The organism is Flavobacterium hauense, assembly GCF_054457175.1.
Map to the genome: position 1 here is coordinate 1 of NZ_JBTKVX010000017.1, position 57,671 is coordinate 57,671.

The 57,671-nt window shown below is 39.5% G+C and carries 50 protein-coding genes (1 of these 50 running past the window's edge); 25 read left to right on the plus strand and 25 right to left on the minus strand.

Annotation, left to right across the window (positions count from 1 at the left end):
- Positions 1-463, plus strand: a 463-nt coding sequence (locus tag ACX0HA_RS12845) for an Fpg/Nei family DNA glycosylase (protein ID WP_458845695.1), incomplete at its 5' end; no start/stop codon positions are given.
- The gene (locus ACX0HA_RS12850; protein ID WP_458845696.1) at positions 453-1,178 is read left to right on the plus strand and encodes a DUF72 domain-containing protein; all 726 of its coding nucleotides are present in this window, start codon (positions 453-455) and stop codon (positions 1,176-1,178) included. The genes ACX0HA_RS12845 and ACX0HA_RS12850, both read left to right, overlap by 11 nt.
- 69 nt (positions 1,179-1,247) lie before the next feature.
- Here ACX0HA_RS12850 and ACX0HA_RS12855 read toward each other — a convergent pair whose 3' ends face one another.
- The 8 genes from ACX0HA_RS12855 to ACX0HA_RS12890 all read right to left on the minus strand — a co-directional run bounded on the left by ACX0HA_RS12855 (position 1,248) and on the right by ACX0HA_RS12890 (position 9,422).
- On the minus strand, positions 1,248-2,417 hold the full coding sequence (locus ACX0HA_RS12855) for a zinc-dependent alcohol dehydrogenase (protein WP_458845697.1): 1,170 nt from the start codon (positions 2,415-2,417) through the stop codon (positions 1,248-1,250).
- A 19-nt stretch (positions 2,418-2,436) separates the two neighbouring features.
- Complete coding sequence (locus ACX0HA_RS12860) at positions 2,437-2,661, minus strand: hypothetical protein (protein WP_458845698.1); 225 nt, start codon at positions 2,659-2,661, stop codon at positions 2,437-2,439.
- Positions 2,662-2,691: 30 nt separating this feature from the next.
- Positions 2,692-3,573 carry an SDR family NAD(P)-dependent oxidoreductase gene (locus tag ACX0HA_RS12865; RefSeq protein ID WP_458845699.1) on the minus strand — a complete coding sequence of 294 codons (882 nt, stop codon included), beginning with the start codon at positions 3,571-3,573 and terminating at the stop codon, positions 2,692-2,694.
- A 21-nt stretch (positions 3,574-3,594) separates the two neighbouring features.
- On the minus strand, positions 3,595-3,924 hold the full coding sequence (locus ACX0HA_RS12870; protein WP_458845700.1) for a hypothetical protein: 330 nt from the start codon (positions 3,922-3,924) through the stop codon (positions 3,595-3,597).
- Positions 3,925-4,309: 385 nt separating this feature from the next.
- The gene (locus tag ACX0HA_RS12875; protein WP_458845701.1) at positions 4,310-4,906 is read right to left on the minus strand and encodes a YciE/YciF ferroxidase family protein; all 597 of its coding nucleotides are present in this window, start codon (positions 4,904-4,906) and stop codon (positions 4,310-4,312) included.
- A gap of 11 nt (positions 4,907-4,917) precedes the next feature.
- Positions 4,918-7,080: a catalase gene (locus ACX0HA_RS12880; RefSeq protein WP_458845702.1), complete on the minus strand. Its 2,163-nt coding sequence runs from the start codon at positions 7,078-7,080 to the stop codon at positions 4,918-4,920.
- A gap of 270 nt (positions 7,081-7,350) precedes the next feature.
- Positions 7,351-8,373, minus strand: a complete 1,023-nt coding sequence (locus ACX0HA_RS12885; protein ID WP_458845703.1) for an LLM class flavin-dependent oxidoreductase — start codon at positions 8,371-8,373, stop codon at positions 7,351-7,353.
- 35 nt (positions 8,374-8,408) lie between these two features.
- The gene (locus ACX0HA_RS12890) at positions 8,409-9,422 is read right to left on the minus strand and encodes an LLM class flavin-dependent oxidoreductase (RefSeq protein ID WP_458845704.1); all 1,014 of its coding nucleotides are present in this window, start codon (positions 9,420-9,422) and stop codon (positions 8,409-8,411) included.
- A gap of 498 nt (positions 9,423-9,920) precedes the next feature.
- Here ACX0HA_RS12890 and ACX0HA_RS12895 point away from each other — a divergent pair, with 498 nt between their 5' ends.
- Positions 9,921-17,744 carry a fibronectin type III domain-containing protein gene (locus ACX0HA_RS12895; protein ID WP_458845705.1) on the plus strand — a complete coding sequence of 2,608 codons (7,824 nt, stop codon included), beginning with the start codon at positions 9,921-9,923 and terminating at the stop codon, positions 17,742-17,744.
- A 54-nt stretch (positions 17,745-17,798) separates the two neighbouring features.
- Here ACX0HA_RS12895 and ACX0HA_RS12900 read toward each other — a convergent pair whose 3' ends face one another.
- Entirely contained in the window at positions 17,799-18,128 is a 330-nt protein-coding gene (locus ACX0HA_RS12900; protein ID WP_458845706.1) for a hypothetical protein, read from the minus strand.
- 131 nt (positions 18,129-18,259) lie between these two features.
- Here ACX0HA_RS12900 and ACX0HA_RS12905 point away from each other — a divergent pair, with 131 nt between their 5' ends.
- Entirely contained in the window at positions 18,260-19,537 is a 1,278-nt protein-coding gene (locus ACX0HA_RS12905; RefSeq protein WP_458845707.1) for an acetyl-CoA C-acetyltransferase, read from the plus strand.
- Between the two features lie 45 nt (positions 19,538-19,582).
- Here ACX0HA_RS12905 and ACX0HA_RS12910 read toward each other — a convergent pair whose 3' ends face one another.
- Positions 19,583-20,038 (minus strand): SRPBCC domain-containing protein, encoded by a 456-nt coding sequence (locus tag ACX0HA_RS12910; protein ID WP_458845708.1) that lies wholly within the window; start codon positions 20,036-20,038, stop codon positions 19,583-19,585.
- Positions 20,039-20,114: 76 nt separating this feature from the next.
- Between ACX0HA_RS12910 and ACX0HA_RS12915 the strand changes: the two genes are divergently transcribed.
- Both ACX0HA_RS12915 and ACX0HA_RS12920 read left to right on the plus strand, forming a co-directional pair.
- On the plus strand, positions 20,115-20,681 hold the full coding sequence (locus ACX0HA_RS12915) for a pseudouridine synthase (RefSeq protein WP_458845709.1): 567 nt from the start codon (positions 20,115-20,117) through the stop codon (positions 20,679-20,681).
- A 29-nt stretch (positions 20,682-20,710) separates the two neighbouring features.
- The gene (locus ACX0HA_RS12920) at positions 20,711-21,055 is read left to right on the plus strand and encodes a hypothetical protein (protein WP_458845710.1); all 345 of its coding nucleotides are present in this window, start codon (positions 20,711-20,713) and stop codon (positions 21,053-21,055) included.
- Between the two features lie 2 nt (positions 21,056-21,057).
- Here the strand turns inward: ACX0HA_RS12920 and ppk1 are convergent, their stop codons facing one another.
- Positions 21,058-23,064 (minus strand): polyphosphate kinase 1, encoded by a 2,007-nt coding sequence (gene ppk1, locus ACX0HA_RS12925; protein WP_458845711.1) that lies wholly within the window; start codon positions 23,062-23,064, stop codon positions 21,058-21,060.
- 180 nt (positions 23,065-23,244) lie between these two features.
- On the opposite strand from ppk1, the gene ACX0HA_RS12930 reads away from it, so the two are divergent.
- Genes ACX0HA_RS12930 through ACX0HA_RS12940 form a run of 3 tightly spaced genes read left to right on the plus strand, consistent with a single transcriptional unit; the run spans position 23,245 to position 31,730 of the window.
- Positions 23,245-28,347, plus strand: coding sequence for a translocation/assembly module TamB domain-containing protein (locus ACX0HA_RS12930; RefSeq protein WP_458845712.1), 5,103 nt, complete (start codon positions 23,245-23,247; stop codon positions 28,345-28,347).
- Complete coding sequence (gene tamL, locus ACX0HA_RS12935) at positions 28,337-30,652, plus strand: translocation and assembly module lipoprotein TamL (protein WP_458845713.1); 2,316 nt, start codon at positions 28,337-28,339, stop codon at positions 30,650-30,652. The genes ACX0HA_RS12930 and tamL overlap by 11 nt, the downstream gene beginning before the upstream one ends.
- A 55-nt stretch (positions 30,653-30,707) precedes the next feature.
- Complete coding sequence (locus tag ACX0HA_RS12940) at positions 30,708-31,730, plus strand: alpha/beta hydrolase (RefSeq protein WP_458845714.1); 1,023 nt, start codon at positions 30,708-30,710, stop codon at positions 31,728-31,730.
- A gap of 25 nt (positions 31,731-31,755) precedes the next feature.
- Here ACX0HA_RS12940 and ACX0HA_RS12945 read toward each other — a convergent pair whose 3' ends face one another.
- Positions 31,756-33,039 carry an NAD(P)/FAD-dependent oxidoreductase gene (locus ACX0HA_RS12945; RefSeq protein WP_458845715.1) on the minus strand — a complete coding sequence of 428 codons (1,284 nt, stop codon included), beginning with the start codon at positions 33,037-33,039 and terminating at the stop codon, positions 31,756-31,758.
- Between the two features lie 250 nt (positions 33,040-33,289).
- On the opposite strand from ACX0HA_RS12945, the gene ACX0HA_RS12950 reads away from it, so the two are divergent.
- Complete coding sequence (locus ACX0HA_RS12950; RefSeq protein ID WP_458845716.1) at positions 33,290-34,240, plus strand: YihY/virulence factor BrkB family protein; 951 nt, start codon at positions 33,290-33,292, stop codon at positions 34,238-34,240.
- A 61-nt stretch (positions 34,241-34,301) separates the two neighbouring features.
- Here ACX0HA_RS12950 and ACX0HA_RS12955 read toward each other — a convergent pair whose 3' ends face one another.
- Both ACX0HA_RS12955 and ACX0HA_RS12960 read right to left on the minus strand, forming a co-directional pair.
- On the minus strand, positions 34,302-34,673 hold the full coding sequence (locus tag ACX0HA_RS12955) for a SpoIIAA family protein (protein ID WP_458845717.1): 372 nt from the start codon (positions 34,671-34,673) through the stop codon (positions 34,302-34,304).
- A 97-nt stretch (positions 34,674-34,770) separates the two neighbouring features.
- Positions 34,771-35,262 carry an N-acetyltransferase family protein gene (locus ACX0HA_RS12960; protein WP_458845718.1) on the minus strand — a complete coding sequence of 164 codons (492 nt, stop codon included), beginning with the start codon at positions 35,260-35,262 and terminating at the stop codon, positions 34,771-34,773.
- A 142-nt stretch (positions 35,263-35,404) separates the two neighbouring features.
- Between ACX0HA_RS12960 and ACX0HA_RS12965 the strand changes: the two genes are divergently transcribed.
- The 4 genes from ACX0HA_RS12965 to ACX0HA_RS12980 all read left to right on the plus strand — a co-directional run bounded on the left by ACX0HA_RS12965 (position 35,405) and on the right by ACX0HA_RS12980 (position 39,349).
- Complete coding sequence (locus ACX0HA_RS12965; protein WP_458845719.1) at positions 35,405-36,634, plus strand: hypothetical protein; 1,230 nt, start codon at positions 35,405-35,407, stop codon at positions 36,632-36,634.
- Positions 36,635-36,809: 175 nt separating this feature from the next.
- A complete protein-coding gene (locus ACX0HA_RS12970; protein WP_458845720.1) occupies positions 36,810-37,358 on the plus strand; it encodes a type 1 glutamine amidotransferase domain-containing protein in 549 nt (182 codons plus the stop codon).
- 92 nt (positions 37,359-37,450) lie between these two features.
- On the plus strand, positions 37,451-38,221 hold the full coding sequence (locus tag ACX0HA_RS12975) for a dienelactone hydrolase family protein (RefSeq protein ID WP_458845721.1): 771 nt from the start codon (positions 37,451-37,453) through the stop codon (positions 38,219-38,221).
- Positions 38,222-38,320: 99 nt separating this feature from the next.
- Entirely contained in the window at positions 38,321-39,349 is a 1,029-nt protein-coding gene (locus ACX0HA_RS12980) for a M28 family metallopeptidase (RefSeq protein ID WP_458845722.1), read from the plus strand.
- A 52-nt stretch (positions 39,350-39,401) separates the two neighbouring features.
- Here ACX0HA_RS12980 and ACX0HA_RS12985 read toward each other — a convergent pair whose 3' ends face one another.
- The 3 genes from ACX0HA_RS12985 to ACX0HA_RS12995 all read right to left on the minus strand — a co-directional run bounded on the left by ACX0HA_RS12985 (position 39,402) and on the right by ACX0HA_RS12995 (position 40,450).
- Complete coding sequence (locus ACX0HA_RS12985; protein WP_458845723.1) at positions 39,402-39,779, minus strand: hypothetical protein; 378 nt, start codon at positions 39,777-39,779, stop codon at positions 39,402-39,404.
- A 43-nt stretch (positions 39,780-39,822) separates the two neighbouring features.
- The gene (locus ACX0HA_RS12990) at positions 39,823-40,089 is read right to left on the minus strand and encodes a hypothetical protein (protein WP_458845724.1); all 267 of its coding nucleotides are present in this window, start codon (positions 40,087-40,089) and stop codon (positions 39,823-39,825) included.
- A 106-nt stretch (positions 40,090-40,195) separates the two neighbouring features.
- The gene (locus ACX0HA_RS12995) at positions 40,196-40,450 is read right to left on the minus strand and encodes a hypothetical protein (RefSeq protein WP_458845725.1); all 255 of its coding nucleotides are present in this window, start codon (positions 40,448-40,450) and stop codon (positions 40,196-40,198) included.
- Between the two features lie 152 nt (positions 40,451-40,602).
- Here ACX0HA_RS12995 and ACX0HA_RS13000 point away from each other — a divergent pair, with 152 nt between their 5' ends.
- Together ACX0HA_RS13000 and ACX0HA_RS13005 are read left to right on the plus strand one after the other, a co-directional pair.
- Positions 40,603-41,955 (plus strand): DEAD/DEAH box helicase, encoded by a 1,353-nt coding sequence (locus ACX0HA_RS13000; RefSeq protein ID WP_458845726.1) that lies wholly within the window; start codon positions 40,603-40,605, stop codon positions 41,953-41,955.
- A 151-nt stretch (positions 41,956-42,106) separates the two neighbouring features.
- On the plus strand, positions 42,107-42,436 hold the full coding sequence (locus ACX0HA_RS13005) for a YegP family protein (protein WP_458845727.1): 330 nt from the start codon (positions 42,107-42,109) through the stop codon (positions 42,434-42,436).
- Between the two features lie 58 nt (positions 42,437-42,494).
- Here ACX0HA_RS13005 and ACX0HA_RS13010 read toward each other — a convergent pair whose 3' ends face one another.
- Entirely contained in the window at positions 42,495-43,601 is a 1,107-nt protein-coding gene (locus tag ACX0HA_RS13010; protein ID WP_458845728.1) for a lactonase family protein, read from the minus strand.
- 117 nt (positions 43,602-43,718) lie between these two features.
- On the opposite strand from ACX0HA_RS13010, the gene ACX0HA_RS13015 reads away from it, so the two are divergent.
- From ACX0HA_RS13015 to ACX0HA_RS13030, 4 genes are read left to right on the plus strand one after another with little or no spacing between them, the layout of a single operon-like run.
- Positions 43,719-45,650, plus strand: coding sequence for a BatA domain-containing protein (locus tag ACX0HA_RS13015; RefSeq protein WP_458845729.1), 1,932 nt, complete (start codon positions 43,719-43,721; stop codon positions 45,648-45,650).
- Positions 45,647-46,900, plus strand: a complete 1,254-nt coding sequence (locus tag ACX0HA_RS13020; RefSeq protein WP_458845730.1) for a dihydroorotase — start codon at positions 45,647-45,649, stop codon at positions 46,898-46,900. The genes ACX0HA_RS13015 and ACX0HA_RS13020 overlap by 4 nt, the downstream gene beginning before the upstream one ends.
- The gene (locus ACX0HA_RS13025) at positions 46,893-47,234 is read left to right on the plus strand and encodes a hypothetical protein (protein ID WP_458845731.1); all 342 of its coding nucleotides are present in this window, start codon (positions 46,893-46,895) and stop codon (positions 47,232-47,234) included. The genes ACX0HA_RS13020 and ACX0HA_RS13025 overlap by 8 nt, the downstream gene beginning before the upstream one ends.
- A gap of 3 nt (positions 47,235-47,237) precedes the next feature.
- Positions 47,238-47,885, plus strand: coding sequence for an alpha/beta hydrolase (locus ACX0HA_RS13030; protein WP_458845732.1), 648 nt, complete (start codon positions 47,238-47,240; stop codon positions 47,883-47,885).
- 53 nt (positions 47,886-47,938) lie between these two features.
- Here the strand turns inward: ACX0HA_RS13030 and ACX0HA_RS13035 are convergent, their stop codons facing one another.
- The 3 genes from ACX0HA_RS13035 to ACX0HA_RS13045 are packed head-to-tail and all read right to left on the minus strand — an operon-like array spanning position 47,939 to position 49,267.
- Positions 47,939-48,271, minus strand: coding sequence for an immunity protein Imm33 domain-containing protein (locus ACX0HA_RS13035; protein WP_458845733.1), 333 nt, complete (start codon positions 48,269-48,271; stop codon positions 47,939-47,941).
- A 9-nt stretch (positions 48,272-48,280) separates the two neighbouring features.
- The gene (locus ACX0HA_RS13040) at positions 48,281-48,694 is read right to left on the minus strand and encodes a DUF6691 family protein (protein ID WP_458845734.1); all 414 of its coding nucleotides are present in this window, start codon (positions 48,692-48,694) and stop codon (positions 48,281-48,283) included.
- A gap of 9 nt (positions 48,695-48,703) precedes the next feature.
- Positions 48,704-49,267 (minus strand): YeeE/YedE family protein, encoded by a 564-nt coding sequence (locus ACX0HA_RS13045; protein WP_458845735.1) that lies wholly within the window; start codon positions 49,265-49,267, stop codon positions 48,704-48,706.
- Between the two features lie 144 nt (positions 49,268-49,411).
- Here ACX0HA_RS13045 and ACX0HA_RS13050 point away from each other — a divergent pair, with 144 nt between their 5' ends.
- The 5 genes from ACX0HA_RS13050 (at position 49,412) to creD (ending at position 53,957) form a co-directional block, all read left to right on the plus strand.
- Complete coding sequence (locus ACX0HA_RS13050) at positions 49,412-49,876, plus strand: 2-dehydro-3-deoxyphosphooctonate aldolase (RefSeq protein WP_458845736.1); 465 nt, start codon at positions 49,412-49,414, stop codon at positions 49,874-49,876.
- 71 nt (positions 49,877-49,947) lie between these two features.
- The gene (gene kdsA, locus ACX0HA_RS13055) at positions 49,948-50,766 is read left to right on the plus strand and encodes a 3-deoxy-8-phosphooctulonate synthase (protein ID WP_458845737.1); all 819 of its coding nucleotides are present in this window, start codon (positions 49,948-49,950) and stop codon (positions 50,764-50,766) included.
- Positions 50,767-51,086: 320 nt separating this feature from the next.
- A complete protein-coding gene (locus tag ACX0HA_RS13060; protein WP_458845738.1) occupies positions 51,087-51,752 on the plus strand; it encodes a DUF1361 domain-containing protein in 666 nt (221 codons plus the stop codon).
- Between the two features lie 34 nt (positions 51,753-51,786).
- Entirely contained in the window at positions 51,787-52,212 is a 426-nt protein-coding gene (locus ACX0HA_RS13065; RefSeq protein ID WP_458845739.1) for a hypothetical protein, read from the plus strand.
- A gap of 377 nt (positions 52,213-52,589) precedes the next feature.
- Complete coding sequence (creD, locus tag ACX0HA_RS13070) at positions 52,590-53,957, plus strand: cell envelope integrity protein CreD (protein WP_458845740.1); 1,368 nt, start codon at positions 52,590-52,592, stop codon at positions 53,955-53,957.
- An 89-nt stretch (positions 53,958-54,046) separates the two neighbouring features.
- Here creD and ACX0HA_RS13075 read toward each other — a convergent pair whose 3' ends face one another.
- The 4 genes from ACX0HA_RS13075 to ACX0HA_RS13090 all read right to left on the minus strand — a co-directional run.
- Complete coding sequence (locus ACX0HA_RS13075) at positions 54,047-54,466, minus strand: hypothetical protein (RefSeq protein ID WP_458845741.1); 420 nt, start codon at positions 54,464-54,466, stop codon at positions 54,047-54,049.
- 113 nt (positions 54,467-54,579) lie between these two features.
- Positions 54,580-56,016, minus strand: coding sequence for an MFS transporter (locus tag ACX0HA_RS13080; protein ID WP_458845742.1), 1,437 nt, complete (start codon positions 56,014-56,016; stop codon positions 54,580-54,582).
- Between the two features lie 396 nt (positions 56,017-56,412).
- Positions 56,413-56,616, minus strand: a complete 204-nt coding sequence (locus ACX0HA_RS13085; protein WP_458845743.1) for a YqaE/Pmp3 family membrane protein — start codon at positions 56,614-56,616, stop codon at positions 56,413-56,415.
- A 67-nt stretch (positions 56,617-56,683) separates the two neighbouring features.
- Positions 56,684-57,671: the 3' portion of an NAD(P)-dependent oxidoreductase gene (locus ACX0HA_RS13090; RefSeq protein WP_458845744.1), read on the minus strand. Its footprint extends 233 nt past the window's final position; the window shows 988 of its 1,221 coding nt (coding positions 234-1,221); its start codon lies off the right edge, out of view; it ends in the stop codon at positions 56,684-56,686.

Genomic DNA, 57,671 nt, shown 5'->3' on the forward strand with positions numbered 1-57,671 from the left:
CAACATTTATACAGCAGCAGTAAAAGTACTCGAAGGTGATATTAGTTTACATTATGACTGGTCAGCCGATGTAATGCAGGACGAATGGGACGAAAAAGCAGCCATTGAAAAGGTCAGTCATAAACCTAACATGATGATATGCGATGCATTATTGGAACAGGATATTTTCTCAGGTGTTGGCAACATAATTAAAAATGAGGTATTATATAGGGTGCATGTTCATCCTGAATCACGTACAGGAAATATCCCGAAGAAAAAGCTTGAAGAAATTGCAGAACAAGCGAGACAGTACAGTTTTGATTTTTTGAAATGGAAAAATGAAGGCACACTAAAAAAACACTGGCTCGCACACACCAAAAAGATTTGTAAACGCTGTGACCTCCCAATGTATAAGGAATACACCGGAACCAAGAAACGCCGAAGCTTTTTTTGTACTAACTGCCAGAAACTCTATGAAAGATAAAACCATAAATATCGGATGTTCAAGTTATGCTACAGCATCTTGGCAACCTCTTTTCTTTCCCGAAGACCTGCCAAGAAAGCTGTGGTTTGAATACTATTGCAAGCATTTCAATACTTATGAGCTTAATGCTACATTTTACAGATTCCCTACGTTGAAAAGTCTCGAATCCTGGTATGATAAAACCCCTGATGACTTTGTATTCAGCATTAAAGTTCCAAAAACAATTACCCATATTAAAAGAATGGAAGATTGTAAGGAAGAAATTGAAAAGTTTTATAATGTGACTCGCGATGGGCTTAAAGATAAATTGGGTTGTGTACTTTTTCAATTACCACCTAGTTTCACTTATAGCCCCGAAAGACTTGAAACGGTAATTATGGCTGCCAACTCTGAATTTAATAATGTAGTGGAATTCAGGCATGAAAGCTGGTGGATAGAAGATGTGATAAAAATACTGAGTGCCAATAACATTGCCTTTTGCAGTGTAAATTATCCTAAACTTCCAACTAATGTGATTAAAACAACCCAAACAGGTTATGTAAGGATGCATGGTAACCCTAAGCTGTTCTATTCTGAATATACCAGAAAGCAAATTGAAAACTTATATAATGAGGTTAAAGGTCAAAACTTCAGGCAAGCTTATATATATTTCAATAATACTGCATCAACTGCCGGGATCATTAATGCATTAGAGGCTAAGAAGATGAATGATTAATCTGATAAATATTTAGGCCTACTACAATTAATTGCAACAGGCCCATAAATTCAATGAAAGATTTATTATTTATGCCCAGGGGTCTAGAACAACTTTCACACAGCCATCTTCTTTTTTATTGAAAATATCATATGCGTGTGCAATTTCGGTAAGCGGCAACCTATGGGTAATAATATCATCAAGCGTTACTTTTCCTTCTTTTACATAGCCCAATAACTTATCGATATGTTTGTGAGCCGGTGCCTGTCCGCCTCTCATGATAATGCCTTTATCAAAGAATTGTCCCACAGGAAAATTGTCATACGTTGTAGGATATACTCCCAGGACAGAAACAATACCTCCTCTGCGAACAGCACTCATACAGGCTTCCAGCACTTTTACCGAACCTTTTTCTAAATTCACCACCGCTTTTGCCTTGTCCAGGAAGCTCCTTTCGGGTTCAAAGCCCACTGCATCAACACAAACATCTGCTCCACGTCCTTGCGTTATAGCTCGTATCTGCTCTACCACGCCCTTAGGGCCATCTTCCCATAATATGGTTTCACAATGGGCTGTTGCTTTTGCCTTATCAAGTCGGTATTGCAACGTATCTACAATTACAACCCTGGCGGCACCTCTAAGCCATGCGCTTTTAGCTGCCATTATGCCAACAGGGCCTGAACCAAAAATAGCAACAGTCTCACCACCTTTTACTTCTCCCCAATCAATTCCGGTATATCCTGTAGGGAAAATATCAGTAAGGAAAAGTACCTGTTCATCAGTAAGATTGTCCGGCACTACACGCGGTCCAAAATTAGCATAAGGCACACGTACATATTGCGACTGTCCCCCATCATAGCCTCCGTAAAGGTCAGTATAGCCAAAAAGAGCACCGCCTTTTTCAGTAAGCAAACCGCCTTCAGGTCCATAATGCTCAGGGTTACTGTTCTCACAATGTCCCGGAAGTTCATGGTTACAAAAGAAGCATGAACCGCATGCAATAGGAAAAGGTACTACTACCCTGTCACCACGCTTCAGATGTGTAACACCTTTACCAACTTCCTCTATTATTCCCATAAATTCATGACCCAAAACCATTGGTCTTGGTTGGGGGATTCCGCCGGAAAAGATGTGCAGGTCAGACCCACAGATTGCTGTTGAAGTAACTTTCAGAATTATGTCATCGGGATTCAGTATCGACGGATCATCGATGTTGTCACAGGAAATTTTTCCCGGAGCATGTATAACTGCTGCTTTCATAATTTGTCGGTTGAAGTTATTAATTATTTTTTTTATTGAGGGTATCTCCTACAGTTGCCGAACCGGGGCCGGTTTCATGAGCAGAAGTATTATTTGTAGCTTTGTCATTTTCAGTTGGTGTGGCATCTCTTGAAGTTTCTGTTGGCCCGTATGACTCTTCATTGGTAGACGATTTGTCTTTACATGAATAGGTAATTGCAGTTATTACTACAAGCAATACATATATAATTTTAAATTTTTTCATGATAAGTCATTAATTTAGTATCACTTAAGGTTAATAATCTCCGTTTACGCCTTCTCTTTTGGAGTTAATGCTGCTTCTCTCGCGTTGGGAGGCTGCATGGGATGAGTTTTCCCTGCCATCCTCTTTCATGCTCGATTCCATCTGTTTATGCATATTGGCAGCAATAGCGCTATCGGGCATAATGGTATTCATTACTTTTTGCGTCTTGTTCATAAAGCCCGGGCTGATTATGGTAGTTCCGGCCATTAATGCATCATATCCTGATTTTGCCACTTCTTCTGCTGTATACAGGTCGCTTTCCTTATATGTTACGGTATTTTCAGCTTTAGCTTTATGAAAGAAGTCAGTATCAGTGGCCCCTGGCTGTAATGCAGTAATAGTTACATCTGTTTCTTTCAGCTCTTCACTTAAAGCTTCAGTAAATGATAGTACGAATGCTTTTGTAGCAGCATATACCGAAAGATAAGGTGAGGGCGCTTTAGAAACCGACGATGCAAGTTGAAGTATCCTGCCTTCATTTCTGTCAACCATCTCTTTAAGGTAAAATTTGGTAAGGCTTACTAACGAAACGATATTGAGCTGAATAATATCGATCTCACGTTCCAGGTCGGTTTTAATGAACCTTCCCCATTCACCCTGTCCAGCATCATTAACTAACACATTAACTGTGATGCCCAGTTCCGTAGTTTTGTCATATATTGTTTGTGCTATTCCTTCTTCAAAAAGATCGGCAGCAATGATGTGTGTATGGATATCGCTGTTGAGTTGTTCCATTTCCCTTGCAGTTTGCTGCAGGTTATCTTCATTACGTGCAACCAACACAAGGTTATAACCATCTTTAGCAAATAATTTTGCTAATTCGTAGCCTATGCCGCTTGTGGCTCCGGTAATTAATGCATGTTTCTTTTCCATAGTTGTTGTTTTAGTTGGATGTTATACAGTAATATCAGTTTCAGGTTCTGCATAGTCACTAATAGGGTGTTGCTCTGCAGCGACAGGGACTGAGGCAGATGTATGTTTGGTTTTCTTGTCGCTCCCCTCAACCTTTACTATTTTATTGTAAATACCTAATAATAAAAATGGTGCAGCCCACTGGCCTACAAACAGAGCACTCTTATCTCTTCCCAGACATTTTAGCGTTGCCGATCCGGCCATTGATGCAGCAGCTGCCCATAGAAATAAATCTGAAGGTAGTTTTGCAGTTTGTTTTTCTATGGCTTTTGCAACCGGTCCTTCCGAATGATCATTTTGAATAATTGACATGGTATAAATTTTTAAATTAATATTTATTGATGTATTGTAAAGGTAAACCCATTGTAGTTAAGCATTTTACCTGTATTCGTTAATAAGTGATAAGGCAGAGTTAAAGTCCAGACCAAAAATTGTGACGGCGTTAACCATGCGTTAATTTAATACCTGCCAATTACAGGTTGGAAACCTCTAAAAAATAAAAAACACACATCGCCGGGGCTGATGTGTGCTTGCCATAAATTGTCCATCTAAGTTTTATTCTGAACTTTTACTGTTCTTCTTATCCCTCTTGGCCTCTTTTTTTTCTTTTGCAGTTTTAAGGGGTTCCTTTTTACTGCCTTTCTTTGAATCCTGGCTTTTTGACATAATTTTTTGTTTTAGTATTCATTGCTAATTATTATCCGTTCGTATCATGTGCTACGTTATCAGCAGCACTTAAATTAATAGCGCCACAGGCAGTATCACTTAATACTTTATCAGCTTCTTTTTCTTCAGCGAGCGTTTGTGTAAGTAGTTTTGCCGCATCATTCTCACCTAAAGTTTTTGCAAATGCGCAAAGGGTTCCATAGGTAGCGATCTCATAGTGTTCAATTTTTTGGGAAGCAGCAATAATGCCTGCATCCCTTACAGGACCCGGAATAGTTTCTTCAAGAATACTGTCTCCTTCCTTCAACAGCCCAGCCATAGCTTCGCATTTTTTACCTTCGGCTTTTTCGCCCAGTAATTCGAAAACAGTCTCAAGGCGTACCACTTGGTTTTTTGTTACTTCCAAATGTTCTTTGATTGCCGAGGCTAAAAGCGGTGAAGTGGCATTCTTAATCATTTTAGGCAAAGCAGACAAAAGAGCATTTTCTGCCCAGTAAATATCTTTTAAGGAATCTATAAAGAGATCCTTTAGTTCACCTGCTGCATCGGCAGCGGGAGCAACCATACCATTATTAGGAATATTAGCTTTTGCAGAAGCATTTGAATTTTTATTATCTGTATTTTTCATATTATAATTAATTAGTTGTTTGATAGTGCTGCTTCCCTTGCCCAGATACGGTGGTTGCCCATAGCAGCAATAAAGTTTGCTGCAAAATCCGGGCTTTGTGTATCCTCTTCCATTACCAGGCCTTCGTCATTGTTATCTATTTTGTTGGCAAACGCAGTGCCTGACAGCAATTCTATTCCATCTCCCTGAGCACCAATTACCTTACAGTGCCTGTAAGCATCATTTAAAAAGTCCATCACATCGGCATCCTGCGAAAGTTCATTAAGCCCCTGTCCTCCTGGGATATAAACAGCATCAAATAAGACCGAAGAGCAGGTAAGAAAACTGAAATCAACAGCTATCTCTCCTCCTTTGTCTGTTTTAACATTACCTTGGTATGGTGCTATAACAAATCCTTTGGCATCTTCTTTTATCAGTGCCATTTTTATATCTAGTACTGCCTGTTCATCCACACCGTCAGCACATACAATGGCTACTTTTCTCGATGCTATGGTTGGGCTTACTGTTGGATTATTAATCATACTCAGTGCCTGGGAAAATTCTACTGAAGGGTCTACAGCTTTAGGTTCCTGCTCTCCTCCCAGATTTTCCGGTGATACGCCATGATTCATAGGTTTTTCCGGAGCTGAAGGTACTGTTAGCCTTAATCCTTGTGCTACTTTCTCTGCAAGCGCCATATCTACCTGTGAAAGAATACCTAACATACGAATCCTGATAGCTGTTGTTTCCACTTTTCCGAGTTCGAAACGCAATGCTCTTACAATATGGTCCTTCTCCACTTGTGTCTGGCTGTTGAAAAACAGTTTAGCCTGACCAAAGTGATTAGCGAAGCTATCGCTCCTCTGGCGTACCTTATGTGCATCAACTCGCTCATTAAAGCTCGAAAAACCCCCTTCGGCAATTTTTGCCTGATATGGACATCCTCCGCCTAATGAATTTGGCGAATAACTTACGCGGCCAACGTTGATTTCCTGGCGCATGTGCCCGTCACGCTGGTTGTTATGCACAGGTGCAATGCTTCTGTTAATAGGTATCTCATGAAAATTAGGGCTGCCTAGGCGGGAAAGTTGTGTATCTGTATAAGAGAAAAGCCTTCCCTGTAATAATGGATCATTAGTAAAATCAATACCCGGCACTACATGACCGGGATGAAAAGCAATCTGTTCTGTCTCTGCAAAGAAATTATCAGGGTTTTTGTTAAGAACCATTTTCCCGATGATAGTAACCGGTACCAATTCTTCGGGAATTATCTTAGTAGGATCAAGCAAATCAAATTCATATTTATGCTCATCAGCTTCAGGCACTATCTGAACTCCAAGTTCCCATTCAGGGAAATTACCTGTGTCAATAGCCTCCCAAAGATCGCGCCTATGGAAGTCAGGATCATTACCGGAAATCTTTTGGGCTTCATCCCAAACAACTGCATGAGTGCCCAATTTTGGCTTCCAATGGAATTTTACAAAATGAGATTCATTCTTTTCATTTATAAAACGGAATGTATGCACACCAAAACCTTCCATCATACGATAACTTCTCGGAATGGCTCTGTCTGACATCAGCCACATGATCATATGTGTCGATTCCGGCATCAGGGAAATAAAATCCCAAAAAGTATCGTGGGCCGAGGCAGCTTGCGGAATCTCATTATGCGGTTCAGGTTTTACTGCATGTACCAGATCGGGAAATTTCGCAGCATCCTGTATAAAAAAGACAGGGATGTTATTACCCACAAAATCATATATACCTTCCTGTGTATAAAATTTAACTGAGAATCCTCTTACGTCACGGGCAAGATCAGTTGAACCTCTTGAGCCTGCTACGGTAGAAAAACGTGTAAAGACAGGTGTCCTCTGTCCTGCTTGCTGTAAAAACCCTGCTTTGGTAAATTGAGGTATGGGATTGGTTACTTCAAAGTAGCCATGAGCACCCGACCCTCGCGCATGAACAATCCTTTCAGGAATACGCTCATGGTCAAAATGAGTGATCTTTTCCCTAAGGATGAAATCTTCAAGAAGTGAAGGACCGCGCTCTCCTGCTTTAAGAGAATTATTATCATCATTAATCTTTACACCCTGATCGGTTGTAAGGAATTTGTTTGTTGCATCTGATTTATCAGGCAGCAGATCTTTTTGTTTTGCTTCCTGGTCATTTAAAGGTGTGTTATTCTGTTTCATAAAAATTTTAACTGTTTGATAATTAGCATTTTTAAAGTTCACCCTTTATATATCCAATGTTGCCAATGTTATCCCAAAAGAATATTGACAATCAATAATTTAAGAAGACTTTAAAGAATTATCATAACCTGACGCACTCCTAATAACTACTCTCTCTCCAGTTATTGGATATTTTTGATTAAGTACGGCATCAGTGTAACTGTTTATTTCTATACAAAAAATGCCCCTGCAATTGCAGGGGCATTTTTTGTATAGTTTATTTGAATAAATTTATCGCCAGCCAAGTGCCGGGGCAACATGTTCCATAATAGCCGACAGCACATGTATATTATAATCAACTCCAATAGTGTTGGGTATGGTCAACAGCACTGTATCCGCTTCCTGAATAGCTTCGTCCTGCGCAAGCTCTGCGATGAGCTTATCCGGTTCTGCCGCATAGCTTTTTCCGAAGATAGCCCGTTTGTCACTTTCAATGTAGCCAAAGCTATCGGTACCTCTACCCTGGTCTCCAAAATAATATCTGTCCTGGTCATTGACAAGAGCAAAGATGGAGCGGCTTACTGAAACCCTAGGCTCTCGCTTATGTCCTGCCTCTTTCCAGGCTTCTTTATACAACCTGATCTGTTCAGCTTGTTGTATGTGGAAAGGTTTACCGTTTTCATCAAATTTTAATGTAGAGCTTTGAAGGTGCATACCATTTTCGGCCGCCCAAACAGCAGTAGCATTAGAGGCGGCTCCCCACCATATTCTATCTCTCAATCCTTCAGAATGTGGTTCTAGTCGTAATAAGCCGGGGGGATTTGGGAACATCGGGTTGGGGTTTGGATCCGCAAATCCAACACCATCAAGCCTGTGTAGAAATTCCAATGCTTTTTTGCGTCCCATATCAGCATCGGTTTCACCCTCTGCAGGTTCGTAGCCGAAATAGCGCCAACCTTCAATAACCTGTTCCGGTGATCCACGGCTGATTCCTAATTGCAATCTCCCTTCTGATATCAAGTCTGCAGCACCTGCATCCTCAACCATATATAAAGGGTTCTCATAGCGCATATCGATTACGCCCGTGCCGATCTCTATCTTACTAGTTTTAGCGCCAATGGCCGACAATAAAGGGAAAGGCGAAGCCAACTGCTTAGCAAAATGATGTACCCTGAAATATGCACCATCCAAACCTATTTCCTCAGCAGCAACTGCCAGATCGATAGACTGAAGCAGCGTATCGCTTGCCGTACGGGCCTGATAGGAAGGATGGTCGGCCCAATGGCCAAATGATAAAAATCCTATTTTTTTCATAGCTGTTTTACTATATATCAAATATACGAATCATATTAATTATTCCGCTCGTTAATTATCTCAGACAGTATGTCATAAGATCGTATCCTGTCATTATGCTTATGCATGTTAGATACAACCATAAGTTCATCTACTCCTGTTTCCTGAAGGAATTTATCGAGCTGTTTCGCTACCGCTTCTTTCCTGCCCACAAAAGAATATTTGAGCATTTCACGTACTGCAGGATTATGCTGGATCATCATCAATTCATCGGTCATTTCCATAGGTGGTTGCAAAGGTTCCCTCTTACCTGTTAGTATTCCCAGAAACATACGAATGAGCGATGTAAAATTCCTCTCAGCCTCATCATCCGTATCTGCGGCAATAACATTTACACCAGCTATAGTATAAGGCTTGTCAAGGTACTCCGAAGGCTGAAATTCTCTTCTGTAGATATCCAGGGCATCGTATAATAGCCCTGTTGCAAAATGGCTTGCAAAAGCATAAGGCAGACCCATTTTTGCTGCAAGGTGTGCACTGTCCAGACTGGAGCCCAAAATATACACCGGAACATCAATACCCTCAGCTACAACAGCACGTACCTGCGACCATTCATTGTCTATTGAAAAATACTTCTGTATCTCCTCAATTTCGCCGGGAAAATTATTTACTGCCTGCATCCTGTCACTGCGTATGGCATGTGCCGTAATCTGATCAGTACCCGGTGCCCTGCCCAACCCTAAATCGATTCGGTTAGGATAAAGCCGGCCCAATGTACCAAACTGCTCAGCCACAATAAGCGGTGAATGATTAGGTAACATAATTCCGCCTGAACCTACTCTAATGGTTTTTGTATTTCCTGCTATATGTCCAATGAGCACTGAAGTGGCTACACTCGCCACATGTACCATGTTATGATGTTCAGCGAGCCAAAACCGATTGTAACCCATCTGCTCAGCTTTTTGAGCCAAGTCAACGCTATTTTTAAATGTTTGTTCTATCGTTACTCCGCTTGAGACGATGGCAAGGTCCAGTATAGAATATGCTATATTTTTTTTTGTTGTTTCCATGATTATTTACACCTGATGTGTTTGGATTATTTATAAGTATCAAGGTGTGCTCTTATGATTAATGTATAGTCATAAAAAACATGCCAAAGTAATGATACGTCAGGAATTACGGTTAATCGGTTGTTTTGTCATGTGATTTAGTAGATATTAGCGGGAGCGGACAGCTTCTCTTCGTTTACAGAATCGTTTCTCTGCATAGTTTAATATCCAAAATACAAATTATTGATGCAATTACAGCAAAGTAGTGAAATTCAATAAAATAGAATATTACTCTCGTTCTTAAAAATTTCAATGTTAATTAGCGGTATCAATTAGTTTAATTTTTTGACATTTTTTACAGGAAAAGTTATATTAATATATTGCAAAGTTAAGCGTATAACATTTTAACACTATTTTGTTTCTTTTATACATTCCAATGTAATATCATTAACATTTTATGGTTAAGATTCATTTTTTTAGTTAGTTTTAGTTTCTTAAACCTAATATTAACTATCTTTTATGAAAAAATTTACATTATTGATCATTGTATCACTACTGTCAATTTGTGGCTATGCCCAAGGCTTACCCCTCGAGAGTTTCGAAACTCCCTGGGTAGGTACACCGCCGGCACCGCCGGGGCCGCCCGGCCTAACAAATTGGACAGTAATCAATGAAGTTGGTCCTGCTGTAACGTGGATCCAACAGACTACAACCAACCAAAAACCCTCACACACAGGATCGTACTCTGCCTTTTTAGATAACGATAATGTATGTGCTACATGTCCCATCCCTAGGGACTGGCTTATTACTCCTTACTTTGTCATGCCTGCCAACGCGCAGCTTCGTTTCTTTTCAAGATTAACTTTGACGCTTGATCAGGGCTCAATCTATAAGGTGAAAATCTCGACGGATCCCAATCCTGCGAACCTTGCAGCCTATACAGACCTGCAGACATGGAGTGAAACAACCCTAAACAACCCATTACAGACAACGTATTATGAAAAAGTATTAACGTTACCTGCAATAACCGGCTCTGTACACATAGCCTTTGTGATGGAAGGCAAGAACATGGATCGTTGGCTTATCGACGATGTAAAAGTTACTTCACAATGTATTGACCCAAGTGCTTTCTCGGTAACCGGGACTACCATGACTTCAGGTTCGCTTACCTGGACAAACAATGGTGGGGCTGCTGCTTCGGCATGGGAAATTGAAGTTGTTCAGGAACTATTAAGTCCTACAGGAACAGGTGAAATTCATACTGGCCCTCCGCCTTATACAAAAAACGGCCTGACTCCGGATACAACTTATAAAGCATACATTAGGGCTAAATGTAGTGATGGTGGCGAAAGTAACTGGATAGGCCCCGTCTATTTTGATACCGCCAAGTTAGGTGAAGATTGTAGCTACCCATTGGTTGTAACACCATTGCCTTTCTCAACATCTAATAACACATCAAATTTTGCCGACCATTATGAAGGTGGTCCTGGCACAACATGTGGAGCAACAGGAACTTATCTTTCAGGTAATGATGTTGTTTATGAATATACACCTACTGTATCGGGTAACCTAAATATTAAACTTACCAATACAGTTACAGGTGCGGCTATGTTTGTATATGATAACTGCGCCGACATTGGTATCGCCTGTATTGGCGGTGGAATAGGAAACGTAGACATTGCTTCTTTACCTGTAATTGCCGGCAACAGTATATATATTGTTATTTCAAGCAGTTCAGCAGTAGCGACAACACCATATACACTTAGCATACAACAGGTATTTTGTGCTCCTTCTACAGGACTTACGGCTGCAAATATGACTGCTTCTTCGGCAGATCTTTCATGGGCTGCAGGAACATATACTGCATGGCAATTAGCCGTAGTTCCTGCCGGATCAGGATTACCTACAGGAAATGGAATTGACGTAACGTCTAACGCAGTGACAGTATCATCAACTTCTGCTGGTGTACCTTTTACATCATCTACATGTTACGAATACTATCTAAGATCTAATTGTAACGATGGAAACTTCAGTATTTGGGCTGGTCCATTTGGATTTTGTACAACTCAAATTCCTGACAACATACCGTATGCTCAAAATTGGGAAACAGAACCCAATGGCTGGACATTGTTAAATACTAATCAAAATAACAAATGGGCAATTGGTACCGCAGTAAGTAATGCGAGTACAAAATCATTATACATAAGTAATGATAACGGCCTGACCAATACATACACAATTACCTCGGCTTCGGTGTCACATGCCTACAGGGATTTAATAATTCCTAGCGGAGCTACCAGCTTAAATCTTGCTTTTGACTGGAAATGTGTTGGAGAAGCTGGTAATGATTACATCAGGGCATATCTTATACCAATAAATGTACTTCCGGTTCCGGGAACACAATTAGCAAATGCGGCCCCTAACTTAAAGATTGGTGGCGATTTGACAGGAAACGCAGCATGGAGTACTTTTAATGGCGTAGTCAATGTTACTGGTCTTGGCGGAACACCAAGAAGACTTGTATTAGAATGGAGAAATAATGCCTTTACAGGTACTCAGCCTCCGGCAGCTATAGATAATATTAATTTTACCGTAATAACATGTCCGGCGCCATCAAACCCGGTAATTGTTGCAAATACGCTTACTAACAGTACGGTAAATATTAGCTGGACGGTTCCTACATCTGTTCCTGCAAATGGATATGATTATTATTTAACTACATCATCTACTGATACTCCGCTTGCCGGAACGCTGCCTACGGGAACTTCGGCAACAACTACAGCCACAGGAGTAGCAATTCAGCCTTCAACCAATTACTTTTTTTGGGTAAGGGCAAATTGTGGAACAGGTGATACAAGTACATGGTCAGGTCCTTTAAACTTTATATCGCCTCAGATTCCTGCTCCAATGGACTATGTTCAGAATTTCGACCTTGGCCCTCATGGCTGGGCATTGAGTAATGGTAACCAAACCAATAAATGGGTAGTTGGTACTGCGGTAAATAACAGCGCAACAAGTTCATTGTATATCTCTCAGGACAATGGTGTTACAAATACTTATAACATAAATGCTACTTCGGCAGTACATGCATACAGGGATATAACGATACCTCCCGGTGTAGATCAACTGGAATTATCTTTTGACTGGAAAAACAATTGTGAAAGCACAACGTATGACTGGCTTAAGGTTTGGATTGCACCAACTGCTTTCACTCCTGTTCCTGGAAATCAAATGACTACTGCCAATGCTATACAAATTGGTGGAGCGCTTTCACTGAATAACAACTGGACAAACCAGACACTTCTTATTCAGGCAGCTCAACTAGGTATAGGCAATAGCACCAGAAGGCTTATTTTTGAGTTTAGAAATGACCCATCAATCGGTGATCAAGCGCCTGCAGCTGTAGATAACATTAACTTTAAAGTTATAGCTTGTCCGCTGCCTTCAGCTCTTGTAATGAACACACTGACAATGGCGCAGGCAACTTTTGCATGGACAGCTCCTTTTACAGGATCATCAAGCTATGATTATTATCTTGCCCCTGACTCAACGGTACCTACAAGTGCGACAATTCCAACTGGGACAACGTCTACAAATGCGTTAACGCTTAATAGCTTACCTCCTTCAACTTCATACTGTCTATGGGTAAGAAATAACTGTTCTACCTCTACAAGTAAATGGATAGGTCCTGTGTGCTTTATAACGCCACAGATTCCTGCTACTATAGACTATACCCAAAACTTTGACATGAACCCTCATAATTGGGATTTTGTCAATGGAACGCAAGCGAACAAATGGGTAGTAGGAACAGCTGTAAGCAATAGTGCACCAAACTCATTGTATATTACCAATGACAATGGAGCAAGCAATGCGTATAATGTTGCTACGCTTTCGGTAGTACATGCCTATAGAGATATCACCTTCCCTCCTGTTGGTGATCAGTTCCAATTTTCATTTGACTGGAAAAGTGTTGGTGAAGCCAATCTTGATTATTTCAAAATTTGGTTAGTACCTACAAGTTTCATACCGGTTCCGGGAACTCCTATTGGTGCTGCAGCTGGCCGTATACCGGTTGGAGGTAATTTCCAGGATAGCTCAATATGGACAACTTCTAACACGATACTTCCTGCTACAGGCTTACTTGGTCAGACCATGCGTTTAGTATTTGAATGGAGAAACAGTGCCGGAGGAGGTACTCAGCCACCTGCTGCGATAGATAACATTAATTTTAAACTTATTACCTGTCCTACTCCTAGCAATATTCAAATGCCTTCTAACAATGCTGCAGGTATAACATTTACATGGACACCTCCTACAGTTTTACCTATTGGCTACGAATATTATTACACACAAACACAGACTCCTCCGGGACCAACAACAACTCCTTCAGGAAGTGTTGGAACACCTTCGGTTACGCTTTCTGGGTTACCTGCATCTTCTAACTATTATTTCTGGGTTAGGGATAATTGCGGTGATACTGATAAGAGTTTATGGATTGGACCATTTGAATTCAGCACACCACTAAACCCGGTTAGCCTTAACTATGATGAGAACTTCAATGGCCCTACACATGGATGGATCACCAAAAGTACTACGGCTGTAAACAAATGGGTTGTGGGATCTGCAGTAAGTAATGGTAGCGGAAAATCGTTATACATAAGTAATACTGGTGGTGCTACCCACAATTACGTAATAACATCAGCTTCTGTAGTTCATGCTTATAAAGATTTCATTGTTCCTCCTGGCACAACCTCTCTTGACTTTAGTTTTGACTGGAAAAACTTAGGACAAAGCGGAGTGGATTATATAAAAGTATGGCGCGTACCAAGTGGTTATGTTCCTCCAAACAATGCACTAATCCCAACTGCCGGAGATCGTGAGCTACTAGCTACACTATCTAACAATGCTAACTGGACAACTGCTAACTACGTTCTTAATTCAACAGGTTATGCTAATACAACAATGCGTATAGTATTTGAATGGAGAAATGATACTTTCACAGGAAGTCAGCCTCCTGGAGCTATTGATAATATTAATTTATCTATAGTAACATGTCCTAAACCTACAACGTTGAGCGCTACTTTACCAACACAAGTTGGAGCAACCTTCAACTGGACTGAGATTGGTACAGCTGATAACTGGGAAGTTTATGTAACAGAACCGGGCCAACCTGCACCAAACGCTTCTTCGATAGCAGTAAGTGCACCATCTAAGCCTTTTGCTTACACAACACCGGCTTTAGAGCCATCTACAAATTATGTATATTATGTAAGATCAGTATGTAGTACAAGCGACAAGAGCAAGTGGGCAGGTCCGTTCCCTTTCAAAACTGCTATTGGCAATGACGAATGTACTGGTGCTTATACACTACAGACTAACGCTGTAAACCATGATTGCGAACAATTCTCTACTGCTATGTATAATGGTGCTACACCATCTCCACAACCATTCAACTGTGGTGGTACAAATGGAGGAGATGTTTGGTACGAGTTCGTAGCAACTTCAGAAAGACATGAAATATCTCTTACTGAATTTGGCATTAAAGAATTAGTTAACGGTGCTCAGCCTGTAATTATTGAATTATATCAGGGTGAAGTATGCGGATCGTTATTGTTGGTGGGGTGTGCAACAACCAATGTAATGATGGCTAAAAACCTGGCTCCAGGGACTACTTATAAAGTAAGAGTTTACTTGAATGCAACAACTGGAAATCAAAACATTACGTTTAAAATTTGTGTTAATACACCGGCACCTCCATCAGCAGGTGGAGCAGATAACTGTGCTATTACAACTATAAATCCTAGTTTTGAATATCCTGTTCTACCAACACAGGCACCAACCTCATGGCCACATACCGAAATTGATCAGAGTATAGTACCGGGATGGAGAACAACCGCTACGGATCAAAGAATGGAATTCTGGACGGTTCCTAATTATGAAAATCACCCAGGTTATGAAGGCAGACAATTTGTCGAATTGAATGCTTATCAGGCCTCTGGACTTTACCAGGATTACGAATCTCCTTCAGGAACTATATTTACCTATACTTTTGGACATAAAGGAAGAATAGGACAGGATACTTGTGAAGTACAGGCAGGTCCTCCGGGCGGGCCTTATGTATCAATCCAAACTGCTTCTACAGGTAAAGAAGCGTGGGCGACATATACGGGAACATATACAGCTCCGTTAGATCAGCCTGTAACACGTTTTATCTTTAAAGCTGTTTCTACATTTACAAATGATATATCTACCGGTAACTTCCTTGACGGAATTGACTTTAAAGCTAATAACAGTATCGTTTCAGTATCAGATTCTGATTTGACATGTATCAATAATACAACAACAGTTGTAGGTGCAGGTGCCGGAGAATGGGGAGCTTTAGCAACTAACCCTGGTGAAACCATCATTGAAAATCCAGGCGCTAATACTACAACTATCAGCGGATTTACTGCATCAGGTGATTATTACTTTAGCTGGACAACACAAAACTGTACCAGTACAATTAAAGTGACCTACAATAATGGCAATGTGCCTCCACCTGTAGCTATTACAACCATTGACTACTGCGAAGGTGAAACACCGACGGCTTTATCAGCTACAGCAATAGACAATAATACGCTTTACTGGTACACGACTGAAACAGGAGGTACATCAGATACAACTGCTCCTACTCCGGATACAACAGTACCGGGTACTACTGTTTATTATGTATCACAGTATACTGTACTTGAATGTGAAAGTCCAAGGACTGCCATCACAGTAAACGTATATCCTATACCTGCTACTCCTGTAGTTCCGGTAACAGCTATCGAATACTGTGAAGATGCTACAGCTGCGCCACTTGTTGCAACAGCACTTGCCGGCAACACGCTTAACTGGTATACAGTACCTACAGGTGGAACAGCATCAACAACTGCTCCAACACCTTCTACTGCCGATGCGGGAGTAACTAGTTACTTTGTAAGCCAGGTATCTCCTAACTCTTGCGAAAGCGCAAGGACAGAGATTGTTGTTACAGTTAATGGTTCAGATATACCGTTAACAGGCTTTACACTTATAGACAGAGTATGTATTGAGGATGTTAACCCAATTCCTGTACCGGATGCAGGACATACTACAGGAGGATATTATTCTTCACAGGCAGGATTAGTAATAAACCCTGCAACAGGAGAAATTGACCTTGCTGCAAGTACGCCAAATACATATACGGTTACTTATACCATAACTGCAAACCCAGCGGTATGTAAGATAGGTGGTTCTACATCTGTTCAGATTATAATTGACCCACTAGCTCCGGCTGTAACCGATTTCTCTTATACTACACCAGTATGTGGAGATACGGCTAACCAGCTTCCGTTACTTGCTACAGGCTTTACTGCAGGAGGTACGTTTACAGCAAATAATGGTCTTATAATTGATACTGTAACGGGTGAAGTTAACATCGCTGCAAATGCACCAGGTGATTATACCATAGTTTACACAGTAGATCAAAGTGTTCCAAACTGTGTGGCTGCTGGTGTAAGTAGCACTACATTAAGTATCATCCCGGTATTTACTCCGGTAACTACTTTTGATTATGCTAACAGCTTCTGTTACAATGGTGCAGATGCATCACCAAACCTGGCACCTGACTTTACTCCAGGCGGTACATACAAAGGCACAAGTGGCCTTATTATTGATGCTGCAACAGGTTTAGTAGATATTTCAGGAAGTGCGCCGGGTACTCATACAGTTACGTACACCTTTGCAGGTGATCCTGTTAACTGTATCAAAAATGGTGAATCGAGCTATACATTTACAATTGGCACTGAGCTTGGATTTGGCTTTAATGGCGAATGTGATGGAAGTTCTTATGTTGTAACTGCTTCACCGACAAATGGCAACTTTGACGACAACGGTCCTTCAGTTTCTTTCAAATGGTCTACTAAATCAGGTAGCACTATCGGAACTGACACTTACACCCTTAACGTAACAGAATATGCTAACAGCACTCCTGAAACAGATACATTCCCAATGGAAGTACTGTTAACTGTTACTGTAGATGGTTGTGAGACTACAAGATCGTTTATTGTAGATGGTATTGCTTGTACAATACAAAAAGGTATATCACCTAACAGCGATGGTTTTAATGACTACTTTGACCTTGAATTCATGGGGGTTAAAAAGTTAACAATCTATAACCGTTACGGTCAGGATGTATATTCTAAAGACAACTACAAAAAAGAATGGATTGGACAGAACAGCAAAGGAGACGAGCTGCCAACAGGTACATACTATTTTGTTATTGAGCGTTCAGCCGGTGGTTCTGAAACCGGATGGATCTACATTAACAGACAGGATTAAACCAACATTCATATAAAAAAACAGCCCCGCAATGCGGGGCTGTTTTACTTTTAACTATTCATCATTTATGGCTTCTCTAAGCCTTTTCTTTTGGTTTCTCAACAAATCGCTTACATCTCGCACTGCATTTCGTGATAATTTATCAAGCTGCCTGAAACGCTCATGAAAATATTCCATCTTTGCATTGTCATCTTCATTAAGACTTTTGGCTACCAGTTCTTTAAAAGCCGAAAACTCTTCAGCAATCGTGTCCAGTTTTTTATATGCAGATTTAAGCTCATCATGAAGTTCTTCAAGTTCCTTCACTCCTTCCCTACAATATCCTGCGTTTTTTTTATTAAGCTCTTTTCTTAGTTTTTTTTCTTTTTTATCAAATAATCCCATCTTGTTGTTTTTGGTATTGCAAATCTGGAAATACTAAGACAATAAGTGATTACTCTAATATTAAGATTGTATTACCTTACTTCATTCTGACAGAATTTAAGTACCTTAGTACTATCCAAAATTCTTCAGCTATGCAAACCAATACTCCACCACGCAAGGTTGCCATTGTAGGCTACAATCGTATACCCTTTGCCCGAAATAATACAGCTTATACTACTGCCGGCAACAGGGATATGATGACAGCTGCCCTTAATGGCCTTATAGACCGTTATAAACTTCAGGGGAAAGAACTGGGTGAAGTTGCCGGAGGTGCGGTAATAAAACATAGTTGGGATATAAACATGATGCGCGAATGCGTATTGCATACATCACTCGATCCTAAAACTCCTGCCTGTGATATTCAGCAGGCATGTAATACAGGATTTGAATCGGCGATATACATTGCCAATAAGATCGCCCTCGGCCAAATTGATTGTGGCATTGCGGGAGGCGTTGACTCTACCAGTAATGTGCCTTTAGAATTTAATGAACATATAAGAAAGATATTACTATCAGCTCGCCGCAGTAAAGGTACCTTTGAAAAATTGAAACATCTTTCCGGAATACGCTTCAGTGATTTTACCCCTGTCGCTCCCGAAAATCTGGAACCGGGTACAGGACTTTCTATGGGTGGACATACAGAATATACTGCGAAATATTATAACATATCTCGTGAAGATCAGGACGCTTACTCTTTACAAAGCCATCTCAAAATGGCTGCTGCGACTGACAGAGGATTTTTTAATGATATGCTGACTCCCTATCTGGGACTGAAAAGCGACAATAACATGAGGCGCGATACCTCTATGGAAAAACTCGCAAAATTAAGACCTGCATTTGACAAGGAAAACGGAACCCTGACAGCCGGTAACTCCTCACCGCTTACAGATGGTGCATCGTGCATTCTTATTGCCAGTGAAGAATGGGCTAAACAAAATAATCTGCCTATACTGGCCTATATCACTCATGCTGAATTAGCCGCTATCGAATATGTTGAAAACAAACATAACCTCCTGCTTGCGCCTGTATATTCGGCTTCGCGCCTGTTAAAAAAAACAGGGCTGACACTTCAGGATTTTGATTACTACGAGATACACGAAGCCTTTGCTGCTCAAGTCCTGGCTATATTAAAGATATGGGAAAGCCCCGAGTTATCGGCATCATTCGGAGTTGAGGCTTTGGGTTCGATTGACCCGGTTAAACTGAATGTAAATGGAAGCAGTCTGGCTACAGGACATCCTTTTGCCGCAACAGGCGGCCGTATATTGGCAACAATGGCAAAACTGCTCCATGAGAAAGGCAGCGGCCGGGGATTTATCTCGGTTTGTGCAGCAGGTGGTCAGGGAATAAATATGATCCTTGAAAAATAAAAAATAGGCTATCTTATGATAGCCTATTTTTTATTAATATGTCAATTATTTTTCGAACATATAATCAAAAGCGCCTTTGCGTAAATGGATGCCATGGTCAAGCCATGCTTTCAGGCAAGCAAGAAAATTTGCCCAGCCTTCAGTATTCCCTTTAAGCCATTTGATTCCCGCCTCATCATTCTCTGCTCCTTTTTCGGTAACGATTACAACTGTGTCATTGCCTTTTGCAGTAAGGGTCATTTCAACCAGCGTTTCTTTATCACCATTATCCCAATAATAGGAAACGTATTCATCCTTACGTACTTCACCTACCCTGACAGGTACATCTGTATCAAATTCCGGGAAGCGCCATATAAGATTTGCTCCGCTTTCCATACGGCCTGAGCCATAAGCGATAAAATAATTAGACATTTTTGGAGGATCGATTATTGTTTCAAAGACTTCATGAACCGGTTTTTGGATTTGGATACCAGCTTTTATTTCAAGGATTTGAGGTTTCATAATTCTGACTGTTTGTTGTTTGTATACCAAATATAAGTAGTTTTCACCATCATTAGAAAAGGTTTAACTTTGCTTCATGCATCATCACTTCCTAATCTACAAACCTTTTGGCTACCTGAGCCAGTTTACCTATAACCTTAAACGCAACAAAAAACTATTGGGAGAGCTGCACAGTTTTCCCGAAGGCACTATGGCTATCGGGCGACTTGATGAAGATTCCGAAGGATTACTACTGCTTACAACTGATGGCATGATGAGCGAAATCGTGCGCAGCAAAAAAGTAGAAAAGGAATATTATGCACAGGTTGATGGCATCATAACCCAGGAGGCCGTAGAAAAACTAAAACTGGGTGTTGAAATAGGTTTTAAGGGAACAAAATACATTACCCGCCAATGTGAATCGCATATTGTAACCGAAAAACCGGAATTCCCCGAACGTGGCAGAAAAATTCGTGATGAACGCCACGGCCCTACTTCATGGGTATCTATAACCGTAACCGAAGGTAAATTCAGGCAGGTTCGCAAAATGACCGCGGCTGTTGGCTTCCCTACACTACGTTTGGTAAGGGTGCGAATTGGCAATACGCATCTTGATAATTTACAGCCGGGAGAAGTAAGAGAAGTTCCTGAAATAAATGTTTAAGCTACTACAGTATTTTTTATCTTAGCTTTATGGAACACCGCCGACAAAGAGTACTACCTGTACATCGTTTTGCATTGCGAATGGGACGCTATACACTTGTAGCAATTGCCTTGATTCTATTTTCAGTGGGTGTTGGTGTATTGGGCTATCGCCATTATGCCGATCTTAACTGGGTAGACAGTTTGTATATGGCATCCATGATCTTGACAGGAATGGGTCCTGTCTCGGATATGCCCAATGATGCTGCCAAAGTATTTTCATCTATTTATGCACTGTACAGCGGCGTGGCTTTTCTTAGTATAACCGCCGTATTCTTTGCTCCTGTAATACATCGTATATTACACATACTTCAGGTAGAAGACGAAGAGAATTAATACTAAGTCTCATCCCTTAAAAATTCATATATCTTTTCCTGCGAGCGTTTTTCGTCGGTACTTTCTTCGCGCAATTGCAAATTAACGAGATGAATGAGTTCGTCTTTAAGCATAGTATCATAAACCGGAAAGCACACCTCTACCCTTCTGTATATATTGCGGTTCATCCAGTCGGCTGAACCAAGAAAAACCTCGGTATCCCCATTATTATTGAAGATAAAGACACGTCCGTGTTCCAGATAACGGTCAACTATACGCTTTACGGTAATCGTTGAACTCAACCCTTCGATACCCGGTAAAAGACAACAAATTCCTCTAACTAGCAGATTGATCTTTACCCCTGCTGCCGAAGCTTCATACAATTTATCTATAAGTACATGCTCTTCAAGATTATTGAGTTTTATCGTTATGCCGGACGAAAGTCCATTTATAGCATGACTGATTTCCCTGTCTATTAGTTCCAAGAACCTGTCCCGTAAATTAAATTGTGCTACAAGCAGGTGTTTGTATTTATAGACATCTTTTGCTTCACGCTTTTTCATCAGGCTCAGAAATTTAAATACCTGCTTAAGTTCAGTTGTCATTCCGCTATGCGAAGTAAGCAATATATGATCGGTATAAAAACGTGCAGTAGTTTCGTTAAGATTCCCGGTTGCCAATAATCCCAATGCTTTAATACTATAGCCTTTCCTGAATTTTACCAATGCCGTTTTAGCATGGATTTTCAGTGAAGGAACACTGTGAATAATTGTAACCCCGGCTTCACTCAGTTTTTTGGACCAACGAATGTTATTTGATTCGTCAAAACGGGCTTTTAGTTCAACGATCACCGTTACTTTTTTGCCATTACCGGCAGCACTGATAAGCGCATTGGCAATGCGTGAATCCTGCGCCATACGGTAAACGGTTACAAAAATTTCCTCAACATCGTTATGGATAGCTGCTTCATTAAAAAAACGCAGCACTGTATCATAAGAACCATAGGGTGTATGGATCATTACATCATGCTTTTGGATATGTTCAAACAATGATCTTTCCTCGAAAACAAAAGGTAGCGAAGTCCATTTTGGGTATTCAAGGGCAGCGTTATGTATGGGAAGTTCAGCAAGGTCTTTAAGGTTATGGTGAGATCTCCCTTTAATAATGTTGGCACCTTTTAACTGCAAAAGCTCTATCAGCACCTGAAGATACTCTTCGGGCATGGCATAATCATACAGAAATCGGGTAGCTATTCCAAAATCGCGTTTCGCAATTTTTTTTTCCATTTGTGCTGCAAGGCCTTCTTCATAATCATCATCAAATTCAAGGGCAGCATCACGGGTAATCTTAAAGCTATAGGCTCCATTGATAACAGCATCCGGAAAAATAGCATCAAGATTTTCTTTAATGATGTCGTCTATAAAAAGTATATACTGTGTTTCTTCTTTTGCAATACTATAAAATCTTGGCATCTCACCGGAAGGGATATTCACTATATGCAGGAATTCATTACCATCACCGTCTGTTACCGAAACCAGAAAATAAAGCTTATTGTTTTCGGTAAAGAAATTCGTATCGGCATTGAGTTCCATACGCTTGATGTAAGTAAGTACACGCGTAAAGAAATAGTTTTTGGCATTTTCCCTAGTCGCCTCCGGAAACGGTTTGTCATAAATGAGATTTATGTTTTCGGCTTCAAGTCCCGGTAGCACTTCTTCTTTTAAAAGTTGACCGAACTGCTGCTGCTGTTCATGCACGATCTCATTGATGTCCTTTAATATCTTTTTATACAGCTTCCTGTCGGCTTCTGCTTTTTTACCTGTCAGCTTTTTTAATGCCATGAGAGCAGGAATCCGTACGCGGTAGAACTCATCAAGGTTGGAAGAATATATAGAAAGGAATCTCACCTTTTCCAATAAGGGGACATTATCAGCCTGAGCTTCCGTGAGTACGCGCCCGTTAAATTCCAGCCAGCTGATATCCCTATTGCGGTAAACCGGACCTGGTAAAAATGTATCTGTTTGAGACATAGCAGTAAATAATCATAAAAATAAGAACTATTACATTAAACGTGGTTAAGATTTTGTTAGGTTTTAGTTTGTCACTTTTATATTTTTTTAAGTAAGAATAGTCTTTACTATTTTTGTAAGTAATTTTTTAGCAAAATTTTAAAACACTACTATTCATTTTATATCTATTTTTAGGGTATAATGAATGTGAAGCTCAAGAAATACTTACGTAAAGGCCTTAAAATTATTCTTTGGATAGTAGGATCAATCATCGGATTGTTCCTACTGATAGTACTATTACTACAAGTCCCCTATTTCCAAAATATAGTTAAAGATAAGGCCGTCAGCTACCTGGAGAAAAAGATAGGTACTGATGTCAGCATCGGCAAGATTGAAATAGGCCTGCCAAAAAAGGTAATCCTTGAAGGTGTTTACTTTGAAAGCCAGCAGGGAGACACGCTACTTGCAGGCGATAAATTGGCTGTTGATATCAGCCTTTTTAAGCTTTTAGACAACGAAGTTGAGATAAATTCGATCAACCTTGAAGATATTGTTGCCAATGTGAGGCGTAATAAAGACTCCGTTTTCAATTTCGATTACATAATTAAGGCTTTTGCTTCTGACAAACCTAAAGACACTACATCTGCCCCGATGAAGTTCTCCATAAACAAAGTTAACCTTGACAGAATACGTATCAGCTATGATGATAAGATAACAAAGAACAATCTTAGCGCCAATCTCAAACACTTTGATACCCGAATACGCAAATTCGACCTTGACAAGATGGAATTTACAATTCCTAAAATAAAGCTCGACGGACTTAAGCTTACCTTAAAGCAGGGAATGATTGCCCAGGTAGCACAGGGTACCCAAAAAGTAGCCGAAGAAGCTTCTAAACAGCCTGACCTGAAACTCAAACTTGGAAAAATTGATATTACCAATGTAGCAATAGGTTATGACAACGAAGGCAGCCGTCTTGATACAGGACTGAACCTGAAAAAACTTTTTGTAGACGTTAATGATATCGACCTGAAAAAACAGATGATAGACCTGAAAAATCTTGAAATTGACGGACTAAAAGGTCAGTTGGCCTTTGGTAAGTTCGAAAAGCAGGTACAACAGGCATTACCGGAAAAAACTCAGGCTGTACAACAGGCACAATGGAAATTTAAGCTTGCCAAAACCGACATTCAAAACGTAGCATTCAAATTTGATGACCAAAACTCTGTTCCGGTTTCTAAAGGCATCGATTACAAACATCTTGACTTAACTGGCTTAAAGCTTAAAGCAAAAGATCTTTCTTATGCACCCGACGCAATTTCAGGGAATATAAGCTCTTTTGCCATAAAAGATAAAAGCGGTCTGAATGTAGAAGAATTGCATACCAATTTCTTTTATGGCCCTAAAGGTGCCGAACTGAAAGACTTGTATCTTGAAACACCTTATACTCTTGTTGAAGACCAGATTATTGTTTCCTATCCTTCACTCGACGCCCTTACTAAAGATATTGGCAGCTTAACTGTAGATGCTGATATTAAGGACAGCCACATAGGTTTCAGGGATGTTTTGCTGTTTGTCCCTACCCTTGCCGACACTGCTCCTTTTAAAGGAAATCCAAATGGTGTGCTGAATATTACCAGCCGTGTGGAAGGTAAGGTAAGCGATATTCGCATTGCTAATCTTGAGGTAAGCGGCATAGGCGCTACAAAAATTGCTGCAAGCGGAAGGATCATTGGGCTTCCTAATGTAAAGACCGCATGGTTTGACATGAATGTGAGGGCCTTTACCTCAACATCAAAAGACATTAATACTTATATCCCTAAAGGTACTTTACCGGCCAATATCCGACTTCCGGGCAAACTTTCGGCGAAAGCCAAATTCAAAGGAAAAATCAATAATTTCTTTACCGATGTTAACCTCACCAGCAGTTTTGGAAATGCCAAAGTGAAAGCCACTTTTGACCAGCGTAAAAAAGGTAATGAACTATACGATGCAGATGTTGACATTGATAATTTTGATGTAGGCACACTTATCACTAATGACTCTATAGGTCGAATAAGCCTTAAGGCCAAAGTGAAAGGCAAGGGTCTTGAACCACAAACTGCCAATGCGAAAATTAAAGCCAATATCATAAAAGCAGAATACAACAGCTATACCTATAAAGACCTTAAAGTAGATGGCGGCATAAACAACGGACAGTTTGATGCCACGGCAGATATGAATGACCCTAACCTCGACTTCCAACTGGTTGCCAATGGAGGATTTAAAGGTAAATACCCTAATGGAAAAATAAGGCTTAATGTTGATATTGCTGATCTTGACAAACTTAATCTTCATGCCGGGCCGTTAAAGCTCCGTGGTAACATCGACGCTGATATAACCGATGCCAATCCCGATAACCTTAACGGAACGGTGAAATTTCACAGCTTTATGTTTGCCAACGATAAGGAGCAATTTGCTCTGGATTCTATAAATATTATAGCCATTAGCAAGCCGGACACTACTGCCATAGAGGTGAAGTCTCCATTCCTGAAAGCTTACATGAAGGGTAAATATAAACTGACTCAGGTTGGTCCTGCCCTGTCTTCTACCATTGCTAAATATTACAACACTAACCCTGCTGCTCCAAAGCAATCGAACCTGCCACAGCAGTTTGATTTTGGCCTTGTGATAGATAATGATCCTGTAATCTATAAACTGATTCCGCAAATCACGAGATTAGAGCCTATCAAAATTGAAGGACGCTATGATAGTGCTACCGACAGCATAAGAATTAACGGATCTATACCGAGGATTGTCTATGGCAATTATACTGTGTCGGGAGTTGATATAAAAGTAGAAAACCAGGAAGATGCCCTTGGCTACAATGTTCAGATAGGACAAGTACAAAGTGAACAGTTCCAACTATCAAAAACTTCTATTACCGGAGATATAAAAGATAATCTGATAAATTACAAACTACAAATTCAGGATAAAAAAGAAGATGAGCAGTACATGGTTGCAGGACAGCTGAAAGCATCGGATAAAAACACTGAGTTATCGCTAAATCCTGATGGATTGAAGCTAAACTATGAGAATTGGGCTATTGCCGAAAATAATATAATCCGCTTTGGGAAAGATGGCATTTATGCTAATAATTTCGAAATGAGCAGTGAAAGCGGCAGATTAAAGTTGCAGTCGGCATCAGAATCGGCGAATGCCCCTCTGGACGTTGAATTGGATAACTTTAAGATTGAAACACTTACCAACATTATAAACAAACAGGAACTCAAGATAACAGGAACGCTTGACGGCAAGGCTGAACTTCGTAACCTAACTACAAATCCTGTTTTTACGTCTGACATTGATATTACCGATTTTGCCATCAGCAAAGATACAGTGGGTAATATAAAAATTAAGGTGAACAATGAGATTGCCAATACCTATACTGCCAACGTTGAAATAACAGGAAATGGCAATCAGGCAATAATTGATGGAAATTACAATGATGCTTCACAAAGCTTTGACCTCAACATTGATCTTGAAAAACTAAACATTGAAAGTCTTCAGGCATTTAGCATGGGCGAAATAAAAGACGGTAAAGGCTATTTATCGGGCAAATTTAAGGTAACAGGAACTGCTGCTGACCCTAATGTAATTGGTAGCCTTGGTTTTAATGACGTGGCACTCAGAGTAACTCAATTGAACTCCTATTTTAAAGGTATAAATGACGAAATTCAGTTTACTGATAACGGTATTACACTTAACAATTTCGAGATCAATGACGAAGAAAACAATACGCTTGACATAAACGGTACCATTAACACCACCAACTACAGGGATATTTCTTTTAATCTGACTGTAGATGCTGAGGATTTCAGGGCGGTGAACTCTACTCTTAATGATAACGATTTCTATTATGGCAAGCTGTATTTTGACACGCACCTGAATATAAAAGGTACTCCTGAAAGCCCTGTGGTAGATGGTAACCTAAAAATTGACGACAACACTAAATTTACAGTAGTATTACCACAACAGGATCCGTCTATTGCTGACAGAGAAGGTATTGTAGAATTTGTAGATGAAGACAATATCGAAATGATGCAACGCCTTAAAATAGAACAGAAGGTAAATTCATCTGACCTGAAAGGCATGGATGTGCTTGTAAATATTGAAGTTGTTAAAGAAGCTGAGCTTAACCTTGTCATTGATAAAGGAAATGGGGATTACCTACAGCTTAAAGGAGAAGCGCAGCTTACAGGCGGTATCGATAAATCGGGTAAAACAACACTTACCGGACGTTATGAATTTAGCGAAGGCGCATACCAAATGACCTTTAACTTCATAAAAAGGAAATTTGAAATAAAATCAGGCAGCTACATTCAATGGACTGGCGAGCCAACGGATGCCAATATTAATATTAGTGCCATTTATAAAGCGGACATTGCTCCTATTGACCTTTTGGGTGCACAGATTGCTAACGAACCGCAATCGACACAAAATACCTTTAAGCAAAAGATTCCGTTCAATACCATCCTGAAAATGGAGGGCGAGCTATTAAAGCCTGAACTGTCTTTTGACATAGAGCTTGAAGATGGTAACAACAATGTTTCTACTAACGTGATCAATACAACTAATGCCAAGCTTGCGCAGTTACGTCAGGAGCCATCAGAACTGAATAAACAGGTTTTTGCAGTATTGTTATTAAACCGCTTTATTGGTGAAAATCCTTTCTCCAGCGAAGCCGGATCAAGTACCGGGGCACTGGCAAGACAAAGTGTGAGTAAAATACTTTCGCAGCAGATGAATAATCTTGCGGGCGATTTAATAAAGGGCGTAGAACTTAATTTTGACCTGGAATCAAGAGAAGACTATACATCGGGAGAAAGACAAGATCGTACTGATCTGAATGTGAGCGCATCTAAAAGATTATTCGATGACAGGCTTAAAGTGACCGTTGGCAGCAGCTTTGGCGTAGAAGGATCTGCTCAGGCAAATGAAGAAACCAACAATATTGCCGGAGATGTCGCCGTAGATTATCAATTGACAAGAGACGGCCGATATGCCGTAAGAGCTTATAATAAAGATGAATATGATGCCGCAGTACAGGGGCAGGTAATTGAAACCGGAGTTTCGTTAATCTTTACCCTTGATTACAATAAATTCAGGGAGCTTTTTCACAGGACTGAAGAAGAAAAAGAAATGATCAAAAAAGAAAAAGAGCTGAAGGAAAAGAAGAAGCAGCAAGAAAAAGAAGAGGAAGAACGTAAAGCCAGGGAAGAACAGGATGATAAAACGCCAAAAGACGAGAAAAATGAAAATTAAGCCTATATATTACATCCCATTCTTACTATTGGTATTATATAGCTGCAGTAATATCAAACATATACCTGAAGGAGACATGCTTTATGTTGGCGGTGAGGTTAAGATTGAAGATTCCCTGATGTCTAAAAGCGAAAGGAAAGCCATGAAAGCTGAAATGGAAGACCTGTTGCGCCCGAAACCAAATCGGAAGATATTAGGGTGGCGGTTTAAACTTTCCATGTATAATCTTGCAGGAGAGCCTACAAAAACTAAAGGCTTTCGTTACTGGCTACGCAATAAAGTAGGAGAACCGCCTGTCTTATTCAGTCAAGTAAGCCTGGACTATAATGCCGATGTACTTCAAAATCGCTCAGAGAACAGAGGTTATTTTAAAACCCGGACCAGTGCCGATTCAACTTCATCGAACAGGAAAGCAAAAGCCTTATATACCGTTAAGCCGGGAAAACAATATACTATCAGAAATGTTATTTGGCCGGACTCTTTGGGTACACAGCTTGACAGCGCGGTTACAAGAACCAAAAGAAGGACTCGATTAAAAACGGGAAGCGCTTATGACCTTGATAAGATCAAGGACGAACGTAGCCGCATTGATGAGCGTCTTAAAGAAAAAGGCTATTTCTTTTTCAACCCTGACTATCTTATCATAAGGGTAGACAGTACTGTAGGCGATCATCAGGTAGACCTGAGAGTAAGAGTTAAAGAAGATGTTCCTGAAAGAGCTAAAAAAGTATATACTATAAACAATATCTTTATTTACCCTAATTATACCCTAAGCGCGGCGAGAGATACCCTGAAGGCTCCTACAGCAAATGATTCGGTTGAAAAATATAAAGATTTTACGATCATAGATACAGAACATAATTTCCGCCCTATTATTTATGACCGTACATTATACTTTCATAAAGGAGATACCTATAACCGTAAAGACCATAACCTGTCGCTTAACCGACTGGTAAACCTGGGTACCTTCCGTTTTGTAAAGAACCAGTTTAAAATTTCAGATTCGTTGGACACAGCTTTGGATACATACTATTTCCTTACGCCTTTACCTAAGAAATCCATAAGGACTGAACTATCTGCAAAGACCAACTCGGCAAACTACAATGGTAGTGAACTTACCGTAAACTGGAGCAACCGAAATACTTTTAAAGCAGCTGAATTGCTTAGTATCTCAGCCTTTGGAGGGCTTGAGGTACAAATGTCGGGACAGAATAAAGGCTATAACGTGTATCGAGTGGGTACAGAAGTGAGCCTTACCTGGCCCCGCTTTATTACGCCTTTTAAAGTAGAAACCCCAAGCGCTTATGTGCCACGAACAAAAATATCTGTAGGGTATGAATACCAGAACAGGCAAAAACTATATTCACTAAACAACTTTAAGACATCATTTGGCTATCTCTGGAAAGAAGACATTACCAAAGAGCACGAACTGAAAGTAATGGATGTTATATATGTAAGTCCGACGAATGTAACTGAAGAATATCTTCAAAAAATAGAAGATGATCAAAGCGGATCGTTACAAAGAGCCATAGACAAACAGCTGATCTTTGGTCCTACATACTCCTATACGTACACCAACACTATGAGGGCGCTTAAAAAGAATACTATTTATTATAAAGGTTCATTTGACCTTGCAGGTAACCTTACCGGATTGATAACCGGTGCTAATGTAAAAAAAGGTGATCCTGTTACTATACTTAATGTTCCTTTTAGCCAGTATGCTAAAACTGAGCATGATTTTAGGTACTACCGTAAGTTTACCAAAAACTCACAGTTGGCAACAAGAGCAATTGTAGGAATAGGAATACCGTATGGCAACTCATCAGAATTGCCATACGTAAGGCAGTTCTTTGTGGGAGGTACTAACAGTATCAGGGCATTCAGGGCAAGATCTATTGGTCCGGGTACATACCGTGATACAACCGTTACTTCTACCTCTTTCCTCCCAGACCAGTCCGGAGACATTAAACTGGAACTAAATGCCGAATACCGCATGAAGCTATATAGTGTAATTCATGGGGCAGCGTTCGTAGATGCCGGTAACATTTGGCTTTGGAATAAAAAAGAAGGCAAAGAAGGAGCTGAATTTACCAAAGACTTTTATAAAGAGCTGGCCATAGGTGCCGGTGTGGGTATTAGGCTCGATCTATCATTTCTTATCCTAAGGCTCGATGGTGCATTTCCGCTTAGAAAACCATGGTTGCCTGAGGGTGATCGGTGGGTTATTGATGATATTGACTTCGGCGGCAAATACTGGCGAAAGGAGAATCTCGTGTTTAACTTAGCCATAGGGTATCCTTTTTAATCCTGATCCCTGTATCAAAATGGTTACTTATTCGTTATTAAGAAAAACCCTTCTTATGAAACGAGTAGTCAAATATATCCTTCTCGCAGTTGTATTGCTCATAGCATACCTGATGTTTGCCATATTGTATCCTAATGCATACGATGTTCCTCAGTTTAAAGAACGAAAAGGGACACAATACTGGACCCTTTCTACAGGCTCTAGGCTTGGTTATACTCTTATACCTGGCAAAGGAATAAAAAAAGCTTCGCCAGTGATTTTTCTACAGGGAGGACCGGGTGGTTTTATAACCGACAGGAACATTGAGCTATTAGGTAAATTAGCTGATGATGGTTATGATGTTTACCTCTATGACCAGTTAGGCAGCGGACATTCTGAAAGGCTTGATGACATAACAGGATATACTGCCGAACGACATAAAAGGGATCTGGAAGCCATAGTCACCCAAATTGGTGCTGACAAGGTTATACTTATAGGGCAGTCATGGGGTGCTATTCTTGCTACACTTTACATTGCAGATAATCCATCGAAAGTAGAAAAAGTTGTGTTTTCCGGTCCTGGCCCGATAGCTCCCTTTAACAACGAAATGCTGCAACTACCTGCACCCGACAGCCTCGATCTCAAAGAACCCACATTCAATAACAGGGATGCTAACCTTAAAGCTAATAATCTTAGAACAAGAACAGCATCGTTCATGGCTACCGTAAACGGTAAAAAATTGATGACTGATAAAGAAGCTGATGATTTTCAGACCTATCTTAATGGTAAACTTAACAAAGCTACAGTGGCTGATCCTAAGAATGCTGTACCCGCTCAGGGAGGCGGTGGTTACTATGTTCAGATTATGACATATAACAGCCTATCAAACGTTAAAAATCCAAGACAAGCATTGAACGGATTACCTATTCCTACACTTATCCTCAGGGGACAGTATGACAACCAGAAATGGGGAGCTGCCAAAGAATACCTTGACCTCTTTCCTGATCATAAGCTGGTAATAATAAAAGATGCAGGACATTCTGTAGCTACAGAACATCCTGATATTTATATAAACGAAATAAGATCTTTTTTGAAATAATTATTGAAGAATTTAGGGCTGGCAATTAAGTTGTTGCCTCCCCTTTCTTCCTGCTCTTATCAGGCCTGATAATCATTCGTAGTGAATGATCCTGTGAGAAATAGGCAACCATCCAGTTATATGCGGTAATGATCCTGTTTCGGTAGCCTATAAGCGACATTACGTGAATGAACAGCCACATGGCCCATGCAATGAAGCCTTTAAAGTGCATTTCCGGTTTAGGTATATCGGCAACAGCCTTATTTTTTCCAATGATAGCCATTGAACCTTTATCTGTATATTTAAAGGTTTTCAGTTGCTCATTCTTAACCTCGCGTTTCAGGTTCTTAGCCAGAAGCGTACCCTGTTGTATAGCCACTTGCGCAAGCTGCGGATGCCCTCCCATAAAGGCATCATCTACGCCTTCCATAATAGATGTATCACCTAATGCATAAACATTTGTAGTATTAGCTACTTTATTATAACCGTCTACAATAAACCTTTTACCACGGCCATAGCTTTCGGCAGGGATTCCTTCAAAGGTTTTGGCGGATACTCCGGCCGCCCAGATAAGATTTTTAGACTGAATGGTTTCTCCATTATGAAAATAAACAGTATCGTCTTTATAATCTACTACCCTGGTGTTAAGCTTTACAACAACACCAAGTTTAGTTAACGCTTCGAGAGTATCCTCCTGCGATTTTTTGCTCATTGGTGCCAGTAATGCATCACCTCCATCTACAAGGTAAATGTTGCTTGCGCTGGTAGATAATTCAGGATATTCTTTTCGCAAAATGCCATTACGCATTTCGGCAAACATACCCGATACCTCTACACCAGTAGGGCCTCCACCTGCTACGACTATATTAAGATACTTACGTCGTTCCCTGCTGTTGGTGCATATTGCTGCCTTTTCCATACGCTGTAAAAGCTTGTTACGCATTTCGATGGCATCATTAAGCGTTTTCATAGGTATGGCATTTTTACGAACGTTATCCATACCAAAGTAATTAGACTCAGCACCGGTAGCAAAAACCAAACGGTCATATTCTAATTCGCCATTATTAAGAACTACTTTATTTTCGTTAGAGCGTACAGAGAGTACTTCTCCAAGACGAAAATGTATATTATCATTTTTCCTGAATAATTTCCTGAAAGGATAGCTGATACTTGACGGTTCCAGATAGGCAGTCGCCACCTGGTAAATAAGAGGAGGAAAGAAATTGTAGTTGTTCTTATCTACAAGGGTTACATCAAAGTTTTTATCTCCGGCGAGGCCTTTAGCAAGATTTATCCCTGCAAAACCACCTCCAACTATCACTATTTTCATGTTTTTGTTCATTTTAAAGCATGTTAAAAACGATGCTAAATACTCCCATAAAGTTAAGTATTTTAGTGTTAACAGTAATTACAAACCAATGCGTAACAATCATTTTTATGAAATAATTGGGTTTTAAACTTAGTTATTGCAGGGCTCATAAAATATGCATGCATATTTTATCACAGAAGTTTATAGTTATGTTAATATTGTAGTATTTGCCTGATGAGATATGTATTTTTATGTATGAAACTAAAACATCATGAAGAACTATTTCAGTAAAGCATCGCTAAAAAACGCAGGCAAACTACTTAAAGATACTTTTAGTGGTTTTATGGCCGACAAAGGACTTAAGCTAAGCGCCTCTCTGTCTTATTACACTGTTTTTTCACTTGCTCCCCTTTTACTATTGGTCATTTCCCTCGCGGGTGCCATTTACGGACAGGAAGCTAGCGAAGGGAGAATATTTGAAGAAATCAACGGTCTCATCGGTAATCAGGCAGCAGCACAGGTACAACAGATAATACGCAACCTGCAACTTTCAGGTAAATCTACCATTTCTGCCATAATTGGTGGTGTTACGCTTGTTATAGGTGCTACCACTGTTTTTGGAGAAATACAGGATTCTATAAATATGATATGGAGAGTAAAGGCAAAACCCAAAAAAGGCTGGCTAAAACTTATAAAAGACCGACTGCTTTCAGGTTCAATAATTGTTGGACTGGGTTTCCTTCTTATTGTTTCGCTTATTATAAACGGGGCACTAATGGCGCTAAATGATATACTGAAAACCTATTTCCCTGATCTGACCATCATATTACTTAACATAGCCAATGTTGTAATAAGTTTTATGGTTATCACAGTATTGTTTGGTGTAATCTTTAAAATATTGCCAGATGCTAAGATTGCATGGAAAGATGTGCGTGCGGGTGCCTTTTTTACCGCATTGCTATTTATGTTGGGGCGTTACCTTATCGGCTTATATATTGAGACTACAGCTGCAGGATCTCCATATGGTGCAGCGGGATCAATTATCATCATACTGCTGTGGGTTTATTATACAGCAGCCATACTTTATTTTGGAGCAGAATTCACCCGTGAATATGCCTGTATGAAAGGTACTAAGATAGAGCCTGCCGATTATGCCGTATATGTTGAGCAAAAAGAAACCGAAAAGAATGTAAAGTACATTCCTCCTAAACACGAGGATTAAACTGTGACAATAAAAAACTCCCTTTAAGGGAGTTTCTTGTTTAATATGTAATTGTATACTATTACTCTTCACTTCTGCCGGATACCCAGTCTACTGCTTTTTGGTAATCGGCTTTATGATAACCACGGAATTCTCCCGGCATAACTTTACTGAATACAGCTGTAAAATTGATTACTGCTTCTGAATCCGATATTATTGCTGCGCGGTTCCATTTAGTGATATGGTTTATGCCTAACAGGGCATCCTGCATCCAGGCACCCAAAGTAAAATCAGCTGGGGAATTATCAAGAAACAGCAGATAATTGAGTTGGCCGGTTTTCTCGACCAGGGAAGCAACCTGATGTTTTACTACTTCAAAATCGTCTCTGGTAACCTCGCCATCGGCACGGAAACCTACCATGTTATTTGGCAAATCCGGAATTTGTACAATCATGATTTCTGGGGTTTAAATTTATATATATAAATGTACCCCTTAAGACATTAAACAGCTGTTACCGGCATCATAATATAAATAGAAAAATAGCTTAAAATTATAAAGCCTTTTCCATTATAAAGTCTTCCATAAGGTAGCCGTTACCTATATTAATATCTTCTTCCCCCGATTTTGTATAGCCGTTTTTCTGATAAAAATTTACCGCTGAGTTATATCGGTTTACATTCAGGCTAACCTTATCATTACCATTGGCTGCTGCAGCTTCTTCAATCTTTTTAATTAAAAGCCTGCCTGCACCCATCCCCTGTGTTTCAGGAAGGACATAAAGTTTATGCAGTTTGGTAGTTCCTGATAAGTAGTTCAACTCATAGGAAGCGAATCCAAGATAGTTCCCGGCTTCTGATAAAAGTAAAAAATGATGCCCTTTTCCCAAAATCTGTTCTGTAATGGCTTCAAGGCTGTACATCATTTCGAGCATATAATTTACCTGTTCGGGAGAAAGTATTTTATCGTATGCATTATGCCAGGTTTTTATGGCTAAATCATTAATAATCTGAAAGTCTTCAAGCGCTGCTTTACGTATCTGCATTATTTGTATAAATTAAAAAAAAGTAAAATGCGATTGGTTTTTTGGAAGGGTGTAAAAGTATAAAAAAATTATTGGCACAGTAATTGAATATCCCTAAATAACTTATAAAATTGCCGGGCATACACCTAATTTAATTACTACCATGAAAACAATATTTAGCCATATAGCCTTATTTGCCCTTTTTATTACTGGCGATGCTTTTGCACAGGACGTAACCACTGTAAGAGCAAATAATAGTGACATAAGCGATAACTTAGACCTTCGAGCTGTTGCATCTATATTTGGCGAATCAAACGACCTTGAAGACTTCGAGAGAAGACTTAACAACCCGGATTCGCAGATATCTAACCTTGATCTTAATGGTGATAACAGAGTAGATTACCTGAGAGTGATTGAAGCTACCGAGAACAATACACACCTTATAATAATACAATCAGTAATTGGTGCCGATGTCTTTCAGGACGTGGCAACCATAGAAGTTGAGAAGGACCGAAACAATAATGTACAGGTACAGGTAGTGGGAGATGTGTACATGTATGGCTCTAATTATATCTATGAACCGGTATATGCATACAATCCGGTAATATTTGATGTATTCTGGGTAAGCAGCTATCGACCTTATTACTCACCGTGGTACTGGGGCTACTACCCTACTTATTACAACTACTGGGCTCCATGTCCTGTATACCGATACAGAAATCACATACACACCTATGTAAACCCAAGAAATACTTATGCCTATACAAGTACAAGAAATAGTTCTCGTGCACAAAACATGTATAGCGGCAGAAGACAGAACGATTATGAAAGAATGCATCCTAATACAACTTTTAGCAGCAGGAATACAAATGCAAGTAATCGTTATGCCCTTGAACAAAGCAGATCAAACTCTAAAGCATCCAGAGGTAACGGATCTTCAAGAAGTTCATACTCTAACATGTCAAGAGCAAATAGCTCTATCGATGCTAACATAAATACAGTTAGAAGTAACGGGAGACCTGTAAGAAATACTGAAACTACCGCAGTAAGGGCTGCAACAGCCACTGTCAGAACTTCTGAGACTCCCACAAGAACAGGCAATACTACAGTAAGAAACAATCCTTCTTACAACAGGACAGAAAACACACAACCTGTAAGGATGGAAAGAACAGCTCCGGCTCCTGTAAGGAATGAGACTTGCAGTACGCCAACACCGGCTAGAAGTATGGAACGCAGCACACCTGTAAGATCTTCGAATAATAACATGAGTGCTCCGGTAAGAAGCAGTGCACCAAGCATGAGAAGTACACCAGCGGCTCCATCGGCAAGACAGAGTGCGCCGGCGGCTGCACCCGCATCACGCGGTGGTAATGCACAAGGAAGAAGAAGTTAGGTTAATTCTATTATATTCAGTGAAAGAGCATCGCAGCCATAAGCGATGCTCTTTTTTTATGGCTAACTTGATCATTAACAAACATTAGCACAAGTTTAATATGCCATTATAAGTGTTCTTCCACCGAGTAAGGTAAATTTATGTTTCAAGAATAATAACCATAAAAATTACAATTATGAGCAAGAAAATAGCTATACTGGCTGCAGATGGCTTTGAAGAAAGCGAACTGAAATCTCCAAAAGAATACCTCGAAAAACAGGGTTGGACAGCAGAGATCGTAAGTTTGAAAAGCGGATCAATTAAGGCGTGGGCAGAAAAGAACTGGGGTAAAGAATATACTGTAGATAAAACGTTGGATGAAGTTACTTCAGGTGACTATCATGCCCTTGTATTGCCGGGAGGGGTTATTAATCCCGACCTATTAAGAAGACATGATAATGCGATAGCATTTGTTAAATCATTTTTTGACGAAAAGAAACCTGTCGCTGCTATATGCCACGGTCCACAGATTCTAATAAATGCCGAAGTGGTAAACGGCAGGGAAATTACCTCCTTTCCATCTATTAAAAAAGACCTTCAGAATGCCGGAGCTAACTGGACAGACAAAGAAGTTGTGGTTGATAACGGACTTGTAACAAGCCGCACCCCTGATGATTTACCAGCCTTTAACAAAAAGATGGTAGAAGAGATCAACGAAGGTAAACATGAATTGCAGAGAAGTTAATTCAAGGTTGAAACTTTGATTCACCCTGAAAGCTTTTGTACCATTGTGTATGAAAGCTTTCTTTTTTTATATTTACTTAAACTTATCATCCAATGAAAACTAAAATAGTATTACTGTTAACCATTATGACATTACAGGCAAATGCACAGCTTATCCCTGTGGCTTACAAAGACGGTTCTCAAAAACTCAATGGTTTTTTAGCTACTGCTGTCAGCCAGCAGAAAAAAAATCCGGGTATACTCATCCTTCCCGCTTGGATGGGAATCAGTACCCATTCAAAAGAAGTAGCCGAAAAGCTGGCCGGATTGGGATATCATACGTTTATCGCTGATATATATGGAGAAGGTAACTATGCTTCTACAACTCAGGAAGCAGGTAAACAGGCTGGCCTTTATAAAAAAGACTTTAAAGCCTACCAAAAGCGTATTTCATTAGCTCTTGATGAATTGATTAAAGGAGGTGCAGACCCAGACAACATCGTAATCATTGGATATTGTTTTGGTGGTACAGGGGCAATAGAGGCAGCCCGTGCAGGATTACCGGTACAGGGTGTTGTGTCCTTTCACGGAGGATTAGGAAAAGATGCTGCAAGACCAAACCTGACTGTAAAACCAAAGGTACTTGTGCTTCATGGTGCCGACGATCCCTTTGTTTCTAAAGAAGAGATTGAAGCCTTTCAAAAAGAGATGAAAGACGGTAAAGCCGACTGGCAAATGATATATTATGGTAATGCTGTACATGCCTTTACAGAAAAAGAAGCCGGACACGATAATTCAAAAGGAGCTGCTTATAACAATAGTGCAGATAAACGTTCATGGAGACATTTTATAATGTTCCTTAACGAATTATTCCGTAGGAAATAATCCGTAGCACATTTTATAATGATTCTACCACAACACCCATAATTCAATGGGTGACATTAATAAATATTACTATATTTACCCTTATCTAATTTCTGCTAAATGAGAAACACACTATTGCTGGCCGCTGTATCTTGCTTTATAGCTTCATGCTCTACAGCGCAATCACCACAGCAAAAAAAAGACTATGCTAAGGCAGATGTCGCCAAATACATGAAAACCATTACCCCGTCTGACCTGAAAAAACATCTGTACATAGTTGCCGGTGACGAAATGCAGGGACGTAATACGGGTGAGGAAGGCCAGAAAAAAGCTGGGCGCTACCTTATAGACCAATATAAAAAAGATGGTATTTCTTTTCCTAAAGGAGCAAAAAATTTCTATCAGCCTGTACCTTCTTCATATATGACAAAATCTTTCAGCCCTAAACTGGGAGACTCAGAGAATATATGGGCGTATATTGAAGGTAGTGAAAAACCCGACGAAGTACTTATTATCTCTGCACATTACGATCACGTGGGGATGAAAAATGGTGAAGTGTACAACGGTGCCGATGATGATGGATCCGGAACTGTGGCTTTGCTCGAAATTGCCCAGGCTTTCATGCAGGCAAAAAAAGAGGGTTATGGACCAAAGCGTTCCATACTGTTCCTGCACGTTACCGGAGAAGAACATGGCCTGCACGGGTCTCGTTACTATTCTGACAATCCACTCTTTCCAATAAACAATACTATTGCCGATCTAAATATCGACATGATTGGCCGTCGTGATGATGCGCATAAGGATAATGGCAATTATGTTTATGTAATCGGTTCAGATCGTTTAAGCACGGAGCTTCATAATATCAATGAGGAAGCGAATAAAAAATATACAAAACTAGACCTTGATTATACCTTTAATGATGTAAATGACCCTAATCAGTTTTATTACAGGTCAGACCATTATAATTTCGCAAAAAAAGGAATTCCGATTATTTTCTACTTTAACGGCGTACACGAAGATTACCATAAGCCGGGTGATAAGCCTGAGAAAATTGAATACGATCTCCTTACAAAAAGAGCCCAGCTGGCTTTTGTTACAGCATGGGAACTGGCAAACAGGGAAAACCGCCCCGTAGTAGATAAGAAATAAAAAAAAAGAAAGCCCACAATAGTGGGCTTTCTTTTTTATATAGTGTTATTTATTAGCATGGGTCAAAATACCATGAGGTTTTTGTTGCAGTAAGCTTTAGCTCCCAGTAACCGGTCTTATGATTCATCACCATTTTACCTTTTAAGCGATATTGTTGCCCATCCAGTCCTACTCCATAGCCATTCCATTCGTCTATTGGCCAATTCCAGTCACCACATTTTACAATTACCCTAATTGGTTTTCCGCCATCAGTAGAATCTTCAGGAGCAGTTGTAGCTTCAAGCTCTGTACCGGGTTTTACCTCAATATAAAGTGTTCCAGATTCATCCGATTTTTGTGTTGTTGTAGTTCTGGCAGTTGAATCATCAGATTCTACTTCACAGGATACGAATGCCAGCATTACCAGCAGGAATAAAATAAAGTTTTTCATTTTTATAATTATTTAGTTAGAAAGATTAAAAATATAAAATGAATTATAATTCGGCAACTTTAGGCCTAAAGAAATTTACATAGAAGTACTTATCAGGATCAATTCCATTTTCTAGAAATTTCGATCTTATGTCCATTTCTTTTTTAGATGGTGCTGTAACATCCAGAAAAAGCAACAGTTCTTCTATGTTAATGAATTTAAAACTGAGTCTGGAATTGAGTGAGTATTCAGTTATAGTGAATTCTACATTTTTATTATCGATTCCTGCGGATATAAAAGCATCGGATATCAGGGTAAAATCTTGCTTCATATTGGTATTATTTAATCCTTAAAGTTTAAGCATCAGATACAAAAAAAGCTCCGGGCACTACTACGAAGCTTTTTCAACATTTATAAAAAGTAAGTAAGATATACTGTTATAATTTATCATTCTTTACAATTTGCACTTTACCCGCAGGCACATCGCCCGTGGTATCTTTTATTAGCAAAACACCCAGTATATTCAGCGGAATATCTATTGGCTCATCTGAATGTCTTATTTCATCAAGAATGTGTTCAAAATCCTGAACATTTAGCACCAATGAGTCACCCTTATCTATTTTTTTTGCAAAAAGATAATCCCTGATTACTGCTGTTGATATATCACTGCCTATAGCTACAAATTCTGACATGGCTTTTATTTTATACAGCTAAGGTAAAAAGGTAAAATTTGAAATTTGAAAAGGTTTTGTTAATTTCTCCGACAGCTACCATACTTCCAATCCAACAATCTCACAACGCTTCGTTTTAAAATGCCTATCTTTGCATAAATTATAGCATTTACATGGCGACATTTCACGATTTAGATCTTCCAAAAGCACTTCAAAAAGCCCTTGACGAACTTGGCTTCACATCCCCTACCCCTATCCAGGAAAGGGCAATGCCGGTTATCCTTTCAGGCCGTGACATGATGGGGATTGCACAAACAGGTACCGGTAAAACTTTTGCTTACCTGTTGCCTATACTTAAGCAATGGAAATTTGTTGCAAACGTGCATGTACCGCGTGTAGTGATTATAGTACCTACCCGCGAACTTGTTGTACAGGTAGCTGAAGAGGTAGAAAAGCTTACCGCTTTTATGTCGGTGCGTGTATTGGGTATTTACGGAGGTGTAAATATCAATACGCAAAAGAAAAGGGTTTATGAAGGTGTTGACGTACTTGTAGGTACTCCCGGAAGGATGATGGATCTTGCCTTGGATAATGTGGTTCGTTTTGACGAGGTTAAAAAACTTGTTATTGATGAATTTGACGAGATACTTAATCTTGGTTTCCGTACTCAGGTAACGGCTATCCTTTCTATGATGAAGGCAAAAAGGCAAAACATACTCTTTTCTGCTACCATGACAGACGAAGTAGATGAAATGCTTAATGATTACTTTGATTTTCCGGAAGAGGTTTCACTGGCAGCATCGGGTACTCCGCTTGAGCAAATTGAGCAGCTTGGCTACCGTGTACCAAACTTCCTTACCAAAATAAACCTGCTTAAAAATCTGTTGCAGAACGACGAAGCAATATCGCGTGTACTGGTTTTTGTGAACAATAAAAGAACTGCCGATCTTGTTGCCGATGCTCTTGAAGAAGACTTCTCAGGACAATTTGGAGTTATTCACTCTAATAAATCACAAAACTACAGGCTGAATACAATGGCTTCTTTTCAGGAAGGTGAATTAAGAGGTATTGTTACTACAGATGTTATGGCCCGTGGTCTGGACATCTCAGATATTACCCACGTTATCAATATGGAATTCCCGGAGGCACCTGAGCAATACATTCACCGTATAGGTCGTACAGGACGTGCCGACAAAGATGGCATTGCAATAAGTTTTGTAGCACCATCTGAAGAAGATATCGAAGTCGAAGCAGAAGTACTAATGGAAAAAGAGGTGAAATTCCTTGAATTACCCGAAGGCCTGGAAATAGCCGAGCGTATGCTTGACTTTGAGAAAGACAAAGTAAAAATGAAAGTGCTGCTAAAAGCGCCTAAAAAATCTACGGGTGGTTTTCATGAGAAAAAAGAGAAAAACAAGAAAGTAAATCTTGGTGGCCCGGGTAAAACAAAACCCCGCAAAACAAAATCGCGTAACCGTGGTATTGAAAGAGCTCGTGATAAGAAAAGAAAAGATAAAGACAAATAAGAATATAGAAAAGCGATACTTACGTATCGCTTTTTGTTTTCAACACTATAAGCACAAACACTTTAGCTCTATTTCTTAACACTTAGGAATTAACATTTTTCTTAACTTTACAATTACCAATTAGATCATTATTAACAAACTACAATGAATTATGGGAAAATTTGTAATTTCAAAAAGGAAAAATGACGAGTATCAATTCAACCTGAAAGCCGGTAATGGTCAGGTGATACTAAGCAGCGAAGGATATGCTTCAAAAGATGGCTGCAAGAACGGAATAGAATCGGTTAGAAAGAATGCTCCCGATGAAGACAACTACGACAGGAAAGAATCCACCAACGGAAAACCTTATTTCAATCTTAAAGCAGGAAACGGCCAAATCATTGGCAATAGCGAAATGTATGAAAGCGTTTCCGCAAGAGATAATGGTATTGAGTCGGTAAAAAAGAACGCACCCGATGCAACTGTCGAAGACGAATCCTAAAGAATAATTCACGAAAAAGGCGATGCATTGCATCGCCTTTTGTTACTATATTTTACTATTACTTATTTGCTGTAAACATAAGGCAAACCGGAGAGCAGACATCTATTTTTTTACCTGTCTCGGTAAGCATGCCCGTGGTCTTATCCCTTTTAAAGATTATAATATTATGGCTGTACTGGTGCGCCACAAGCACATAATTGTCGCTTGGGTCTATTGTAAAATTACGAGGCCCTTCGCCCAATGTTGTTATCTGCTGTACCTGGTTGATCATACCGTTTGAATGCACCTTAAAAACCGTTATGGTATTGGCATCTCCCCTGTTTGTTGCATACAAATACTTACCATCCTTTGAAAAACGAATATCTGCAGCACTGTTAGCATCATTACAATCTTTTGCAAATAATGACACCTGCTGAAGGAATGCAGGCTTTTCGTAGCTATAGCTGTACACATCTATAGTAGCTGACAGCTCATTGATCACATAGAAGAAAATACCGTTAGGGTTAAAGGCAAGATGCCTTGGTCCGCTTCCGGGCTTTACATCTATGATCTGCTTTAGGGTAAGGGTATTGCTGCCGCCATCGGCATTATAGTTATAGATATAGATCTTATCTTCACCTAAGTCATTTGAGAAAACATATTTTTTATCAGGCGAAAAATAAACCATGTGCACATGGGCTTTTTCCTGACGCTGCTTGTTGACACTACTTCCTGTGTGCTTAACTACTTGTTTAGCATCTGTAAGGCCTCCGTCGGATTTCTTTCCAAAAACAGCAATGCTCCCTCCTGAATAATTAGCCACAATTACGTTTTTATCATCGTTGATGATATAACAAGGATCGGCACCTTCTGAATCTTTTTTATTAAGGGGTTGAAGTTTTCCTGTTGAAGGTGTGTATTTAAATGCGCTTACATCACTTTTAGCACCATCTTCGTTAACGCTGTAAATAATATTATTGGATTTATTTACGGTAAGATAGCTGGGATTTATGACCCCAACTGTACTGTTCTTTTCTTTGAATGAGAGTGTATTCACATTAAAGTCATAGACATAGATACCCTTGCTCTCACAGGCATTGGTATAGGTCCCTATAACAAGATTATAATTATCCTGTGCTATGGCGTTCATGCTTAAAAGTAACAGTAATAGTCTGGCGAATTTCATCCTTTGCAATTTAGTCTAAGCAAAAGTAAAGTATTTAAACATTATGTGAAATTTATCGGGTGTATTTGCAGTGCTGTTTACAGGAAAAATTATTATTTTTGACAAACTTTCAAACGAATGCAGTTCAAACACCCGGAAATTCTATACTTTCTTTTCCTGCTTGCAATTCCCATATTGGTCCATTTGTTTCAATTGCGCCGTTTTCAAAAAGAATATTTTACCAATGTACGCTTGCTGAAGGAACTAAGCATGCAAACCCGCAAAAGCTCTGTCATTAAAAAATGGCTGTTGCTTGCCACGCGTTTATTATTGCTTGCCTGTCTTATCGTGGCTTTTGCACAGCCTTACTTCAAGGCTAAAGACGATGAGAGAAAAGGCAATGAAATGGTATTACTACTTGACAACTCGTTCTCGATGCAGGCCAAGGGCAGTAAAGGCGAATTATTGAAACGTGCCGTTCAGGACATTCTTGAGAACACTCCCGAAGACCAGCAATTTTCACTGGTAACCAACACCAATGCCTGGTGGGATACTGATGTAAAGTCGATACAGAAAGACCTTCAGAACCTAAAGTACAGCGATGTGCCTTTCCGTCCTGATTTCTTGCTGACAAAAGCTGAAGCTAAAAACCCGCATTCAGGTAAAGATATCGTGGTTATTACCGATGCCGTGAACATGGACAGTAAAGACATATCAAAATTCAAAAGTGATGCTTCTGTTTACTTTATAGTCCCTGAGGCTGAAAATAAAGTCAACGTTTCTATAGACAGCATATACATATCTCAGGTTATGGACAATTTTTATGAGATAAAAGTTGATATGGAGGCTTTTGGAGAAATTGAAAATGACGTACCTATTTCACTTTATAATGGTAAGAGCCTGACTGCAAAAACGCTTGTAAAGTTTGATGGAAATAATAAGAGATCAAGTACGTTTACCATTCCTAAAAAAGATTTTCATGGTTATGTTGCCATCAATGATAATAGCTTAGCCTACGATAACAACTACTACTTTAGCATATCAAAACCACAAAAATCAAATGTAATTGCCATTGGCGATACTGCCAAAAACAATTTCCTTTCAAGGATATATACAGATGATGATTTCAATTTTACCTCATCAGAACTACGCTCACTTGATTACAATAGTCTTGGCAAACAGGATGCTATTATCCTGAATGAGGTAAAAGATATTCCGCAGGCACTTATCACCACCCTGAAAGACTTTTATGCAAAAGGTGGCAATATTGTTATCATACCTGCACAGGATGGTACAACTCAAAACCTGAACAGCCTCATGGCAGCCTTTGGCGGAAGCCAGTTTAAAAGCGCTAACAGCAACGAAAGGCAAATCACTAAAATCGCATTTAGCCACCCACTGTATGCTACGGTTTTTGAAAAGAAAACGGACAACTTCCAGTATCCAAGAGCCTCAACAGGCTTTACCCTTGGCGGAAGTGTGCTACCAATACTAAGCTATGACGACCAGACACCTTTCCTGGCTTCTATAAGCAATAAACTGGGTAACGTATATGTATTCACCGCAGCCATAAACAAGACTAACAGTAACTTCCAGAATTCACCACTTATCGTGCCTACCTTCTACAATATGGCTCAGAATAGTGGCAAAACAGGCATAAGCGCTATTACTATTGGTGAGAACCAGAGCCTGCTGCTTGACGTATTGCTATCTAAAGATGAAGTACTGACCGTTAAGAACGAGACATCTGATTTTATCCCGATGCAACAATTGCTGAATAACAAAGTGAAACTATCTTTTGGTGATTATCCGGAAGAAGCGGGTAACTTTGCCGTGTATAAAAACAACCAGAATTTAAAGAATATAAGCTTTAACCATGCAAGGACAGAAAGTGATCTCGCCCTGCAGAATAAAGCGCTTGCTGATGATTATACCGAAGCTGATTCTGTGGCTACGGTATACAATGATATTAAATCGGAACGAACTGCCAGTGAACTGTGGAAATGGTTTATCATTGGTACATTGTTGTTCCTGTTAACTGAACTTTTTATCCAAAAATTTGTAAAATGAACCTGATATTCAAAAACGCCGTTATTATAGATAAAAACAGTCCTTTTCACAAACAGGCTGTTGATATACAGGTTGAAAACGGCATTATAAAAAAAATAGCCAATAACATTACTGCTGATGGCTTTGAGACTGTAGAACTGGATAACCTGCATATCTCTAAAGGTTGGTTTGACAGCTCGGTAAGTCTTGGTGAACCCGGTTATGAAGACAGGGAAACATTAGCTAACGGACTTAACGTGGCAGCCTTGAGCGGTTTTACCGATATTGCTTTACAGCCTACCGGCAGCCCAATTGCCGAAAGACAGGCTGATATAAGCTTCCTGCTGACCAAATCGGCACATGCTGCTACCAAACTGCACCCTATCGGGGCACTGACCAAGAATAGCGAAGGCAGGGACATCGCTGAACTTTTTGACATGAAAAATGCAGGAGCAGTTGCTTTTGGCGATTACAATAAATCAATTAGCGATGCTGCCATCCTGAAGATCGCCCTGCAATACGTTCAGGACTTTGATGGACTGGTGATAGCTTTTGCCCAGGATAATAACATTAAAGGTAAAGGTGTGGTTCACGAAGGCGTGATGAGTACACGCTTAGGACTTAAAGGCATCCCTACCCTTGCTGAAGAACTTCAAATAGTACGTAACCTGTACCTATTAGAATATACAGGTGGCAAAATGCATATCCCAACGATTTCTACTGCAAAATCAGTTCAGCTGATTCGTGAGGCTAAAGCCAAAGGACTTAATGTTACCTGCAGTGTTGCGATACATAACCTGATACTTACCGATGGGGTACTTATCGACTTTGATACCCGTTATAAGGTTATGCCTCCGCTACGTCCGGATTCAGAAAGAAAGGCACTTATTGAGGCAGTACTTGACGGTACAATCGACATCATAACATCGGATCACAACCCTCTTGATATTGAGAATAAAAAACTGGAGTTTGACATGGCTAAAGACGGTACCACTGGACTTGAAAGTGCTTTTGGTGCACTTCAGACCATACTTCCGCTTGAAGTGATCGTGGAAAAATTTACAGCAGGCAAACCCATCTTTGGCTTCGCTAATCAGGACATAACTGAAGGTGCTGCGGCTTCGTTCACGCTATTTAATCCGGATACAAACTGGACTTTTAGTAAAGCTGATATCAAATCGAAATCAAAAAACTCGGCTTTCCTTGGACAGACCATGAAAGGAAAAGCATACGGAATATACAATCAGGGAAAACTAATTTTGAATGACTAACAACATGAATACCGATTTAGAGAGAGGCAAAACAAATGCCATCATTGCATATCTGCACATCATTGGCTGTATCATTGCCATGGTAATGAACAGTGATGCTGAAAAGAAAAGTGCATTCGCATCTTTCCATATAAGGCAGTCATTAGGCCTAACCTTATTATCTATGTTACTGGGATCGACCATCTCTAACTTTGACAGCTGGTTAGTAACAGGGCCTTTCTACCTGTTTTTTATAGTTCTTTGGACTTACGGCTTTATAGGTGCAATACAGGGACAAATGAATCTTATTCCCCTGCTTGGGCCTTTTTTCCAAAAACTATTTAAAGGATTATAATCAATGGATCTATCGTTATACCATCTCGTAAGAGAACCAAAAATAAAAAAGGACAAGAATCCATTGTTACTGCTGCTTCACGGCTATGGCAGTAACGAGGAAGATCTTTTCTCATTCGCTGAACAATTACCAGAAGAATACTTTATTGTATCGGCAAGGGCACCATACAACCTGCCTCAGTACAGTGGCCATGCGTGGTATGCTATTACGTTTGACAGCGACATGAACAAGTTCTCTGATGACAAACAGGCTATCGAATCGCGTGACCTTATCGTAAAGTTTATTGATGAACTTGTAGCGACCTACCCTATTGATGCAGACAATGTAACACTTGTTGGCTTTAGCCAGGGAGCGATATTAAGTTATGCTGTGGGACTGACCTACCCTGAGAAAATTAAGCGTGTATTAGCTATGAGCGGTTACCTGAACATGGATATCGTTGGGAAAAGCTTGCATGCCGAAGACGTTTCTAAAGTGCGATTCTTCATATCACACGGAGTTGTAGATCAGGTTATCCCGGTAGACTGGGCACGAAAAGCACCGGAGTTCCTTAAGAACTTAGGACTTGATGTAGAATACCACGAGTACAATGCCGGACATGGTGTTGCACCTCAAAACTTCTATGACTTAGTTAGCTGGCTGAATAAGTAACAGTTTTCAATATAAAGAAAAAGGGATAAGTTTATGACTTATCCCTTTTTATATTATATGTCCAATAAAGATTTATCTTCCCAAACATCTTCATAACCATCATCTGTAATCAAAAAACGATAACCAGGAGGTAATCCAAGGTATTTGATTATATAAGGACAGATTTCTTTTAAATGATATGCATGCATCGGTTCAAAAAAGTTAGGATTTTCAGAATAATCTCCTGACCAAATATGCCAACCACTTGTATTTCTTTCAATTGGGTGCCTTAATCCATGTATCGGCATAAGGCCTTCTTTAACAGATCTCGAAATACCAATTATTGAATTTTCTTCTAAAGGCAAATATTCACAATTGTATTTATCACAAATATCATTAGATCCCATATTCTTTTACTAATGAGGAAGTTTGTTTTTCAATACTCCGTAAAAGTAAGTTCCTACCAGTGCCCCTAAAAGCACTACGCCTATTCCGTAAAAACCGGCACCGATAAGAATATACATTGGGCCCGGACAGGTACCTATCAGTCCCCAGCCTAAACCAAACAATATACCACCAACAAGATAATTGGTAAAGCCTTTTTCTTTGTCCGGGATAACGATAGGGGCTCCCGTGATGTCTTTTACATTATTGCGCTTGATGATCTGTACGCCAATAACACCTACCACAACGGCTGTCATAATGATTCCAAACATGTGGAAAGACTGGAAATGAAACATCTCGTATATACGGTACCACGATACCGCTTCAGATTTGGTTAGTACTATACCGAATAGTATACCTACAAGTAAGAATTTTATAAATTTCATGAGATGATCTTAATTAAAGAATAATGGTAACAACAGCCACGACATAACAAGACCGCCAATGAAAAATCCGATAACTGCGATAAGCGATGGCAGTTGCAGGTTACTTAAACCTGTAATGGCATGACCTGAAGTACAGCCACCTGCATAACGCGTTCCGAAACCTACCAGAAGTCCGCCAAACAACAATATACCCCAAATTTTAGGCGATTGCAACGCTTCTGAACTTGTCAGGGCATCAGGAAGCAGTTTTCCGTTTGGTGCATCGATATTCATTGCCTGAAGTTCGGTAACCGTTTTAGGATTGATCTGTACCATTTGTGAAGGATCACTCATAAAGTTTACAGCAATAAACCCGCCGATCATAGCACCAAGCACTACCACAAGGTTCCAGCGCTGTGTTTTCCAGTCAAACCTGAAAAACTCAGATGTTTTGCCTGCACCAAGCATGGTACACATTGTACGCAGGTTAGACGACATTCCGAATGTCTTTCCGAAATAAAGCAGGGCCAGCATTACCGACCCGATAAGGAATCCCGACACATACCACGGCCAGGTACCGTATAAACTCTCCATGATCTTATAATTTTCTACAAAAGTAACAATTCAGTTGTAACCGCGAAGTAGAATTGAGATTTTAGATATGAGTACTGAGATTTGAAACATCGGACTTTTGACCTCCAACAAAATTTATTACTTTTGGGATACAATTAATCAATCATGAAAAAACACCTGTTTACCGGCCTTTTGGCTTTGGCACTAGCGACTTCATCGTGTGTCAGTACAAAAAACACCATACAGAATATAGACGATAATGCGTTAATGCCGGCATTGAGTAAAGAAAAGACCTTTGTTATAACCGAAATAAGCAAGGATAAAAAATATGGCTTTGATGAAAATTATCCTGTTAATCTAGGTTTCTTACCATTGGCTACAGGAGAGATTAATGTCAAGCGCTATTTTGGTGCATTGGCAGGCCCCGACGGACAAAAAATATCATATACCAAAGTAGACAGCTGCTGCCCCTTCCCTACCAAAAAATTTGATGCAGGCGCAGGCATACTGGATATTTATGAAGTTACGTGGGATGGGCTTTCTACTCCAAAACGCATCTATATCAACATGTATGAAAAAGGGAAAGTAATCGCTCCCAACGGATTCACGATACGTACGATAGCACAATAGATACACTCGATAGCCTTTGTATACAGCAAAGGCTTTTTATCTTTATCTTTGCACCAAATTATTACACAACAATGAACTTACAGAATATAGCTCAAATTAAAAATACTGACAGCGGTAACTTTTTCCTTCTTGCAGGCCCATGTGCCATTGAAGGTGAAGAGATGGCGCTTCGCATAGCCGAAAAAACCGTTGAAGTAACCAGCAGGCTGGAGATTCCTTATGTTTTTAAAGGCTCTTTCAAAAAAGCAAACCGCTCACGCGTAGACAGCTTTACAGGTATTGGTGACGAAAAAGCACTTAAGATACTACGTAAAGTGTCTGAGACTTTTGGTGTGCCAACAGTTACCGATATCCATACTGAACAGGATGCTGTTATGGCTGCACAATATGTAGACATACTTCAGATTCCTGCTTTTCTTGTACGTCAGACCGACCTTGTAGTAGCAGCTGCCGAAACAGGAAGAACTGTAAACCTTAAAAAAGGTCAGTTCATGAGCCCGGAAGCTATGAAACATGCGGTTCAGAAAGTATTGGATTCTAATAACGAAAACGTAATGGTTACCGACCGTGGTACTATGTTTGGCTACCAGGACATGATCGTTGATTACAGAGGTATCCCTACGATGCAGCAATATGCTACAACTGTACTTGACGTTACCCACTCACTACAGCAGCCTAACCAGATGGTAGGTGTTACCGGTGGTCGTCCTGATATGATTGAGACTATCGCCAAAGCAGGTATCGCTGTAGGTGTAGACGGTATCTTTATCGAAACGCACTTTGACCCGGCTAACGCAAAAAGTGACGGTGCCAATATGCTTCACCTTGACTACTTTGAAGGACTGATGCAAAAACTGGTTGCTATCCGTAAAACGATAAACCAATTCTAAAAGAAGTTGATTTGTGGATTCGGTTATTTGTTTATTTGAATGCGTTCTGTCAGTCTGAATGCAATGCAATGAAGTGATGAATCTCATATAAATACTAAAGGACAGCTCAGACTGTCCTTTTTTTATTCTAAAAAAATCTTCTCTTTTTTCTTTGTCAAACAAAATTTTATTATTTACTTTGTTTTTCAAAGTTCTTTACAATACTTAAATCATAACCACGTTCAATAGTAAATCAGTCAGCAAAATGTGACTGAATAAAAACAGTGCTATTTTTTTATTAAAAAACTTTGCATTTCAAAGTACTCTATAAAATATAAAAAATGAAGACAACCATTCTAACCAAAACATTCAGCAGACATTATTTATTATTTGCCCTGGCAGCTTTCTGCATAGCCTTATTACTTGTAAGAGCTAAAATCACCCAATCCATATTCTTCTTTTTCCTTATATGGAACCTATTCCTTGCTTATACCCCACTCGGCATCACATCAGTTATGAGACAACAAAATAATATGATGAAGAAATGGTATTGGTTTTATCCTGCAATGATGTTATGGCTGTTATTACTTCCCAATGCGCCTTATATCATCACAGATTTTATACATCTTAAAAAAGAAACAAACATCCCTGTGTGGTTTGAAGTACTGCTCATCACCTCTTTCTCAACATGCGGAATGCTATTTGGCCTTGCATCAATGAAAGACATTTTCATTATGATATCGAAGCGTTCCGGGCTACGCACAGCATGGATTACAATGGGCATATTCTCTATCATGTGCGGATTTGGTATGTATGTGGGCCGCTTTCTGCGCTACAACAGCTGGGACATATTACAAAAACCTTACACACTTACCGTAGATATATTTTGCAGCATGACAAATGCCGAAACCTGCAAGCCGGCCTGGGGTATCACACTTGGCTTTGGTACGCTATTGTTTCTTCTATTCAACCTTTATCACACTCCGAAACGTAAAAAAAATTTATAGTTACACTTTGCAATTCAAAGTAAAATCAAGCATAATGAAAAATATAAAAGACATCATCAGTAGATTATTAGACAGTAAAAAATCACCGGTAACTATGGACGAGTTGATAAGCTATCCAAAAAACACACTGGGATTTCATGTTGGTTCATTCCTTTTCAATTACAGCCACGATGCCGATCCACAACCGGAAATGACGGATATACACAGAGTGTTAATCAATAAAGAAGTATCAGACAAAGAAGAGATTGCAATGCATTTTTATCTTTTCGGAAACGGAGACCTTGCTTTAAAAAACCTATTCGTAATGACGACCGGAAGTATGCTGTATCCATTGCAAATACGCTATTTCTATAAACGATACAGGGACGGAAGAAATGCCCTGCGCTTTTACGACCTGAACCATTTCGGTTTCCTGCACCTACCAATAGAAAGGATTAAAGATGCTTTTTTAATTAAATAATGTACATGATGAATTTACTACAGATCGCAAGAGATGAATATGGTGAACTTGTTTCACGAATTCCCATCTGGTTATTCAATATTACATTCGGAATTGGCACATTATTACTTGTGTTAGGATTAGCATTTCATGATTATGATGCAATTTTAATAATTGGATCCTTCTATATACTTATTGCATTTATCATAAATGTTGTTGCATTTGTTTTACTGATGATTTTATCATTTGCATTTACATCACACAGCAATATAATAAGAGTAAATACTTTACTTCTTCTGCTAAACATCCCTGTCGCTATACTTTACTTTTTTATAATCATATCAGGAATAAATCTGTTCGAATAATCTTAAACATTAATCACAAAACCAAATACAATTATGGAAACAAATCAGGATTATCATTCGTCCCCTATTCACAAACCAAGCGAAAACCCAAGCTTTTTTCAATCAAGCACAGCCAAAATACTCATGGTTGGATTACTGACGCTTGCACTGCTCATTCCGCTGCAATATGTAAAAAGCCTGATTTTTGAAAGATCAGAACGACAAAAGGAAGTCGTAAGCGAGATCAACAGCAAATGGGGTGGCCAGGTATATTTATGCGGGCCAATATTAAAAGTCCCTTACAGTACGTATTATGAAAGTAAGCTGGTTGACCAAAAAACCAAACAGGTTACCATTCAACGCACCAGAAATGATTCTTATGCATATTTTCTGCCAAACGAACTCAATGCTGCCCTGGATGTAAATACACTCGAAAAGAACAGGAGCAATTACGAATCTGTAGTGTACAATTCCGCCTTGAATTTTAAAGGTAATTACACCTATCCTGCTTTTGGAGGCAATGCATCACCTGAAAATATCCACTGGGATAGAGCCAGCATACTCATAAGAACCAATAATATAAAAAGTATCACCGGAAGTGTTACTGTAAGTATTAGCGGAAAGAAGTATTCATTTGAACCTGTTGCCAGCGATAAGGAAAGTGATACCCTGGCATCGCTTGAAACACAGCCGGTAAACCTTTCGAATGCCTTCAGTTCCGGGCCTGCTGCCTTTGATATGCAAATCAATTATAAGGGAAGTGAAAAAATCAGCATTGTGCCTGTTGGAAAAATGACCCATGCAAAAATGACATCCAACTGGCCTTCACCAAGCTTTGATGGCAATTTTCTGCCCGAAAGCAGCAACATAACCAAAGACGGATTTTCTGCAAACTGGAAAGTATCACACCTAAACAGGAGCTTCGGTCAAAGGCATTTTGGCAAGATACCTGACCTGCAGGCCAATACTTTTGATGTAAAATTCCTTATCCCTGTTAACCAGTATCAACAAAACGAACGTGCGGCAAAATATGGCTTTCTTGTTATAGGGCTTACATTTCTTGTTTTCTTCCTGATACAATCGGTTAGCAAAATAAGCATCCATATATTCCAGTACTCCATGATTGGGCTGGCACTCATAATGTTTTATACATTGCTTATCTCAATAACTGAACACAGTTCTTTCAGGATGGCCTATATCATCGCAGGAATCTCTGTTGTGGCAATGATAGCTTTGTATTCGATATCGATTTTGAAGAATATGAAGTTCCCAGCTTTCATAGCCCTATCACTAAGCGCATTATACAGTTTTATATATGTAATAATACAGTTAGAGAATTATGCATTATTAGTGGGCAGCATCGGTTTGTTTACTATACTCGGAGCAGTGATGTATTTCTCACGAAAAATTGAATGGAAATAACAACCAATGACCAACTAGCCTAATCCATTCAAAAAAGAAACCCTGACTGAATCAGTCAGGGTTTCACACTTTATATATAACAATTATAACTATTTAAGTTCTTTTACACGAATGAGTACATCTGACTCAAGATTAGTAACAATACCTTTTACAGTAATGTTGTCTCCCACTTTAACAGCCCTGTATTGTTTGGGATTGTCAAGGTTAGGAATGCTTATGGTAGCAGAATAAGCTTTACCATCAGCAGTAGCGATTTTAGCGGTATATCCATCTTTACCCTGATTGATTTCAGTAACTTTTCCTGTCACCTCGATCACATCATCATTTTTATGCTCAGCACCCGGAAGAGCAACCGGAGTAGTTGTTGTGTCAGCAATTGGTTGGGCTGCCGCGGTAGTATCTACTACCTCTTCAACTGCAGGCTCAGTAGTTTCTTCTGCTTTTTTATTACATGATGTTACTAAAACAGTTGAACACAAAAGAGCTATCGACAAAATTTTAATTTTCATAATATAGTATTTAACTCAAAGATAAGGCTTTTCGTATAAATGAATGTTAGCTAATTATAAAAAAAACGGCTGCAAAAATGCAGCCGTTATATAATATTCAGAGAAACAGTTTATTAATGTCCTCCCGAAATCTTTTTATCAAAATCAATTCCCTGACCTCTAAGAATGCCTTTAACTTTCCAAGCATAGAAAGCAAGGTAGGCAAAACACACTACGCCAACAACATAACTGATTTTTATGTTTGTCGCGTCAGCAACAGCACCTTGTATAAGGCTAACAATACCACCACCACAAATCATCATGATAAGGAAGTTACTTCCCTGAGTTGTTTTCTTACCAAGTCCACTTACAGCAAGTGTAAAGATACACGGCCATAACGTACTACAAAACAATCCAACACTTGTAAACGCATATACTGATACCATACCGGTAGTAGCCATACCTGTAAGCAGTGCAATAATACCAAGAGCAGAAAACAGCAACAGCATGGTTGCCGGATTACCTTTACTGGCAAGGTCGGCAAAAATAAGCACTAAAATAATTAGCCCGTATACATAAAACGGTGCAAGATCATGTCCCATAAATGCATTAACTCCTAAGAAAACTGCAAAAGCCAGATATGGAGCTACAAACTTAAATATTTTTTGCATTGACACATTATCGGTAAATGCTTCTACAGCACCTCCCCAACGGCCAATCATTAAACTCGCCCAATAAAGAGAGATATATGGAGCAACACTGCTTGTTAAAAAACCAAGATCTTTTTCAAGATAGGCCGGTAAATTAGCTGCTGTAGATACTTCTACACCTACATAAAGAAAGATAGCCAGCATACCCATTAAAAGCTGAGGATATTTAAGTACCGATTTTTTTTCGCTTTCAACTTCTTCAGTCACGCCTTCTTCTAAAGGGGGGTGGTTTGGAAGCGACGAAAATTTTAAAAGAATGGCAACCAACACAAAGGCTGCACCAAGGCATAGATAAGGTATTTTAACGCTTTCTACACTTACATTAGGATTCGCATCAGCAACAGATCCGAAGATCGCAAAGCTCACAATAAGCGGCCCAATTGTAGTTCCCAGGTTATTGATACCTCCTGCCAGTGTAAGGCGCTGCGAACCCGTTGTGATTGGCCCAAGTGCAATAGCAAGCGGGTTGGCAACAGTTTGCTGCAATGAGAAGCCCAACGCAACAATGAACAGTCCTGAAAGCATTAATGGAAACGAGCCCGAATTAGCGGCCGGATAAAATAATAAAGTTCCCAAAGCAGAAATAATAAGACCTAAAGCAAGAGAATTTTTATAGCCAAGACGCTCTACAATATCTTTTTTTGTAAGGTATGAGATACCTAAATAAATTAGAGAGCCAACAGTATATGCTACATAAAAAGCAATTGCTACAAGCATACTTTCCGTTTGCCCAAGATCAAAAGCTTTCTTAAAAACAGGAATCAGGATATCGTTACTGGCCGCAACGAAACCCCAAAAAAAGAAAACGGTTACCAGCGGAATAAACTGGCCCCATTTGGTTTGTGAATTTTCAGAACTCATAAGTGATGTTTAAATGTTAATGGAATATTTGGGTTATAGATGTTTACGTTTTTAATTCATTGTTTTCACTTATCAATAGATAAACTTACAATTGGTATCGGCTCAATACAGCCCGCTAAAATAACACTCATTTTTGCCATACCATAGTCGAACCTTATAATTTTTTAAGGCAAAGGTGCAAATAGGCAACATACTTTACTTATATTTAATTTAGGTAAATACAGGTAATGTTATATTAAAAAAATTACTGCATAAAAATTTCTTAAATATAGATAATACCAATCGTTTTATAATAAATCAATCTGCTAAAAAACAGCCTTATTTTCGGTATTAGACTTATAATTTTAAGGAATTATATCGATTGAGGTAAGGATATAATAAAAAAGGCTATCGGTATTATCTGCTTTTTTGAAGAGAGGCAATCAATTCCCTGTTTCTACGGTCAGCATACATTCTGTTAAGTGAAGTCACGGCCCATATAAATGCCGGTATCCATCCTATTATAGTTACTTGTAATATCAGGCAAAGAAGTCCGGAACCTATTTTACCCTGAAGCATTAAAGAAAGAAATGGGAAAAAGAATGCAATTACGTATCTCATAAATTATCAAAATTATTTATGCTAATTTATGTAATTTGACTTAAAAGTAAGGAATAAAAAAATGCCCCTATATATGGGGCACATTTTCTTTTTCATTTATATAATCTTTCAGATAACTGAATTTTTCGGTAAGTTTTCCTCCTTCTGTAAGTTGAGAACGTTTAAGCACTCCATCTTTATCATTATTGAAAAAAGCAGGAATAATGTGCTCAAGAAACATTTCTCCAAAACCTTCGCTGGCATCTTTAGGCAATTCACACGGAAGATTGTCTACAGCCATTACAACTATAGCAGAAGGATGGTAAACATCCACCTCCTTCTCTTCAGAGGGATGATAACCATAAAATGGTTCAGCAATTGTCGAAGATCTCAATGTACAGGCAATAGGCCCAGCAATATCACATGAAATATCAGCAACAACCTTTATACGGTTATCTGCAGACTTCATCATCTCTGCCGATAAAATTACAGGTGCACCGGCTCCATAAAAATGCCCCGCAATAAACATATCAGACGTATTTGCAAAACGTGCAAAATCTGATATATAACCTGACGGATCTTTGTAGAAATCATCTTTATCAAATGCCGCTCCGTCTTTTCTTTTATTGTAATGCTCAACATCTATATGAACATATACAGGCTCACTATAATTTTTAGAGAAATAATCTTCTACAGATACTTCTTTGATTTTCATTCCATCAAGCATTTCCTTTGCTCCCATACCTACTTTACCATGTCCGGTAAGTACAATTTTGATTGAAGGCAATATCTGTTTTTTTAATCGTGCTATAAGTGTAGCTTTATCCGGTAATGTTTCAGCTTTAGGCAGGTTAAAAATCTCATATTTAAGTCCAAAAGCCCTGAAGCCATTGTATACACCTACATTGCCAGCATATTTGCCAAAGCCAATCAAACGTTTACCGTTAGCATCAACAAATGTTTCGTGATCATAAAGGTCGATCTCCTGATCTATAATAGCCTGCAGCATTTTTTTGTTATGCGGCTGTTTCTTTATAGTATGAGAAAAGAATATATATTTTTTGTGAGGTATCAAA

Coding starts and splice junctions, on each gene's coding strand:
- ACX0HA_RS12850 (WP_458845696.1), top strand. CDS start 453: ATGAAAGATAAAACCATAAATATCGGATGTTCAAGTTATGCTACAGCA.
- ACX0HA_RS12855 (WP_458845697.1), bottom strand. CDS start 2,417: ATGAAAGCAGCAGTTATACATGCTCCGGGAAAAATTTCCTGTGACAAC.
- ACX0HA_RS12860 (WP_458845698.1), bottom strand. CDS start 2,661: ATGAAAAAATTTAAAATTATATATGTATTGCTTGTAGTAATAACTGCA.
- ACX0HA_RS12865 (WP_458845699.1), bottom strand. CDS start 3,573: ATGGAAAAGAAACATGCATTAATTACCGGAGCCACAAGCGGCATAGGC.
- ACX0HA_RS12870 (WP_458845700.1), bottom strand. CDS start 3,924: ATGTCAATTATTCAAAATGATCATTCGGAAGGACCGGTTGCAAAAGCC.
- ACX0HA_RS12875 (WP_458845701.1), bottom strand. CDS start 4,906: ATGAAAAATACAGATAATAAAAATTCAAATGCTTCTGCAAAAGCTAAT.
- ACX0HA_RS12880 (WP_458845702.1), bottom strand. CDS start 7,080: ATGAAACAGAATAACACACCTTTAAATGACCAGGAAGCAAAACAAAAA.
- ACX0HA_RS12885 (WP_458845703.1), bottom strand. CDS start 8,373: ATGAAAAAAATAGGATTTTTATCATTTGGCCATTGGGCCGACCATCCT.
- ACX0HA_RS12890 (WP_458845704.1), bottom strand. CDS start 9,422: ATGGAAACAACAAAAAAAAATATAGCATATTCTATACTGGACCTTGCC.
- ACX0HA_RS12895 (WP_458845705.1), top strand. CDS start 9,921: ATGAAAAAATTTACATTATTGATCATTGTATCACTACTGTCAATTTGT.
- ACX0HA_RS12900 (WP_458845706.1), bottom strand. CDS start 18,128: ATGGGATTATTTGATAAAAAAGAAAAAAAACTAAGAAAAGAGCTTAAT.
- ACX0HA_RS12905 (WP_458845707.1), top strand. CDS start 18,260: ATGCAAACCAATACTCCACCACGCAAGGTTGCCATTGTAGGCTACAAT.
- ACX0HA_RS12910 (WP_458845708.1), bottom strand. CDS start 20,038: ATGAAACCTCAAATCCTTGAAATAAAAGCTGGTATCCAAATCCAAAAA.
- ACX0HA_RS12915 (WP_458845709.1), top strand. CDS start 20,115: ATGCATCATCACTTCCTAATCTACAAACCTTTTGGCTACCTGAGCCAG.
- ACX0HA_RS12920 (WP_458845710.1), top strand. CDS start 20,711: ATGGAACACCGCCGACAAAGAGTACTACCTGTACATCGTTTTGCATTG.
- ppk1 (WP_458845711.1), bottom strand. CDS start 23,064: ATGTCTCAAACAGATACATTTTTACCAGGTCCGGTTTACCGCAATAGG.
- ACX0HA_RS12930 (WP_458845712.1), top strand. CDS start 23,245: ATGAATGTGAAGCTCAAGAAATACTTACGTAAAGGCCTTAAAATTATT.
- tamL (WP_458845713.1), top strand. CDS start 28,337: ATGAAAATTAAGCCTATATATTACATCCCATTCTTACTATTGGTATTA.
- ACX0HA_RS12940 (WP_458845714.1), top strand. CDS start 30,708: ATGAAACGAGTAGTCAAATATATCCTTCTCGCAGTTGTATTGCTCATA.
- ACX0HA_RS12945 (WP_458845715.1), bottom strand. CDS start 33,039: ATGAAAATAGTGATAGTTGGAGGTGGTTTTGCAGGGATAAATCTTGCT.
- ACX0HA_RS12950 (WP_458845716.1), top strand. CDS start 33,290: ATGAAGAACTATTTCAGTAAAGCATCGCTAAAAAACGCAGGCAAACTA.
- ACX0HA_RS12955 (WP_458845717.1), bottom strand. CDS start 34,673: ATGATTGTACAAATTCCGGATTTGCCAAATAACATGGTAGGTTTCCGT.
- ACX0HA_RS12960 (WP_458845718.1), bottom strand. CDS start 35,262: ATGCAGATACGTAAAGCAGCGCTTGAAGACTTTCAGATTATTAATGAT.
- ACX0HA_RS12965 (WP_458845719.1), top strand. CDS start 35,405: ATGAAAACAATATTTAGCCATATAGCCTTATTTGCCCTTTTTATTACT.
- ACX0HA_RS12970 (WP_458845720.1), top strand. CDS start 36,810: ATGAGCAAGAAAATAGCTATACTGGCTGCAGATGGCTTTGAAGAAAGC.
- ACX0HA_RS12975 (WP_458845721.1), top strand. CDS start 37,451: ATGAAAACTAAAATAGTATTACTGTTAACCATTATGACATTACAGGCA.
- ACX0HA_RS12980 (WP_458845722.1), top strand. CDS start 38,321: ATGAGAAACACACTATTGCTGGCCGCTGTATCTTGCTTTATAGCTTCA.
- ACX0HA_RS12985 (WP_458845723.1), bottom strand. CDS start 39,779: ATGAAAAACTTTATTTTATTCCTGCTGGTAATGCTGGCATTCGTATCC.
- ACX0HA_RS12990 (WP_458845724.1), bottom strand. CDS start 40,089: ATGAAGCAAGATTTTACCCTGATATCCGATGCTTTTATATCCGCAGGA.
- ACX0HA_RS12995 (WP_458845725.1), bottom strand. CDS start 40,450: ATGTCAGAATTTGTAGCTATAGGCAGTGATATATCAACAGCAGTAATC.
- ACX0HA_RS13000 (WP_458845726.1), top strand. CDS start 40,603: ATGGCGACATTTCACGATTTAGATCTTCCAAAAGCACTTCAAAAAGCC.
- ACX0HA_RS13005 (WP_458845727.1), top strand. CDS start 42,107: ATGGGAAAATTTGTAATTTCAAAAAGGAAAAATGACGAGTATCAATTC.
- ACX0HA_RS13010 (WP_458845728.1), bottom strand. CDS start 43,601: ATGAAATTCGCCAGACTATTACTGTTACTTTTAAGCATGAACGCCATA.
- ACX0HA_RS13015 (WP_458845729.1), top strand. CDS start 43,719: ATGCAGTTCAAACACCCGGAAATTCTATACTTTCTTTTCCTGCTTGCA.
- ACX0HA_RS13020 (WP_458845730.1), top strand. CDS start 45,647: ATGAACCTGATATTCAAAAACGCCGTTATTATAGATAAAAACAGTCCT.
- ACX0HA_RS13025 (WP_458845731.1), top strand. CDS start 46,893: ATGACTAACAACATGAATACCGATTTAGAGAGAGGCAAAACAAATGCC.
- ACX0HA_RS13030 (WP_458845732.1), top strand. CDS start 47,238: ATGGATCTATCGTTATACCATCTCGTAAGAGAACCAAAAATAAAAAAG.
- ACX0HA_RS13035 (WP_458845733.1), bottom strand. CDS start 48,271: ATGGGATCTAATGATATTTGTGATAAATACAATTGTGAATATTTGCCT.
- ACX0HA_RS13040 (WP_458845734.1), bottom strand. CDS start 48,694: ATGAAATTTATAAAATTCTTACTTGTAGGTATACTATTCGGTATAGTA.
- ACX0HA_RS13045 (WP_458845735.1), bottom strand. CDS start 49,267: ATGGAGAGTTTATACGGTACCTGGCCGTGGTATGTGTCGGGATTCCTT.
- ACX0HA_RS13050 (WP_458845736.1), top strand. CDS start 49,412: ATGAAAAAACACCTGTTTACCGGCCTTTTGGCTTTGGCACTAGCGACT.
- kdsA (WP_458845737.1), top strand. CDS start 49,948: ATGAACTTACAGAATATAGCTCAAATTAAAAATACTGACAGCGGTAAC.
- ACX0HA_RS13060 (WP_458845738.1), top strand. CDS start 51,087: ATGAAGACAACCATTCTAACCAAAACATTCAGCAGACATTATTTATTA.
- ACX0HA_RS13065 (WP_458845739.1), top strand. CDS start 51,787: ATGAAAAATATAAAAGACATCATCAGTAGATTATTAGACAGTAAAAAA.
- creD (WP_458845740.1), top strand. CDS start 52,590: ATGGAAACAAATCAGGATTATCATTCGTCCCCTATTCACAAACCAAGC.
- ACX0HA_RS13075 (WP_458845741.1), bottom strand. CDS start 54,466: ATGAAAATTAAAATTTTGTCGATAGCTCTTTTGTGTTCAACTGTTTTA.
- ACX0HA_RS13080 (WP_458845742.1), bottom strand. CDS start 56,016: ATGAGTTCTGAAAATTCACAAACCAAATGGGGCCAGTTTATTCCGCTG.
- ACX0HA_RS13085 (WP_458845743.1), bottom strand. CDS start 56,616: ATGAGATACGTAATTGCATTCTTTTTCCCATTTCTTTCTTTAATGCTT.